Origin of the sequence: Affinundibacterium flavidum, assembly GCF_014284175.1 — a bacterium.
Lineage (GTDB): Bacteria > Pseudomonadota > Gammaproteobacteria > Burkholderiales > Burkholderiaceae_D > Undibacterium > Undibacterium flavidum.
In genome coordinates this window covers 1-57,671 of record NZ_JACOGA010000012.1, presented here as the reverse complement: position 1 = coordinate 57,671, position 57,671 = coordinate 1, and the positions used below count along the sequence as shown (strand labels likewise).

The window sequence follows — 57,671 nt, the reverse complement described above, 5'->3', positions numbered from 1 at the left end:
GAAATAAGTCGCCTTGCTTACCTGGATTTAATTGGTCAAGTTGCCCGCGTAATTCCTGTATCGCCGTAAATGCCGCACTTCCCTCCATACCGACAAAATTGGATTGCAATAAGCGCCCCTGCATCAGATTTGAAGCGATAGAAATTTCTTCGCGACCTAAGGCAAATGCACTGTCCAAACGCGTTTTGAAAGCTTCGCTTTGTACATCTTCGGTCAACAAGCCTTGCATAAATCGTTCAACTTGCTGCTCTACCGCAGCCTTTAATTCTGGTCTTAATTCAGGTGCGAGCTTAGTTGGTGAATTAATTTCTGAATTAATTGTTGAATTAATTGGTGAACTGATCGCTGAACTCGCTATCTGTTCATCAATGACCGTCACTGATTCGGGTGCCTGCAGCACGAATTGTTCTGGCAACTGAGTAGAAACGCTTGATGCAGAATTTGTCAAATCTGTCTCTAAAGTTTGGTTCATTTTCATCCTTTCTGATATCGAACAAACTGAGCGCAGCATGCCAAAACAAGGCTCAATAAACTACTTATTTGAAAATAGTTGATTAAATTCGAAGCAAAAGTATTCCATATTGATACCCATCAGTATAAAAATGAAGAATACAAAGACCTGAAAGGCAAATTAGCTCTTTAGAAATCGACGGCACGCATTGTAAAATGGGCAAGCGCGGTTCCATACCGATAAGAACTCAGAAAAAACCCCACAAACACCATGCACCATGCACCATGACTCCAACGAATAAACTCAAACTCAATCTGTCTATTTTTTGCGTGCTGGGTGTGTTTTGGTATCTAGACCGGCCGTTTCCGAATACGTCTGCAATCTATAGTAGTGTTGCGCTACCATCATCGACTTCAGCAGATGCGAACAAAGCACCGCAGTTTGCGTTGAAGCAGAACGATGCTGAAGCCAAAGTATCTTGGTCGCTTCCGAATTACATTCAATCTATCACCGCCGCACATCCACAACAAACGGGTGCCTATATCTTAGAAAATGGATTCGAGGCTTTGCTAGCACGCGCTTGGCTGGCAGACCATGCGACCACTAGCATAGAAGTGCAGTACTTCATTTGGAGCAATGACAACATCGGTACGCTCGCCTCCGAAGCCTTGATTCGTGCCGCGGATCGTGGCGTTAAAGTGCGCGTGATCGTCGATGATTTGTTAATTGAAGCAGAAGATGTGACCCTACTCGCTCTCGCCAAGCATCCGAATGTCGAAATCCGCATCTACAATCCCAAGCACAGAGTCGGTACCAATGTGGGCAAACGCTTGTGGAATATCGTCGCTGATTTCAAGTCCGCTAATCAACGCATGCATGACAAAACTTTCGTGGTCGATGGTGTGGTGGCGATTACTGGTGGCAGAAATATGGCGAGCGAATATTTCAACTTTCATCACGAAGCGAATTTCCGTGATCGCGATGCACTGATACTCGGCAAAGCTGTCAATGAAGTTCGAAGCAATTTCGACAATTTCTGGCAACATCCTTTAAGCGTGCCAGTCGAAAAAATCTTTGCCGAACATCGCTTCATGCAAGCCGACGTGAATGTGACTGATCAAGAAGTTCAAGCGATTTATGACGGTTTGCATCGGTATGCGAATCAAGATAATAATTTTGACCCGCTACTCAAACAAGCGATACGTGGCATCCCAGATTCATTTGAACGCTTGGGTAAAGAAATGGTATGGACGGATGTCGACTTCATTCACGACATCCCTGGGAAGAATCGTCAAGACGGTTTACAAGGCAGTGGCGATAGTTCGCGCGCCTTGGCAGCGCTAGTCAAGTCGGCGCAACACGAAATTGTGATTCAATCACCATATCTGGTCTTATCCGACAAAGCAAAAGCCTTAATCAAAACGACTTTGCAACGCGGTGTCAAAATCATCGTCAATACCAATTCGCTGGCGTCCACCGACAATCTGCAGGCTTTCAGCGGTTATCGTAATCAACGCGAAGAATTACTAAACATGGGTGTGGAGATTTTTGAATTTCGGCCAGATGCTAAGAGTCGCGGCAAATTACTCAATTCGCCCGTCATTGACAAGTATCAGCCTGCGGTATTTGGCTTGCATGCGAAGTCGATGGTGGTGGATGGAAAAATCGCTTATATCGGCACTTTCAATTTTGATCCGCGCTCAGAAAATCTGAATACAGAGGTCGGCGTCATCATTCACAATCCTCAATTGGCGACACAATTAGCGAATTCCATCCGCCAAGATATGCAAGCGGGAAATAGCTGGAACGCGAAAAGCGACGACCCAGATCAACATGTTAGTCGCACCAAACGTTTCCAGGTTTGGCTCCTGCAATTACTACCACTACGGCCCATACTCTGATTGGCTTGATCGCTTGAATTGCATCAAGTCAAGCAAACGAAAGATCAGATTCAAGCATTTCATCCTGCGCCACCGCTGTGGGCCGGTAATACTAGATTCAAATACTGTTCTCACACAGGCATCATGCACGGGCATAAAACACTACCGTCAACTACACACCACACACGTAAAATTTACACGTAATATTTTTTATTTCCATGTGAATTTTTGATGACCTATTGCCGACTTATTGGTGACTTCTTGGACAATTATTAGTGCCTTGTCATCTTAGATAAAACTCCGTCAATAAATTTGTCATGGATTTGTAACCGAGCTCCGAAAAAACTTGCCCTAAGGATATATAAGGCATACTTTGTGCTAGCATAAGATGCAAACCCTTACCAAGGTGCTGGCATGTCAGACATGAAATTGCATAGTTGGGAACTGAATGACACAAACGATAGTCGTTTTCGGCTGCTGGTTGACAGCATTGAAGACTATGCCATCATCATGCTCGACGTGGATGGCAAAATACGCAGCTGGAATGCAGGTGCGACTAAGATCAAAGGCTATCAAAAAGAAGAAGTGCTGGGTCAGCATTTTTCTATGTTCTATAGCGAAGAAGCCAAGCGCGTACAATTTCCCGACAATCAGTTGGCACGTGCAGCACTGCATGGACATCTTGAAGATGAAGGATGGCGACGACGTAAAGATGGCTCCGAATTTTGGGCTAATATTTTAATCACGGCTCTCTACAATCACAGCGGCGAGCTTGAAGGCTACAGCAAAGTCGTCAAAGACATGAGCGAGCGAAAGCGCATAGAAGAGCGTTTTCGTCGCGTAGTCGAATCCGCACCAAATGCGATGGTAATGATCAATCCGCAAGGTCAAATCGAGATGGTCAACACCCAGGCGGAACGATTGTTCAATTATCCCCGGGAAGAAATGCTCGGACAAAAAGTCGAAATTTTAGTACCAGATCGTTTTCGCCATGGGCACCCCGAAAAGCGCGGCATGTTTTTACATGCACCACAATCGCGTCCTATGGGTGCTGGCCGCGATCTGTATGGGAGACGTAAGGACGGTAGTGAATTCCCCGTAGAAATCGGTTTAAATCCGATAGAAACCGATGAAGGCATGATGGTGCTTTCGTCGATTGTCGATATCTCCGAACGCAAACGACTAGAAGAGCGTTTTCGCCGCGTCGTCGAATCTGCACCAAATGCGATGGTGATGGTGAATTCGCAAGGTCGGATAGAAATGGTCAACACGCAAGCTGAAATGCTATTTGATTATTCTCGTGCCGAAATGCTAGGGCAATTGATCGAGATCTTGGTTCCCGAAAGATTTCGCCATGACCATCCCAACAAACGCCAGATTTTTTTTGGTGATCTGAAATCACGCCCCATGGGGGCAGGCCGCGACTTGTTTGGCCGGCGCAAAGATGGCAGTGAATTCCCTATCGAAATTGGCCTTAATCCTATTGAGACAGAAGATGGCATGATGGTTTTATCATCTATCGTTGATATCTCGGATCGCAAACAAAAGGAACAACGTATACAAGAAGCCTTGCAAGAGAAAGATTTGTTGTTGGGTGAAATTCACCATCGCGTCAAAAATAATTTACAAGTCGTCCATAGCCTACTCAGTTTGCAATCATCTTTGATCGAAGACGAAGCGGTCAAAAATATGTTGATGGATAGTCAAAATCGCATACAGTCGATGGCACTGATACATCAAACCTTGTATCAATCGAATAATTTTGCCCGAGTTGATTTTGGTGATTTTCTGGAGGCATTGATCCCCAGCCTGATGAATTCCTATGCAGTAAGCGGTAAGCAAATCGATTTGACCATTGATGCTAGCGATGTGTATTTGCCCATCAACTCCGCCATTCCTTGTGGCTTACTGATCAATGAACTCATCACCAATTCGCTCAAACACGCTTTTCTTGAGCGAAATGACGGAGAAATACGCGTCATCATCAGCGAAGTCGATGACAACACGGTGCAATTAATTGTGAATGACAATGGTAGTGGTATCAGCGCCGCCTTAGATTTAGAAGCGATCGACACTTTAGGCTTGCGATTAGTCAACTTGCTGTCGCAGCAATTAAATGGCGACTTACAAATACAACGCAGCAATCCCACGCAATTTTCACTGAGATTTCCGCTCGGTGAAAATTAAATTATCAGTAACTAGCGCTACACCGCAGAGCGAGGACACTAGCATGCTATCGAGAGTTTTAATCGTCGAAGATGAAAGCATCGTCGCACTCGACCTGCAACGGCGCTTGATTCGCCTTGGCTACGACGTTCCACGCGTGGCAGCTTCCTGTGAACAAACGATTAAAGCGATTCAGGAAACGCTGCCCAATATTGTGCTGATGGACATCAATATTTCTGGCGACATCGACGGTATCGATACCGCCGCCAAGATCGATGTGCCTGTGATTTTTTTAACCGCTTATTCGGAAGAAAGTACCTTACAAAGAGCCAAAGAAAGCAAACCCTACGGCTATCTGGTCAAACCTTTTTCCGAACGTGAATTGCATGCCACGATACAAATGGCCTTAGAGCGCTATCAGGTAGAAACTCGTTTGAAAAAGAGTGAAAATCTACTCGCCGTGGCGTATGCAAAAATGGAAAGCTCAAAGCGCGAGTTGGAATTTCATGCAGCTGAATTATTTGAAGAAAAGCAACGTCTGGAAGTAACACTGAATTCCATCGGTGATGGCGTGATTACCACCGACAAATTAGGCAATGTCACCTACATCAACCCAGTCGCGGAGAAAAAAACCGGTTGGAGCTGCGCCGAGGCACAAGGTATGCCGATCGCCAAGATTTTAGTTTTGGTCGACGAAGAGACAGAACAAGCTACGCCCTCACCTATCGAGATTACGCTACGCACAGGTCAAGTCTCAGGACTCGCCCATCAAAGCGCGCTCGTTCATCGCAACGGCAGTAAGTTTTCGATAGAAGATTCGACCGCGCCTATGTACGACCGCAACAATCAAATCATTGGAGCCGTATTGGTCTTTCACGATGTCAGTGAAACCAAGCGCTTGGCAGATGAAATGACCTATCAAGCCACGCACGATGCGCTAACCGATTTAGTGAATCGCCGCGAATTTGAAAAGCGTTTGGAGAAAGCCGTTCAGAGTACGTTACTCCACGAACAACAGCATGCATTAGCCTATCTGGATCTCGATCAATTCAAGATTGTGAATGACACCTGCGGTCATAATGCGGGCGATGAATTACTGCGACAAATCACTAGCTTGCTGCGACTAGCACTGCGGGCAAATGACACGCTGGCACGTCTTGGCGGTGATGAATTTGGTGTGCTGCTAGAATCATGTCCGCCTTATATTGCATTACAGATCGCGGAGAAATTGCGCAATATCATTAGTGATTTTCACTTCGTTTGGGATAACAAAACCTTCCCTATCAGCGTCAGTATAGGCTTAGTCAATTTCGGCGGCATCGAAGCAGAACGACAAGGCATACATGAGATTTTACGTTTCGCCGACAGCGCTTGTTATACCGCCAAGGATTTAGGTAGAAATCGAATTCACGTCTATCGCAGCGAAGACAATGCGATGACTAAACGTCACGGTGAGCTCGACTGGTACACGAAGATTTGCAGTGCACTGACGGACAATCGTCTGGAACTGTATATGCAAACGATCAGGCCGTTAAAGAAAACTCTGCCAAATCATACCCACGTTGAAATTCTACTCAGATTGACTAATCAGGAAGGGAAAATTATTCCTCCCATGGCGTTTATACCCGCAGCTGAACGCTATGGTTTAATGCCAGAAATTGATCGTTGGGTTATCCGCAATGCTTTTGCGCATATTGCCGCTTTACGTGCGCCGGAGCGGGCTTTGTTCTCGATCAATTTATCCGGTGGCAGCCTCAACGATGAAAAAACCTTGGCGTATATTTGCGAGCAATTAAGCAGCTCAGGAGCCCGTGCAGAAAGCATTTGCTTTGAAATCACCGAAACCGCCGCGATTGCGAATTTGATGAATGCGCGCGCCTTTATTTTGAGCCTCAAAGAAAAAGGTTGTCAATTTGCGCTAGATGATTTCGGCAGCGGTATGTCGTCGTTTGCCTATCTCAAGCATCTGCCTGTTGATTTTCTGAAAATCGATGGCTGCTTTGTGAAAGATATTATCGGTGACTCAGTGGATGCCGCCATGGTCGATGCGATCAACCACATCGGTCATGTGATGGGATTAAGAACCATCGCCGAATTTGCCGAGAATCAGTTGATCGTCGATTTGTTGAGCGCGATGGGTGTTGATTATGCGCAAGGATATGGCGTTGGCTACCCGACGCCGCTGTTGCCGGGTTATCCCGATCAAGTCTGACTCTGGCGCACTGAAGCAAATTGAACTGAACTGAAACTACGAAGCCCAGGCAAACAAAGCACATCAAGCTAAGCCATTAGCGCCGCCATCTTTTGCGGATTACCGAATAAGTCCGTATCGTCTATCGTATAGACGGGTGCAAAGCCTCCGCCAGGCGTGCGGAAATTCGTTGTTTGTCCTTGATACATACGTGCCGCAGTCCATTGCACCGCGCCTTGATAGGTGTACTGTCGAATGTCGAATTTCATCTGTGCAGGCATCTCAGGCGATCCACTCACACGTTCACCTGGGCTGATGATTTCTTGGGCTATATAATCCCCCGCCAAAATCTCTTCCCATACGCGCTTAGTCAATTTATCACCACGATATGCGGCGCGCCCACCGTAACCAGCATTCGGCTTGAAAAATAACTGACGACGTTGCGCCCATAGACGCTCGGCATGTTGCAGTTGTACCGTTTCAGTCCGTGGAATATTCGCCAGCAAACACGCCTGGGTTTCTGTATCGACGCCAAGTTGTTGCAATTGCTGAGGATCAGACCAGATCACCAAATTGCGCTTATCTGCATACAAGGCATGTAAGAATGGATTCGGCGTCAAGACTACAGCCTGTGCCAAATAGGCTTGGCGCAATGCTTCAGCATTTGCGTCTTCCAGATAGAAATCCGTCAAGCGGTTATAGACCAAATCAATACGCTGATCCGCACACCACAATCCTTCATCGCGCCAACTTAGCTGCTCAGGTGCAGCGATAATGGCATTGATACCGTGACGTTGAAATAATTGTTGGAACAAGAGGAATTCAGGGTACAAATATTGCGCTTCTGGATGTTCGTCAACAATCGCTATAGTACGCAAGGTTCCTGACGCGCTATGGTTGGGATCTGTTGGCTCTATGGATTTGCTCTTTGCCATCTGCGCCAGCGTCCATTCATGCTGAAACATAATCACTATTGCTTGCTCAAATTCCTGTACTTTGGCTTGCGTATGGACGATGTCATCCATCACCGCACAACAGGCATGCTGTGCGCGTGCCAGCAACGCGTTGAGCAAAGCACCTCCCGCATTAGTATTGACTTCGATCAGACCAATTTTCTCTTCGTGCAAATGGAAGTCATAGCCAAAGAACACGCCATTGACGGCAACTGCGGCAACGGGATTTTGCGCCATAGCCTGCCTGACGATTTCCGGAGCACCTTGCAAAATCTGTGCGCGAAACGTAGGCAATGCCACTACGCGCTCGATGGCCTGTATCACCGCTGCCATACGCATTTGCTGGCTATGCGAGACGAATACTGGCTGTGCAGAAAATAAATGCGGGCAACGTTGCTCTATCAAATCAAATACTTCAGGTGCAGCCAATTCCAATTTAAGCGCCCGCTTCAAAGCCCCATCAGGCAAGCTGATACAAAAACACGCACTATTGAGTTTTTGTATATGTTCTGCAGCGCCTTTTGCAGTGAGGTTGACATCTTCATTGTCACTACATCCAGCATTACCTTCCTTTGCTACTGACTCGCAAACCCGGCAAGCCGCCTCAGTCGCAACATCAGAATCGCTACCTGAACAATTGTTAGAGTTAGACGTGATGGATTGGTGCATAGTATTCATTTCTTTATTACCGAGTTTGCTTCCATAGCTTTCTAAATGACCGCTAAATAAATTCTAAGTGGCTTCCAATTGACGACTGCCAGACCATAAGCAAAACCCATTTCTAGGATCTCGATTCTGGGTTCAGGTCTCGGTATAAAAAGTCAATCTATTTCCAAATGGATCATTGATTGTCATTTCGGTCGTACCCCATTCCATCGCTTGATACCCTGGACGTGCGTGGCGATATTTTTTGGCATTTAAGGCCGCACAGAAGCTAATCACGTCTTCGACTCTAATCCGTAAGTGCGCACCTGGCGCAGCATCACCGAAATGTTCGGACAAATGCAAAACACATGCAGCCTGCGACAATTGCATATACAAGGGCGTATCAGGTTCAAAACGATGTTCCCAATCAAGATGAAAACCTAAAAAGTCGATATAAAATGATTTTGCAGAAGCCTCATCGAAGCTACGAAAGATTGGAATTGGTGCTTGCATTTTTTCTCCGACGGATTACAAAAGTGACGACGATTTCTTAAACTATTTGTCGATTCGAATGCATTTGATAAGCGAGTTTCACATAATGTAAGAGATGTTTGTTCTGAATATCATCCATTTGTAGGCATTTGATATGGCGCCTGAATTTCCCCTTACCTTCCAAAACAGAATACTGATCTTTCAGCTTAGCACCTTCACCAAATTCTATGGAAATATGCGTCGCATAGGCAAACACACCACAAAAATGCGTACCAACGGAAAAGAGTATTCCGCCATATTTTACTTCCTCACTGACGTCGGTTCCCAAACCAAGCACCATTTGTCTGACAGCTTGAACCATCTCGTAATTGCTTGGATTGAGTAAGCACAAATCTTGTAATAAATTTTCGACTCTGGATTGACTCATTTTAATTGACTCCACACTTGTGCTAGGGTCTGTTAACATTCAAATTGGGAGATGCGTTCAAGCCAAAAGGTGGGATGGCAAGGCGTAGTTCGCCGCCGAGGCTAGTGCCTCGGCAAGAGCTACAACGCTGTCCATCGCGCGTTTTGGCTTGAACCCTTCGGGAATGGGTAAAACGGGCACATGGCGTTGTTGCAAGCCGCTTACAGTGCTCGCACTGTGGCGCGCCTTGACGCCTAGCCCTGTGCCCGTTTTTCCGCATTCGCATTCCCAATTTGAATGTTAACAGACCCTTGACCAATCGCAATTAGCGATGCAAAGACAAAACACAATCCAGAACTAATCCACCAAAACAGATCACTATTCCCTACAAACAGCGGCTTTAGAAAAGGAAAGGCTAAGGCACGTGCAAACAGTACTGCTGTCACGCCGATCAAGATCAAACGCTGCCACGGCAAGCTGATAATCAAGCCCGCGGCAGAACTTGCGTAGGCAGCAGATATCAGCAAGGCAGTACCGACCAATACCGCGATCACCTTGGGCTGAGAATGCCCACGTTCCAGCATCTTCACCACGACCTCGCCTGCGCCTAATAAACGAAACAGCGGCGCACCAAATACCAGGCAGGCAAAATGTAAGAGTGCGCCAAGCACGGACAATGCCGCGGCAAAGAGCAAATAAATATTCAAGGTGGGCGACATCAAAACCTCATGGCTAGTAATTATTTTATTTTGGGGAAGTACAAGCACGGCTGAATCAATAACCACGGGAAGGAAAAGATGCTTGTGCCATGCTAGCACGAAGATACTTGCGCGCAATCTATCCCAACTGTCGCTGAAACTCAGCGAGCCGTCCGCTGATACGCATTCTTCTTAAACTTGCATCAAATTCCAGCATCAGCTCAGCGTGTTTCTTGTGCATTATATGATAAGAATAACTATGTACCAGCACGCCGCCTACACGTTCTGCCAGTGCATTGATCTGAGGAGATTGGGCAGATAATTGTGTGCTTGAAATCAAAGCAACGTCGAAGCGCTTTGCCTGTAACATCTTATAAAATGATTCGGCAGAATTGGCAGAAATATAGCGTAATTGATGCTGTTCAATAAAGTCCTCCGCCAATTTTGAGCCACGCACCACGCCTACTGTCCACTGTTTCAGTTGATTCACGTCAGAAAAATACACCGCAGACCGCTGCCTGACATAAGCATAAAGTTCCAATTGCTTTAAGGGCTCACGACTTATCAGGAGATTGGGATAATGCTTGAGTACGCTGTCGGCGCGCCCGATATCGGCATCGTAGTGGGCGCTATTGGTCAAGGCGATGGCGCGCTCTGAGGGCACCAATTCAAACGTCGGCTGCATACCCATTTCTCCATACACCGCCTGCACCAGAGGAATGAGTGCTCCAGTCACTTCGTTATAGGCAATACTAAATGGAGAACGCGCAGAAATACCGGGCATCCAGCTTGTCGCTAAGGCTGTCATAAAAAAACGTCTGCGCATCAATCTGACCTCGTCAGAAAAAGATTTTTTTCAGCAATCCTGAATAAATACGATGCAAATTCCATACCACCACGCCTATTGGCATGGATAATTGACAAGCTCGAAATAGAAAAAAAGACGCATTAGATTCACGCAAAATGAGTGCCAACTATCGCAGGATTTACTTTATGAAAGGGCGACGCACAAAACATGATGAAAAATCGTCTAATGCTGCGTTCTCATCGATATGGATAGATTCTGCAAATATAGCCGCAGGAACCCAATCAGGAAACGCGATTTCATGTGTCACATGCCGACCGCTGGGCGTATGTTGCTCTCGAACTTGCGCTAACTGTTCTGGAGCCAAGTGCCCTGCAATGCGCACTAGCGAAGGCCACAAGCGGCGATGTACCAAAGTCAATTTAGCATTCATCAGACGACACACCAGAATTTGATCCGAAGCACTCACGGCTTCCAGTATCTTAAATAAGTGGTGACTTTGCGGATGCGCCCACCAACTACCTTTGATAGGCTCACCAACAATCTCCTCGGTCAATCGTGGCACGGGGCCTTTAGCAGATACAAGCACAATTCCCTGCTGCTGCACGAAGAGAAGTGCTTTCTCAGGGCTATCGCATTTTTGCTTCAACTTATACTCAGTATTCAACTTGGCGTTGTTGGTAGCATTATTGGTAGCGATGTTAGTATTTTTCTCAAGCGTCATCTTCACAGTCTCCATCAGGCGAGCTCATGCAGCGCAAACAGTATGCGGCCAATTCACAAATACTGTGAGGGAATAAACGGGTGATGGCAGAAATGATCCAAGGAGGAACAATTATTAACTCAAGCGTACTAGATACTCGCCTGATTCACAGTCTCACCAGCCAGCAACACTGGTTGCCACAAGACTTGTAGTTCTGACGGCGGCGTACCGTTTTGCAAGGCCAACAGCATCTCCACCATTTTCTTGCCAGCGAGATCGGGGTTGGGTTGCTCTATCGTAGTGACTTTATAGCCAGCCAAAGAATCTTCCATCTTACCCCAGACGATAATCGACATTTGCTGACCAATCGCGATTCCGGCGTCCAATAAGGCACGCATCGCACCGACGCCTGCCATGTGATTGTCGACGATAACTGCGCTTGGTGGATGTGCGCTGTTAATTAACTGTTGCATGGCAGCATAGCCACCGCGTCGGTCATTTGAATTATCTTTGAGGTAATCGGGATTTGGCTGCAGTCCAGCATCGCGCATAACGCTTTGAAAACTATCATAACGTTGTCGCGCAAAGTTCATGTCGATAGGTGCGCTCATCAAGGCGATACGTTGATGTCCATGCGCCAGCAGATGTTCTACCGCGATTCGCATGCCGCTCTCGTTATCATAATCAAACCAGGCATGTGGCTCATTGACACGCGTACGTCCATGCGCCACAAACGGCAAGCCCTGCTTGGCCAGGTATGCAACACGTTCATCATAAAGTTTGGTACGACCAACGATTAAGCCATCGACCCGACGTTCTTTGACCATGTGCTCGTAAGAACGTAATTCATTCTCTGGTGACACCGGTGCCATGATCAAATCCATCTGGCGGTCTTCCAAAGCTTCAACCATGCCGCCGATGATTTGCATGAACATCGGGTCCGCTAAATCGTTGGCAACCAATGCATGAATGATCCCAATCACGTTAGTGCGACCCGATGCCAAACTGCGCGCCATAGGATTCGGGCGATAGCCATATTGTTCCGCCGCCTCCAGCACTCGTTGTCGGGTACGCGCACTGACCTCAGGATAGCCGTTCAATGCACGACTCACCGTGGTTTCAGATATACCGAGACTTTGTGCCAGACTTTTGAGGTTCATAGGGGCGATTGCGCTTTTTAGTGACGTGATGACTTAGTAACCGAATGACTTTAATTGAATGACCGAGTAATTGATCTTAATAATTGATCTTAATAATTAATCTTAATTCCAAAAGAAACGAAGTGTAATCGCATGCACTTAGCAGGACAAGTGATTTTGCCCTGTTGTTGCCTTACTTTGAATCAGCTCTGTGGCACACCAAATTTGGAGCACAAGATCACCAATTCACACGAATTAAATTCGATGATTTTGTATTTCCACGAATCTGCACTTTGACTAGCTTAACCGTCGCGTCCCAAGTAAATTGCATAGGTTTTCCATCGTGCGTAACTTGCTGCGGCGCATGCAATACGTTATGCAAGTAAAAAGTGAATTGCTTATTTTGAGCAGGCATATGCTTGCCATGCTGCTGTTTCAATTGGATTCGCAAACTTGTTTTACCCGATGCGGAAATTTCATAGACACTGCTAAATTGATGCAAGCGATAAATTCCTTTTGCATAGGCTTGCGGTGTGCGTCCATCATCTTCATACATTTTTCCGCTGCTACGCTGAACACTCTCGTCGTGGTAATAATGCAGATCGAGTAATTGCTCTTGATAGAACTGCGTGCTTTGCATAGGCGCTGCCATCGGTATGAATGCACCTGCGCGAACGAATACCGGTATGTGTTGCTCAGTCACTGCGACAGTGTGCGTAGCACCGCCTTGATAAACTTGTCCGGTGTAGAAATCTATCCATCGTCCCTGTGGAAACACAACCTCAACTTGCTGCGCCTTTGCTTCCATAATTGGCTGCACTAGAAAATCATTGCCCCACAAATACGAAGCGGAGTGCGTCAACAATTGCTGATTCTCAGGCTCCGCAAAAAATAGAGGCCGCATCAGAGGCAAGCCCTGCTCTTGATTTTCAAATCCTAAAGTATAGTTATACGGTAGTAAGCGATAACGTAATTCAATCGCGGCCTTGGCTAATTGCTTGGTCTTATCTGCGCGAAATATCGCTTCAGCTGGCACTTCTTCTTGCGCATGCGGTCGGAAAATCGGCTGGAATACACCATATTGCAACCAACGTGTATACAATTCATCATCCAAATTTGCACTCGCAAAACCACCTAAATCTGAATGCATATAAGCCAGACCTTGCATTCCCATTTGCAAGGCGATCTCGGGTTGCGAACGTAATCCACCCCAAGTCCGGTTAACGTCGCCTGACCACGGAATTAATCCAAATCTCTGTGAACCCGAATAGCCTGCACGCATCAAAATAAACGGACGCTGATCAGGAAAATCTTTTTGATAACCCTGCGCTACTAACTTAGCCCACTCATGTCCATAAATATTATGAACTTGATCCGCACCCAGCTTGCCGTCCGCATGGAATAACTCACTAGGGTGAACTTCTGGCTCCCCCAGATCGCCCCACACACCTGCGACGCCCTGCTTTGCCAGATCTTTATAAATATTCCAAAACCAAGTACGCGCCTTGGGCTGAAATAAATCGATCAGGCCAGTATTCCCAAAATAGAATTCATAGGTGTACGGTTTTCCCGCACGATCTTTTGCCAAAATATTTTCACGCACCGCTTCTTGCCAACGATTCGAAGTCGTCAGTATGAAGGGCTCAGTGATCAACACCGTCTTCACACCTTGTTGATGAAAATCGGCGATCATACTTTGCGGATTTTTAAAATTATCGGCATCAAATGCCAGATTTCCCATCGTGCCTTTAATGTCTTTGCCAAACCAGTACAAATCAAAAATAATGGCATCAACCGGAATTTTCTCCGCGCGAAATTGCGCGATGACATTGCGCGCTTCGGCCTCAGAATGATAGCCAAAACGGCTGGCAAAATTTCCGAATGCCCAACGCGGCGGCAAAGGCTGACGTCCTGTTAATGCGGTGTAATTGCCGACTATTTTTGTCCAATCCTGGCCTGCGATTACTTGATAGGTTTTACGTCCGCCGATTGTTTCATAACTGAGCGTGTTGGCATGCTGACTATCGAGATCTAGTGTACCAATGGCGGCATTATCAAAATGTATGCCGTACATTTTTGAAGAGTAGATAAGCGGAATGCCAAAATTCATTTGACTAGATCGCTCTTCGTAACCGTAATGCGCCTTGTTATATAGAGCTAAGCGATTGCCGCGTCGATTCATGCCGAGTGCACGTGCACCTGCACCATATAAGGCTTCACTTGAATCAAGACTAAAACTGATGCGCGCTTGATTTTTTTCAGGCGTAGAAATTTTTTCATAGCCAGTCTTTTCAGAAGTCAGTAATTTTCCGTGGTACCAATAAGAAATCTGAAACGGCGATTTTTGAATCTGGACTGCCAAGCCTGCACTGGCATAGTTGATTTGATCTTTCGTTTCTGCAAAATGCACTTTCAGCTTTTCTGGCTGTGCGATCAATGCATGCGATTGCTGATCAAAAGTACTGAGGTTCTCGCCTTGCGGATAGAAACTGGTTTCGAACACGTCAGCAGAATAAGGCGTGATACGATAACGACCATCATTCGTGACGATATCAAGGTAAGCAGATGTATGTTTCAAAGCCAGAATCTGACGCTGCGCATTTTGCGCAGACGCTTGATTATTCGCTAGCAGAACTATCGTCGCAATTAGACCCAATCCCACACCGCGCGTATGACAAACTGAATAAATACGGCTCAAACTTTTCATGGCTTACCTAATAAAATAATGGAATACTGACCGGGTAACTCAAGCTTTCCAGCTTTGACGATACTAGTCTTTCCTGAATAATAATCACGGATTTTTTCACCGTCGGAAAACACGCCACTCACATCAAGTTGATGGACCTTAGCCACTGGCAAATCCAAGGCAACGATGACAACATCACTCACACCGTCATGTTGATAACTACGCTTAAACACATAAGGTGCGGCGGACAATTGTTGATGCACACCGGCGCCAACTGCCACATGCGCACGCCGGAATTGTCCTAATTTTTGCCAATGTAAAAGCAGCTCACGAGTGCTTGGCTTGACTTGTCCGGGCGCGATGTTTTGCATAGATGCAATCGGCAGATTATTTTGCAACGCGCCCCAATTCATCATGGAACGTAACTTAGCATCACCTTGCGCCTCACTCACATTCAACAGACGGGCTGTTTCGTCCCCATAGTAAATCTGCGCCGAACCTGGACTGAGCATCAACTTGGTCGCCGCGACAAAGGGCTGCAAACGTGCAGGATCAAACGGCGAGCCATCATCATGCGAGCTGATGTAATTCAACACAGAATAGTTTTTTAATTCGCCAGACAAATAGCCAGAATATTGACTGAACAAAGTTTCGTAAGGCTGATGAGCGTCGGACTTGAAGCCAAAATTAATCATGCTATCGAAACCATGAGCGTAATAATTAATTCGGCTACCGCCATCCATACGGAATAACAAACCATCGCGAATCGGATAGTTATACGCTTCGGCCGTCATGAAGAAGGCATCATCACTGAGCTTCAATTTGGGATGGGCCAGCTTCCACTCTTCATACGCAAGGCTGGCTTCGTGTTTTAATTCTTTCCAAACTGTTGCTTCGACGTGCTTAACCGTATCGACACGGAAGCCATCCACGCCATATTTACGAATCCAATCAGTGTGCCACTTCATTAAATAGTAACGTGGTGCGCGAGGATATCCGGTGCGCCCAAAATACGTTTCCAATTCTTTGGTTTCCTGCTCGTAACGCCCTTCTTGCTTCCACTTTTGCACTAAAAATGGTGGCAGTTCGACCGCCTTATCGCTTTCAGTAAAGAAGTCTGGCAAATTTTTCACCAGCGTACATTTGATCGCGCCGTCCGCCGTATGGTAATCGCAAGCAGGTTCTGTCCGTACCCAATCGGCAGGCCAAACAGCATCGCCGTCCGTGACTGGTCCTGTGTGATTCATCACGACATCGAGTAAAACGCGGATGCCATGTTGATGTGCAATTTCGACTAAATTCTTAAAGTCTTTATCCGTGCCAACGTTGGCATCGACTTTGGTAAAGTCTTTTGCCCAATAACCATGAAAGCCATAAGATTTTCCTGTGCCTTCGTCCGTGCCTTCATGAATTTGTTCCACTGGTGGCGTCATCCATATAGCGTTCACGCCAAGGCGATCAAAATAGCCATCCTTGATTTTAGCGATGATACCTTTCAAATCGCCGCCCATAAATCCACGCAAAGGAGCAGCGTCCGCTTTTCGCCCATAAGCGAGGTCATTTGCTTTGTCCGCATTATTAAATCGGTCAGTAAGCAAGAAATAAACTGTCGCGTTATTCCACAAGAAGGTTTGCGGTTTGGCTTTTTTTTGTTCGGGCTTAGCACTAGGCGCGCTCGCCGCATTCAAGCTAATACTCAAACCAACACCCAACAAGGACAGAGCAATCAGAGACTTACGTATCATGGGTATTCCCTTACATCGACGTGAACAGGCTCTCGTACACCGCGCGCGAAAACGGATGGCGTACGAAGGCCGGGTTTGAGCTTGCTGAAACTTACTTAATTCAAGCAAATTGAGCTCGCTCAAGCTCAACTACTTCGCAAATTAAGCTTCTTTAGCAATCGTTTTCTCAGCATCATCTTGCACGATCAGAGTCAAGAAGCCAGCCAACACCATACAAGCGCCGCCCAGCATCAAAATTTTGACGGATTGATTTGCAAAGAAATTTTTCAAAATCGCCCCCAAGACAACGCCAGCGACGATTTGCGGGATCACGACGAAAAAGTTAAACAAGCCCATGTAGTAGCCCATTTTATTGGCAGGCAAAGCGCCCGCCAAAATTGCGTACGGCATGGTGAGTACGCTGGCCCAGGCAATGCCGACACCGACCATAGGCACTAGCAACATTTCTTTGCTAGTGATCGCAAAAATACTGATCAGGCTCACACCGCCAATTGCTAAGCACAGTAAATGTACGAACTTACGGCTAGTCAATTTTGCCAACATAGGCAATAGGAAAGCAGCGATTGCCGACACGCCACCATACATCGCAAACATGATACCGACCCAGTTGCCCGCTTCTTGATAACCCGCAGATTGCGCATCGCTGGAGTGGAATACGCCAGCGGCAATCGACGGCGTGGTATAGACCCACATCGAGAACAAAGCAACCCAGGTAAAAAACTGCACAATCGCGAGCTGCACCATGGTTTTTGGCATTTTCAAAAAGCCGCCCAAAATTTCTTTGACGGCGTTCCCCAAACCTTTGCTTGCCGCACGTTCAGCCAAAAATGCATCCATATCCGCAGGTGCATCTTCTTTGCTGAACAAGACTGTCCACAACACAGCGAGGAAATACACGCTACCACCGACATAAAAGGAATAGCGTACGGTATCTGGAATCGCGCCGTTCACAGGCACATTACTGACGCCTAAATAATCAGTGAAAATAGTCGGCAACAAAGAAGCAATCACACCACCACAACCGATGAAAAATGTTTGCATCGCAAAGCCGCCCGTTTGCTGACTGGCATCGAGTTTATCGCCAACAAACGCACGGAACGGTTCCATGGAAATATTAATAGAAGCATCCATCAACCACAGTACAAACACAGCCATCCACAACTTACTGGAATTGGGCATCAAGAACATCGCCATCGACGCTAACACTGAGCCAACAAAGAAAAATGGGCGTCGACGTCCCCACACCGGATGCCAGGTGTTATCGCTGAGATAGCCAATCACAGGTTGCACCAATAATCCAGTGATCGGTGCAGCCAGCCACAGAATGGACAGATTGTCGATATCCGCACCTAGGGTGGCGAAGATGCGGCTGGTATTGGTATTTTGCAGAGCAAAGCCAAATTGAATACCGAAGAAGCCGAAGCTCATGTTCCAGATCTGCCAGAATGACAGCTTAGGTTTTGCTAGTTGTTGCATAGTGTCCCCTCAAAATTTCTTAGTGATGCTTAGTGAAGCCTCGTGATACCGGGTGATGCCTCGTGATAAGTTATGCGATCGTCTGAAGCTATCATCGGATTTCGCGCTTTTTCTTTTACTCGCATTGTGCTTAGTTTGCGCTTAGTTTGTACTCTGTTTGCACACATTTATCGCACAGAAAAAACCAGACTACATCTTCGCTGCCGCACAGTGTTGGGCGATATAAGCGGCATGGTCTGGCATGACCTTAACGCACTTGGCAATCACTTCACGCACGCTTTCCAAGTATTCCAGCGTATCGGCTTCTGTCTGCAAATCGACCAAGGAGTGGTAACTCTGCACCGGCATATTCTGTCCCTCTAAGACTTGCAACCACGCCACTTCAGCAAACAATTCATCATCGACGCGCAACAAACGTCCACTAGCGTGATAGATCTCCATCTTATGCTTGAGCGTTTCGGGTATCGCCATTTCAGCGCAATTTTTCCAAAAGGCGGAATCTTCACGTTGATTTAGTTTGTAATGCAAAATCACAAAATCGCGGATGCGCTCATATTCAAATTTCGCCTGGCGATTGTATTCATTGATATCGACTTGATTAAAAGCTTTGGTCGGAAAGAAATTAATCAGACGCGCAATTGCGGTTTGAATTAAATGGATGCTGGTCGATTCTAAAGGCTCTAGGAAACCACTCGCCAAGCCTATCGCCACCACGTTCTTGTTCCAGCATTGCTTACGCATGCCGGTCGTAAATTTAAGTAAGCGTGGGTCCGCTAAAGGCTCGCCATCGAGATTCGCCATCAGCGTTGCGGCAGCTTCATCTTCGCTGGTAAATTGACTGCAGAAGACGTGACCATTACCAATTCGATGTTGTAGTGGGATTCGCCATTGCCAACCAGCTTTATGCGCTGTAGAACGGGTGTATGGCGTCAACACAGATGCGGATTCACATGGCACGGCTAAAGCGCGATCGCAAGGTAAGAAGTGCGTCCAATCTTCGTAGCCAGTTTTCAATGTCTGTTCTATCAACAAGCCACGAAAACCTGAACAATCGATAAATAAATCGCCGTTGATTACTTCGCCATTTTCCAGTACCACGGATTCAATGAAGCCATCGCGTTCACCTTGTCCGTCACATTGTTTGACTTGCGTGATTTTGCCTTCGGTACGAATCACGCCGAGTTTTTCCGCATATTTACGCAAAAATTTGGCATACAAACTAGCGTCGAAATGATAAGCATGAGCGATTTGATTCAAAGGTGAATTTTCAACTTCGCGATTCGCCGGCATGAACTTATTCGCCTTCGACGCCATCCGTGTGATCGAATATTCTTCGAGCGGCGCAACCTTGCCTTGTGCGTGATATTTTTGCCAGTACTGATCAAAACGCACGGTGTAAGTATCTTGGCCTATGATGCCAAAACCATGCATGTAGCGATCACCAAGCTTGCCCCAGTTGACGAACTCAATGCCCAATTTAAAAGTTCCTTGGGTCTCGCGCAAGAACTCATTCTCATCGATACCTAGAACATGATTGAAGCGCTGTATCATAGGAATAGTCGCTTCGCCGACGCCGACAATACCAATTTCATCGGATTCAATCACTCGGATTTTGTACTTGCCTTGCAGCGTTCTGGCGAGTGCGGAAGCCGTCATCCATCCCGAAGTACCACCGCCAACAATCACCACGTCTTTGATTAATGCATTATTCATCTTGAGTTCTCACGCTGAAAAGAATGGATGGAAAATAACACTTTACTTTGTAGACTCTGAGCGAGTCTTTGCAGTGTAGCCGACACTGAAAACGAAAGATTTATTTTCCACAAATTCTAAGGTCTGTCTCACTTTTTTGTATCCTGACAAACCACAACAGATAAAAAAAAGACCCCTGCCATGCTGCGCAGGGGCCCTTTGTCAGTTCAGATTAAAACTTGTAGTTTGCGCCGAACAAATAAGTTCTACCGTAAGTCACTTTATTTGTGATCACGTTAGGATCTGTGTTGTATTCCTGGAATGGTGTGTTATTCCAGTTATTCGCTTGCACCAACAAGGACAAACCTTTCAACCAGCCAGTTTGGAACTCGTAAGAAGCCTGCAAATCTATCAGCGTTTCACCCTTCACCATGGTCAACTGCATGTTGTCTTGGTAATCGCTGACTTGGCCCAAGAAATCTGAACGTTTACGAGCAGCCCAAGCCACTTGGAAGCCGTTTTTCTCGTAGTACAGACGCAAGTTGCTGACTTTTTTCGACAAACCTGGCAATGGAATATTCACAGAGCTGATCGCAACGTTAGCAAAACCGAAGCCTGGCAAAGTGATTTGGCTAGATGTATCAGAGTGATTCACCATCACACCGAAACCATCGAGGTAAGAACTAAACATATTGAACGGTACGTTCAATGCTAATTCGAAACCAGAGATGCTACCGCCTTCCCCATTACGTGGAGAGGTCAACAAACCAACGGTAGAACCCTTGTAAGCGCCAGTTAAAGGCAATGGTGTTTTCGCGCTAACAAACGGTTTGAAATCAAATGTCGTTGGTGAACGGAAGATGTAAGTATCTAAAGATTTGTAGAAACCAGCGACACTGAAATAGCCTTTGTTACCGAAATATTTTTCATACGACAGATCCAAAGATTTCGCCAAGAATGGCTTCAAGTTGGGATTACCGCCGCTACCCGTCAAGATAGGATTATTACCTTGTGTCGTCACGCCGAATGCCTGACTTGCACGCATATCATCCATGTTGGCACGGGACATAATCTTCGCCGCAGCTACGCGGAAGAATTGTTCATGACCGAGATCATAAGACACATTCAAGCTCGGCAAGATGTTGGAATACTTAGTACCGCCACCAACTACGCTAGATGGGCAAGTCGCTGCTGTGATACCTGTGCAGTTTGCCAAATCAACTTGGTTACCTGTTGAGGATTGATCTGTGTGTACGAGTTGTACACCGACATTCCCGCGGTAGTTCAAGCCAAACATTTGGCCATCTAAGTCACCCATCGCATAGGCTGTCGTGACTTTTTCATGCACTGACCAGTCTTTAGCCAATACCGAAGCATCAACCCAACGCGCCAATTCATAGATAGAACCTAAAGAACCTTCAGGATCGAAAGAAACGATAGGCAATCCTGTAGTACCAGCGATGCCGACAGCAGAACCTGGAACAGTTGCCGTTGCGTAGCCGTTCGTGCCCTTCACTACCAAACGACCTTCTTGACCAGAACGCACTTTTTCACGATCCGTACCTTGAACACCGAAGCGCGCAGAAACGATAGGGCCAAATTCGACATCACGGCTTGCCGTCAAACGGAAGCTCGTTACTTTATCATCGACTGTAGGCAAGGCTACATAACCTGCTTGTGGAGAATTAACACCACCACCCCAACCATCGACGTCCGTCAATTTAGCGACACTACGGTCACCGAAATTCAAACTAGTCGTGTACTTCACATCATTGAAGTTACCACCATTAAAACCGGTGTAGCTGATGGACGCCAAATTTTTTGCATCACCAGGCTGACCAGCAGTTGTTTCATAGCGAGACGCATCTTTTTTCGCTTTGGAGTAAGACAAATCTGCGTTTAATGTCCAGACGTCTGCTTTCAAATCACTATTCCAACCGATGGAAGTAAATTTATCTTTGGCAGATTCTTTATGGTTACGCACGACGCCTTTGTAGTTACTGAAAGTACCTGCGGTTACCACGCCGTTCACGATGGTTGCATTACTCAATACACCATCAGGATCATAACCACCAGCTGAACCAGCGACCGCACCTTCCAAGCCCGTTTTCTTTAGACTAGAACTACCTGCAGAGTAGAACACATCTACCGTGGACTTAAAGTTTTTGTTAGGCTTAAATTGCAAAGTCATGGATGCGCCATCACGGTCGCTCATGCTCGTTTCAGTATCCGCACCGAAACCACCGATGGTCTTCACTTTAGCACCGTTGTAATCGACTTCTGGCGACCAACCACCCCACGTGTTGAAACGCTGCTGTGCGCCGCCGTCTTCTTTAAACTTAGTGAAGCCTAAAGACAAACCAATCGTACGGTCAGCAAATTGATCAACATAAGAAAAAGAGATACGATCGCCGCTACCTTCAGATGCCGTCTGCACGCCAGTACGTTGTTTACGATACGCAGCGGAAATCACTTGTTTACCGAAGTCGAGTGGCTTCAAGGTATTCAAATCGATAGTTGCCGCTAAACCTTGCCCGATCAAAGACGCATCTGGTGTTTTGTAGATCAATACTGAACCCATCAATTCCGCTGGGAACAAATCGAATTCCGGTGCACGCGCATTACCAGTCGATGCTTGCTCACGACCATTCAACAAAGAACCGTTGAAGGATGGCGCTAAACCGCGGATGCTGATGTCTGATGCTTTACCAGATGAACGACTACGTTGTGCGGTGACACCAGGCAAACGGGCGATAGATTCGGCCACGCTAGAGTCCGGCAATTTACCAATATCTTCAGCTGAGATCGCTTCGACGATGGACGTGGAATTTTTCTTCAAAGAGATCGCCGCTTCAATACCGCGACGGATACCCGTCACAACGACTGTTTCAGTAGTAGCTTGACCTTCGGCTTTGGCGGCTTCTTTAGCTGGCTCTGCCTGCTGAGCATAAGCGGAACCTGCGCTCAAAGCCAACATCACTGCACATCCAGCAGCAATTGGGGTTAATTTGACCACGGCACGGTTCAGATTCGAACTCTGCTGGCGCTTAGTGAAATTCAATTCCATTTAAATCTCCAAATTTTTTTGTGACTGCAATCTAGGGGGGGAGGAAAACGCACTACTTTTAAATCTTATTTTCTGCATCGAATTCGAATCAGCAAACTTTTGGTCTAAATTCAAATCTTGAGTCAAGTTTGTACCAAAACTAAATTTTGTGTCAATCAGAAAAAGCGAAGAATTTTGTAAGTTTTTAGGCTTCCCTATGAGGATTTTCACTACTACGTGGCACGAAAACCACAATCACAACAAAACAATTGATGTAGTCAAACTACATTTTATCGTTTTCATTATCAACATTTCACCAAAAAATTCAAAGCGCTTTGTATTTTTATAGGTTTTTTTCTCAAAGCGCTTTAATTTTGGTTCGAGATTAACAACAGTAAGCGTGAAAAACCTAGTTCAATTGATTTTTTAAATATCTTCTCAATAACAAATGCATGAAAGTCATACAAACCAAGTTCAAGTGCTGCACTGAAAGTGTAGCCAGGTCAATGTCATGATAACAACCGATATCGGAAAACTGCACCCCACTTCACAGCATAAATGTCGACTCAAGTCCAATTAATAGCAAAAAACAGCAAAATTGATTACCGTCACTCTTGCGTAGGAGGAGTCCAATGACATTTGTTAATCAACGAACGCCACTAGATTCCTGCCTACGCAGGAATGACACTCTGTGCTGTCATTTCGCCTTTTTCCTACTTTTCAGTCAAAAGACTTGCGTAGCTACCTGTAAACTCAGATGTGAGGCTCAGGTGCGCAACTTAGATTTACTTCACTATAGGAGCCAGTTAAAGAATTGCCATAAAAAAACCCAAAAAGTTACATTGAACTTTTTGGGTTTCATTTACTGCCTTGACCTATCCTTGGACTCACATCCACCATCTACTTACAAAACTATGGACGCGCCTAGTGGAACGGGTATCAATTCATACGCATCCATTTGCAAAGATCAACTCTCGCAGATCAATTCAAGAAAATTAATTCAATTTAGGACGTCCCGCCTTCAAGGGCTGCAATCCTGCGATCATCGTTTTTAAGTTACTAACCGGCGTTTTTTTCAATAGCTGCAAACCGACTCGCAATAATTGGCTTTTCTTCACCTCGATACCTGCTGCGATGCACGCTTTCTTCACTTCACCCAGCACTGCATATTCCGCCTCTGGCATCGTGAAACTATCACGCACCAGTTTCGGTTTTTTGTGTTTCTCTTTGGCGACCGCTTCGCCATTAACAGGTTTAGCTGGCACAGCAATTTTCTTTGCTGCCTCGGCTTTTTTGGCTGCCGCGGGCTTAGATGGTGTTGCTACTTTTGCTTTGACAGCTACTGGTGTTTTAGTCGCCACCTTTGCTGCAGTTGGAACAACTGCCTTATTGACTGTTGCAAGGCTAGCAGCGCTTGGGGCAGCGACAGGCTTGGCTTGTGCTTTAACAGCTTTGGCCTTTGCGATAATTGATTTAGCGGGCACGACAGCCGCTTTTGTGGTGGACGTAGCTTTCTTTTTCGCTGCAGTTGCCATGAATTACTCCTTAGTTATTGCGCACCTTAGTTATTGCACACCTTAGTTATTGCACACCTTAGTTACGCACCATTATTACTCTCTATAAATAGCCTCAAGACTGTATTTTCTTGAGAGACTTTCAAAACCAATTTAGAAAAATTTTTAAATTAATTTAAATAGTATAAACAATTTACATCATTAATCTTGGTTACGCAATTACAGTGCGACTTCAAACCAAAAACTAACAGGAAAAAATCGAAATTGTGCCAACTTAAGTACCCGCACGCACCACAAAATCAACCCCAATCTCGCGCCAGCATTCGATTTCTTTGCGCAACCAAATTGCCACCGTTGGATGTAAACTAACCCAATCGGCTTTTAGTTCTAACTCAATCTTGCTCTTCATCTTCAGGCTAAAATCTTTATAGTCCAACTCGACTCGCGCGTGCATAAAACTGACCGCCAAGCGCATAGCCAAAACAGCCTTAGCAAAATCAAGATCGACAAAGCCCTCACCTACTTTGCGCAAATTACCTTTTTGACTTAACACTAAACGACTCATCAATTTTTGTTCGCGCGTGGTAAAGCCTGGAATATCAGCGTTCTCCACCAAATAGCTGCCATGTTTGTGATAACTAGTGTGCGAGATCACCATTCCCACTTCATGCAACAAAGAACTCCAATGCACGTAGTGATTTAACTTATCATTTGCGGGTTTTAATTGCTGATATAGCGATCCCGCCATATCAGCAACTAATTTAGCGCGCCCGACATCGGCACGAAACAAATCCAGGAAATCATGTACCGCAAGCTCACGCCGGTCACGCTTGGTCGAGCGCAGGTAGAGATCCCACATCACGCCTGTACGCAAACCCGCTTCTATAGGGTGCAAGATGCGGATATTCAACTCTTGAAATAATCCAATCAAAATTGCCAGGCCGCCAATGACCATCGCCACTCGCTCGGTCTTAATTCCGGATAGATTCAGGTCATCAATCTGACCTCTTTGTATGCAGTAGTCACGCAAAGCAAGCAACTTTTCTAAGGTCACTTCTGCATCGCCGAAACCGTTTTTATACAAGGCATCGGAAATCGCCCGCACCGTACCAGACGAGCCATAGGCGTTGCGCCAAAATTCTGGTTGATAGGCAGGCGTAGCATCTTCCAGTAAGGAGCGCACTGTCAAAATTGCTGCTTCAAATCCTTCTACCGTGATCCTGCCGTCGGGGAAAAAATTGGCGCTATGCTTAACGGTACCGATAGGAAAAGATTCGACTTTCACGATTTCATGACCGCGCCCCAAAATAATTTCAGTTGAGCCGCCGCCAATATCAATCACCAGGCGTCGCTCAGCGGGAATAGCTAAAGCATTCGATACACCCATGTAGATCAATCGTCCCTCTTCTTCGCCGGAAATTACTTCAATCGGCAATCCAATGGCTGCCTCCGCTGCAGGCAAAAAGTCAGCAGCGTTTTTGGCAATACGTACCGTATTAGTCGCTACGACACGTACGGCATCAATTGGATATTCTGCCAAAATTTCTTTAAAGCGTGCGAGACATGCGCAAGCGCGCTGCATCGCTTCGTCGGTCAAATTACCATGCTGATCCAAACCTGCCGCAAGACGAATAGGATCACGCGCACTCTTGAGCACGCGAATCGAACTGCCTTCATAACTACCGATGTGCATACGAAAACTATTCGAACCCAGATCGACTGCTGCAAACATATGTAATTTCCTTAAGAAGTGATGGCGCACGAATTCAACTATCTCTCTTCGTGCACTGTGCTGCAGAGAATAATTATCATCATATCTCAGGCTAGCTGGATTTCATGCATCTGACACAAAACTGTCGCACCCTATCTAGGCCATCTAGGTTAAATTATATTAATCATTCTTTATGACGCAGCTATGACAGTTTTGAACAATCGACAGAGGGAGGATAATCAGAAGAATCGAACAAAAGAATAGAACACTAGAACTCAATCACTTGGATGTGCGGAAGTATGGAAGAGCAGTACAAATGCTATGCCAACCACGCGCATGCTTGGCATAACTAGATAGATCAATCAGGCTAGGCTGGACGGAACTGGAACGCGCTAACTGTGCTCAGCCCAGCTGGGTTCACTTCAGTTCGGGCAAGAAAAAACGCGGCTGCAAATTTGTCAGCCCGGTGGAATTCAGAATTTCCGTCAAGCGTTGCGCTGACTTATTGTTTCGCCCACCTTTATACTCGGCCACGATCAATTCATTCTTCATCGAATGCTCCCAGCCCACCAGTTCGGTGACTCGTACCTGATATCCATGCGACTCTAATTGCAAGCAACGCAAGACATTCGTGATTTGACTACCAAACTCCCGCGTGTGTATAGGATGACGCCACATTTCTGACAATGGATTATTTTTTACCGCTTCACCTTTAGACTTACGCAATTCCGCTGCGACTTCTGCCTGGCAACACGGTACTAATACCATAAATTTCGCTTTCTTTTTCAAAGCAAAATCAATCGCGTCATCGGTCGCCGTATTGCATGCGTGCAGAGCAGTCACAATGTCGATTTGTTCTGGCAGAGCAGTGGAATGACTCGATTCAGCGACCGACAAATTCAAGAACTGCATACCGCCAAAGTCTAAGCGTTCTGCTAGCTCACGTGACTTCGCCACCAACTCATCGCGCGTTTCTATACCGTAAATACACGAAGTATTGTCCTTACCTAAATCTTTAAAAAACAGATCATACAAAATAAAGCCTAAGTAGGACTTACCCGCACCATGATCCACCAAGCTGACCGCGCCTTTTTGTTCTAGCACCTGTTTGAGCAATGGCTCAATGAATTGATACAAGTGATAAACCTGTTTGAGCTTGCGGCGGCTATCTTGGTTGAGTTTGCCATCGCGCGTCAAAATGTGTAATTCTTTCAGCAACTCTATAGATTGCCCCGGACGGATCTCGTGCTTTTCTTGTTTTTCTGATTTGGATTGCTGTGTTTGCACGGCGGTGGATTTCATGGTGTAACCTTTGCGGACTGAAGCTTGCTATTTTACTTGATGCTCATGCACAAAATAGAAAACAAAAGGAAAATGGACTCAAGCGCAGCTATCTCTGGCAAATGTCGCCTCAAACGCATTGAGCCAATCCGAATAAAAACTAAGCGAATCAGCGACTGCGCCGCGCACTCCACAAATGGCGGTCGCAAAACGATGTGCCGCGCTCAAAGTTTTTTCTATCGGCCAATTCGATTGCCAACCATAGATGAACACCGCAGCAAAGGCATCCCCAGCCCCAACCGTATCGACGACTTCGACTGCAGCCGAAGGCTGATCGAGACTATGCAAACACACGTCATTCGCATCTAGATAAAAATAACCTCTTGCTCCTAAAGTGACGATGATCGCTTGCATGTAATACTCAGCCATCACCGCCTCACAGGCGAGGCGCAAACCCGCCTCGTCATGATCTACGGTCATAGCTGCAGCAGCAGGGCAAGCGTGCTGAATCACGTATTGCAATTCATCCTCATTTAATTTGACCATGTCGCAGTAATTCAGCGAGCTGATCACTGTCTCCAAACTCGCCTGCTCATCACGCAAATTCAAATCCAAAAACTTACTCGCACCTTCGGTTATCTCTGCTTCCAGCAACGAAATTAAGCTGGATTGAGACACTTCATTGCGTTGAATTAAGGAACCGAAATAAATCAAATCTGGTGGTGCTTCGTGAAAATACTTTTCTAATAAATCGTCGATAATCTCAGCGTCGATATAGTCATACGCCTGATCATTCAAAATCTCGAAGCGGTGCGCAGCGACATCGAGACCATCAGCGGCTTGCATCAATTCAACTAACACGCGCCCACTAGGATGCTGGTCATCGATTTGTATACCGTCTGCACTGAGCCCAGTACGAGCACATTCAGCCAAAATCGCCTCTCCGTTCTGATCGCGACCAACACGACTTAGCATCAAAGGCCGGGCGCCAAACAAAGACAGACTACGCGCCACATTAAAAGGTGCACCGCCTATGATTTTTTGCTGCGGAAACTCATCGATTAAGGTTTCGCCGTAAATCAATAGGTTAGGGGTTTTTAATTGCTGATTGGTTTTCATATGAGTTCAATTAAATGAGATCGAAATTGCGTTAAGACAGAGATGTGGCATACATGGTGCCGACTCCGCCATGAGTGCACTAGTTTGCGATTATCCACTAAGAAACCATAGCAAGTATTGAGAATTCACGAACCACTGGTTTAGACATGGTGACATAGCACTTCACACGCTAAAGCCCTGAAGAAATATTCCCTGACCGGGCAATCTATGCGACACGTGCAATGTATGCGTTATAAACGCAAAAAAGGGTTAGTAAGCCTAAGCTAACTAACCCTTTTTCTGACTACTTAAGTTCTTGGTAGGCCGTGCGGGATTCGAACCTGCGACCAACGGATTAAAAGAACGTGAAGCGTCAGGTATCGGTAGGCATCGGGCTTGGATCATTTTACCATGCCAACGGGCGCCCCTCCCGATGTTTCCTTTGTGCACGAATTTCCTTGTTTTTTCTGCATTCCGGCACTCGTTTACGTCCGACTTGCCCTGAGATGGATCGGACCTGATTTCATTGCATCCTGATCCGACCAGAGGGCGACCAGTAGCCATCATTGGCGATGTGTCTGCCCTTTATGCCTCCGGTGTTCCGCATAGCGTTTTCGTCACGCCGCCGAGTTGTTGTGAGTCCCACTTGGCCGCAATGCCTGGACGTGATGGCTGTGACACGCCCGTTGGATATGCTGCACGTTGACCGGAGCCAGACCGGAACGGGGGGCATATGAGTTAGCGGTTGCAACGAGGCTGCGCCGTTTTTGCAGCCCATCTTTGCACACTCTGCACAAACCTAGAACAGCCGCTAAGACGAATGATAGAGTTCGATTTATAGCAACTACCGCTTTGATGTGACGGGGAAATGGCAGTATCTCTTTTCTTAGTTTGACAGTGTGAGTTACTCAGCGTCAGTAGCGGCTTCGCCATTCACCTCAGATTCCTCGACGGCACGTTGTTCCTGTAAGACATACTGATGTACGGTCATAAACTGATGCGCAACACGGCGGGATTGTGCCATTGTCTCGGGAGGATAGTTTTGAGGTGTATCAAGTTCCTCCCCGTACCGTAACCGTAAATTTTCGGCTATGTAATTTGCGGGAAGGAGACGGGATACCGAGTTGTACTGCTCTCTTTCAAAGTCGGCTGGTCTCGGCAGGCCATTCTCCATTCCCCAGGCTTCTCCTACGTAACAACTCAAAAAGGTGTCTAACTGCTTCGGAACCGCATCAAATAGCGCCTCAAGTCTCTGGCGAACGCGACCAGCTGGCGCTCTGTCGGCCCAAGACCAGTACAGCGATGGGGCATCTTTCGGATGCGCAATAAATAAGGGCGATATAGCGTCTGCCTCTTCAATGCGGGTGGTCAGAATTTCTCGCAATGGCTCTTCGCCCTCATCAGCCAGAACTCTCTTTTCCGGTGGTTTATCTTCGTAGTGTCGAATCCATCTAATGCATTCCATTGCAAAGCCGACTGGCGCTGCGATTGCAATAGCGCGCTCGGCTTCAGCCTGTCGTTCCATCGCTGTAGGTATTTGTCGTAAAAGCCCGGCAATAAGCATTCCTGCCTTAGCTCGGGTATCAGCCATAACCATCATGCCTCGCTCGCGAGGAAGTAAGTCTCCGTTTAGTCCAAACGCGGTGATTAGAGCTGAAGCTTGAACCTGAGTTAGAGATCCCTCTCGCTGACGAAGCCTCGAGATCACTCGGGGCAAACCCTGCCGTTCGGCAAAGCCTAGAATCAAAGCTCGTTTCTCTTCATTAGAGGCGACCGGAACTACGTCGCACAGTTCAGCCACACTTGCATCTGAAACGTCCCCGACCGGCACGCTATAAGTGAAATAGCGCTTGAAATATTGGCTGGAACAGACCTTTTGCTCCGATCCCCAAATCTCGTCCCATTCGTTGCCGTAACCCGTACTGCCTATGCGCGGGAATAGCGGAACCAGAAGGCGTGACTTCACGCCTTCTTGCTCCTCAATAGTTAGTTCCGGCGTCAGGCGTTCTATAAGGCTGTCGATGCGGCTAGCCGTACCTTGAAGAGCATTCTGACGAACATTTCGCTCGCCACGGAGGAAAAGCTGCGAATTTTCCCTAATTCCGGTGTAGAGAAGTGGATACAGAACCCGTATTCCCTCAATAAGCATAAGATCAACTGGATTGACCTCGCCTTTAAGGATAGGTAGCGCGAACATTAGTGCATTTGAGAACAACTTTGCGCGACGTGGCGTTTCCAATCGAGGGAGGAGCGCGTCGTCAAAATGTCTTATAAAAGCGTCTATCTGGGCTTGAGTTAGTTCGATGCCAGCTTGATTTAGAGCGTTCTGAACCCCTTCTAAGGCAAGCTGCCTCAGGCTATTCTCGTCTGCTGGGGGCAGGTGCAGCGGTACTTGGATGATTTTCTCTAGGAAGGCACGACCAGCGGGCGAGCCACCTGCGCCATACCGTTCACCGAGCGCAGCTGAAACAACTGCATCATCAAATGCGAGTACGTACGAGGTATGTCTGAAGCTGGCAGATAATTTGACCAATTTAAAAATGGCGTGAGTTTCTTCGCGGTCTAGACGATCGATATCGTCTATCAAAATGACTAGGCGTTTGTTGGCGTCATCAAGCATCCGCTCAATTCGTTTACGAAGCTCATCTAGTCCAACATTCGACATCGCTTCGCCGACACCCTTGACGGCGTCGCCAGGTCTCAGTTGGACAACACCTCCAACTGTTAGGGACGCAAGGGAAAGCACGTTACCGTATTTTTTTAGTAAATCACCAGCTTTCTCTTTCACGTTGGGAAGAGACTGCCCCATCGCATCCGCGAGGGTCGCAAAGAATCCTCTCAGCAGTAGATCCTCACTTTGGAAATGCCAAGGATTGAACCGAACGACGATAGCATTTGGGTACGAGCCGAGTGCTTCTTGCATCATTTCCAGTACAGATGTCTTGCCGTCTCCCCAAGGACCGAAGAGGCCAAGAACGATACTAGACGGATCAATTCTGGTTGCTATGGTCTCGGCTATTCGCGTGGCAAAAAATGATCGATTGAAGCGGTCTTCAGCCTTTCCCGAAATGGGTTGATCCGCAATGTACTGGTCAGGGACTGCATGCTCCTGCGGAGCATCTGAGTCATTCGTATTCTGACTATCTCCATCTGGTTCAGTCGCTGCTCTCGCGGCCTTTTTTCTGAAAAACCCGAACATGACTTTCCCTTTATTTATTAATGTTGCAAAAAGTAATTTTTCATTCGATGGCTGTTATAGCATTAAGCTATGTTCATGAATCTTAGGTAGCAAGTCGAAGCTTCCCCAGCCTATTTTCTCAATACTTAAACCCATTCCGCTAATTTGTACTTTTCCAAAGACGAGTACAATTCTATCCTTCGAATCGTTGTCTATGCCTTTTTCTCTTGCAAGTCCTACCGTCGTTTTTAATGTAAAATCTTGTATGGTCTCGTTACAATAAAGTCGCGTCATTCTAATATTGTGATCAAGTCCTGAGCCTGCCGCAAAAGACCCTTTGATACGTCCATAATATAGCTTAGGGGAATCGTCCGGTTCGGTGACATCTCGTATATCGTGTAAGAGATCAATCAAGCGCGCAGCAAATGTCTTTTCTGGAAAGACATAGTACTTTGAAAGATTCTGATCGAAGTTCCTGCATATTCCCCTCGCAGTTCTCACCCTGCTAGGTAATAGGAACGATTCACCATTGTGTCGCGATATAGGCGTTTCGGAAAGCAAACCTTCTTCGTTCTCTACAGGCGTTGCATTGTATTCGTCATCGGTTTCGGTAGGAAGATCTGGACGGGTGGGAAGGAATTCGCTAACGACGACAAGGTTCCCGGCATCTACCGCTTTTCTGGCTTCTTCGTAGGTATCAAAGCGTTTTCCCTCAGGCTTTTTTGACCTTAGAGAGCACGGCACGTGATCGTATCGTTTAGGTATGTGCCCGAAGTACGCCAAGCGACCATTCGAGAAATGTTCTTTTTTATGCGGAACGCGCTGGAGGTTTGTGCAGCAAACCGCGCAGAAAATTGCACCTTTCATGGCGGCATCATAGTCTGCCGGAATAATCCTCTTACCCTTTGCACGAAGGGCTTCTTTATCCCCATGGTCGAAGTCCCAGTTACTTAAATGCAGAGCGTACTTAATCTTTTGAGAAGTGGTTCCGTCCGCCATGTGTTTCTCCAAGGTTACGTCGGTGACTCGAAGTTTAAAGTTTCTGAGTCAAATTGTCATTAGGTTAATTGCTCGGAGAGGGGGCGACGCGGCGTGACCAGGGAGTTTGTAGCTGGCGAAAGACCAGGGCAAGCTAGGTCGGATCACCGGGGACCCTCCATGTTTGTCCCTGCTCTCGGCAATACCACCCTTTTTTGGGGTGGCAAGCCCGATTTTCACCTGCCTTTTTGGCGATTTTTTTGATCTTCGATGCTTGATAACGGCGCGAGGATATCCGTGTCATTACGCAATTCCTAGAGTCCTCAAAGGCTGAAATCCGGCACGCAGCATTGGGTGTGCTAGCCACGCCGTACTTACGGCCGGATGAAATCAGGCATTGGTGCGAAAAGCTAGTAACCGATCCTTACCAGCAGATTCGAGACAAGGCACATGAACTCCTGTCCACTTTTTCGAAATAGACAATGGAGGGACTGAGGACCACGGATGTCCCTTCAAGCCGAAACATGGAACCAGAAATGGACCAGAAACAAAAAAGCCCACGAATCGAAATTCGTGGGCTTCCTTGATAATTCTTGGTAGGCCGTGCGGGATTCGAACCTGCGACCAACGGATTAAAAGTCCGCTGCTCTACCAGCTGAGCTAACGACCCAAAACTTGTTGCAATTTACCGAGAATTTTCGAAACTACGACACGAAATATCCGGTAAATGAAAAGGACTTAGATTTACACCTAAGTCCTTCACTGTATTCGTGGTAGGCCGTGCGGGATTCGAACCTGCGACCAACGGATTAAAAGTCCGCTGCTCTACCAGCTGAGCTAACGACCCGAAAGAACGAGATTATAGGGTGATTCGCTTAAGCTGTCAATTACGCAGTCCGATTATTTTGTTGAAGGCAAGCGGTTCTTGGCTGCTTGTGCCGCTTCACTCGTAGGAAACTTAGCAATCACGGCCATTAAAGTCTTGCGACTTTCCTTTTTGTCTTTCAACTCTAACTGGCAGGCTGCGATGTTTAACATTGCATCTGGCTCTTTAGGGTTGTCGGGATAATTCTTTAAAAGTTTTTCCAAAGCCACGATGGTATTTTTACAATCGCGCTGAGCATAATAAGAATTGCCCATCCAATACTGTGCCTGACTGGCAAAAATGGACTCAGGATAATTAATCGTAAAACCTGTGAAGGCGGAAGCTGCATTGGCATATTGGCCTGCTTTATACAAGCTCATGGCTGCATCAAAGCTACGCTGTTCGCTTTGCTCTATCGTGACTTCACGTCCTTCGACCGTGAGCTTCTTTGGCTCCAAAGCACGTATGCGCTTATCCAGATCGACATAGAAATCTTGTTGACGTTTTTGCAGATTCGCCAGATCATTTAATAAAACTTCAATCTGCCCGCGCAAGGCAGAAATTTCTGCCTTTAATTGCTCGTTTTGATTATTCAGTTCCAGAACCGACGTTTTATCTGCTTTGTCGTCGAGTCTGGCTTCCATTTTGGCCGTCAGCGCGGTGATTTTGGCGCGCAAATCGAGAATAGCTTTACGCGCCTCTTCGTCATCAAATAAACCTGCAGATGCAATTGCAGGCATCAACATCAACGCAAATGCCAAGCCTTTAAGCTGTTTGTTCAAACCGGATACGTTCATCATGCCACCTCAATCGAAATTCTAAAAAGCTTTCATCAATAAAAAAACGGACTTTGCAGTATGACACCGCAAAGTCCGTTTTTACTGATCGCTAGGTAAAAATAACTTCAAAAATAATTTTTTAAATAATTACAAAATTATTTGTATCGATTATTGATAAACGATGTCAGAACGGCGATTCTCTGCCCAAGATGCTTCATCGCTACCAGTTGCTTTTGGTTTTTCTTCGCCCAAAGATACAGCTTCAACTTGTGCTTCAGATACACCTAATAATGCCAATGCTTTACGCACTGCTTCTGCACGTTTTTGACCCAAAGCGATATTGTATTCACGGCCACCGCGTTCATCTGTATTACCTTGAACCAAAATCTTACGGCCTTTGTTTGCTACCAAGTACTTAGCATGTGCTTCAACGATGCCTTTAAATTCTTCTTTAACAACATAGCTATCATAATCAAAATAGATACTACGTTTTGCCAATGCGCCTTGTGTCAAAGGGTCAACTTCTGCGGCAACAACAGGCTTCACTTCACGTGTATCTGCTGGCTTTACTGGCTCTGGAGATTTTTCAACGATTTTCGCTGGTTCTTCCAATTTTACTGGTGTGCTGCAAGCACTGATTAAAGCGATACTTGCCAATAAGACCGCAACGGTCTTGGATGCTGATGTCAAACGCATGAAACTCTCCTGTTAGAAATTAAAACTCAAAACCAAACTTAACGCTAAATTGTACTCTAAAAATCGAGGATTTCCACTACTTCATGAAGGGACCCCAAGTCGGCTCGCGGATTTCGCCTGCCTGTATCGTCAATTTTTGCTTCACTTTCGCGTCTGTTGATGCAATTCCTAAGGTGCCACGACGACCAGTTTGGGTCGCATACAAAACATAACGACCATTTGGTGCGAAGCTCGGCGACTCATCGCGATTGGTATCCGAAAGTCGTAATTCTTGACCATTATTAAGTAAATCCATCGCATATACTTGATCACCGCCATCACGACGAGAAATATAAACCATGGTATTTCCATCCGGCGAGATCCGTGGCGAGATGTTATAGCTGCCTTTGAAAGTAATGCGCTTAACATCGCTGCCATCAGCATTCATACGATAAATCTGTGCGCCACCACTACGATCACTGACGAAATAAATATAACGACCATCCGGAGAATAACGTCCTTCAGTATCGATACCGCCGGAATTGCTCAAACGCTGGGCATCTGAACCATCCGCATTAATCGAATACACCTGAGCAATCGCCCCTTTAGATAAAGTCACTAACAACTTACTACCATCTGGCGACCAGGACGGTGAAGAATTATTCCCCTTAAAATTTGCTACCGTCGTCCGTTGCCCCGTCATCAAATTTTGTATGTAGACGATAGGCTTTTTGAGTTCCATCGATACATAGGCGACTTTCATTCCATCAGGCGACCAGATCGGTGAAATAATCGGTTCTTTCGAAGTAAGCGCCACTTGTACGCCTTCGCCATCAGCATCTGAAATTTCTAAACGATATTCGCTGCCAGCTTTAGTCACATAGGCGATCCGGGTTGAAAATACGCCAGGAATGCCCGTCAATTTTTCATAAATATCGTCGGCAATTTTATGAGCAGTCAAGCGAATTTTTGGGCTTGGCGTATCCATGGCAAAGCCGGATAACATATCGCCTTTCAGGACATCAAAGAGTTTATAACGCACATCAAAACGTCCTTCTCCACGCTTTTGTACGCTGCCGACGACTAAAGCAGTGGCGCCCTTTCCTTTCCAGTTTTCGAAGTCCACAGTCGCGGTTTCAGAAATCGCGCTACCGACATCGATTAAGCGAAAATAACCACTGCGATTGAGATCATCCCGAATAATGCTGGAGACTAACTGCGGTGAAATTTCTTCATTCGCGAACGCGGCTACGGCAATCGGAATCTGATTCGAGCCTACGCCTGAAATTTCAACACGCATTTGCGCTTGTGCCGATATGCTCGCGGTCAGCGCCATCAACGCAAACCAGCCCGTAAACAATGCTTTACTGATAGAAGACTTTTTCATGAAGCTTTAATCTTTCATTCTATGAACTAAATTGAGACTGCCCGGTACTTCACCCGATTTATCACGTGGGAACGGCTGTGATTTTTCAATCGCTTTTTCGACTGCTTCATCAAAGGCCGGCACACCTGAGGACTTGGTTTTCTTGATGGGTCCTTTTAAAGATCCATCAGGAAATAGTTGAATCACAAATTCTACGGTAGGATTATTCGAGGACGTATCGTTCACCACATAAATGGTGTTTGCTTTAATCTTAGCCGCCACCTTCGCATTGTAACTAGGGTCACCACGATTATTTCCAGTAGACTTCAATGCATCTCCCAAGCCACCCGAACCGGACTTCACAACTTGCCCATTCAAGCGACGCATATTCTCTTCGAAAATCTTATCTTGTGCGGCTTTTTCCTTAGCCACCCGTTTTTTCTCTTCCAACTCTTTTTTCTTGGCGAGCTCTAACTCAGCTTTCTTGAGTTCCGCTTTTTTCAATTCTTCTTGCTTATCTTTTTCTATTTGCTTACGCTTTTTTTCTTGCGCAATCGCGATCTCAGGGTCTTCTTCTATCGGTTTTTCAATCTCTCTGGGTTTCTCCACTATTGGCTCAATAACTGGTTTGACCTCTTCTGGCACTGGCTCAGGCAATGGCGCTGCTTCACGCGTAGTCATGTCCCACACTTCCGCTTCGACTGCGGTTGTCTCACTACTTTGCCACTGTACACCGATCACCAAAAACGCCAGCAATAGCAAATGCACGAGGGCGGCCAAGGCGATAGATTGCCACTGCAGTCCATGATCTTGCATTTTCATCGAAGCGCTATACGTAAATTCGTTCATTATTTTTCAAAAATTTTTCTGCAGTGTATTCGAAAGAAAATTCACGCTCACTACCAGCGTGTAGATTATAAACCGTTCAGCCTTAGCTGATTTCACCTTCGCCAAATCTAAGTGAATGTTACCCTCAATTAAAGGAAAAACTATATTTCACATCCATAGAATTATCCGTTCCTGAACGTCCGATGAAGCGTAAGCGACGACTGAGTTGCCAACTCAATTTTAAGGCACCACTCGCATCCGACATTCCGCGCTCGACCGACAAGACTAAACCCGGTCTTAAGCGCTTGCCTATATTCACTACTTTATCGTTTGATGATGCACCTACTGCGGTCGCGCCGGCAACAGTCTGGCTCGGTAATTTTGACGATCCACCGCTTTCTGCCGGTCCGATAGAAAACTCATCAAAGCCCAAGCCTTGCACTAATTCACGTGGAATATTCCGACTACCGTCACCACCAAAAATTGCACCTGCCGCCGACAACAGCAGAGTTGCATCGGCACTCCCAACCTGATCTGATTCTCGTCCCAATACTAACCAAGAAATCTTTTCGCTATCAGGCACATTCGGTTCTGATACCAGTCTTACCTGAGGATTCGCCACCGTCCCAGTAACATCCACGCCGGCCTCAATCGGCAAACCTTTGCGCAGGGCACGGATGTTAAGAGAAGGATTACTTGGTGCGCCTTGGAAATTCAAAATACCGCGCTCAATTTCCAACTGCTGCCCATAGCCTTCATACTGCCCGCCGTTAGTGGCTATCGAACCGCTAGCATGGACAGGAGAGCCGTCATTGCTGCGCAAACGCAAAGTGCCAGTCAGTGCGGTATTCAAACCGCGACCAACAAACACAAACTTAGGCCCCATATCGATTTGCAGATCCAATTTAGTTTTTAAGCCTTTCTTCCCGCTATCTAAGTCGACATCTTCATCGACTAATTTGATTCCTTTCGAGACTAATACGTCGCTCGACAAACTTGGCGGCGGCAATTTCGGCAATTTAAAATAGGCCGCATCAGCCCGCAACTTACCGATTAAAGCCCAGGTACGTTCAACTTGCGTAATATTGGCCTGGCCACTGACAACTAACCAACGATCTTTTCTTTGCAGTAAAGGGAAATCTTTCCAATTCGCCTGAATCGCACCTGACTGATTACGCCAATTGACCTCCCCTGCAGCACTAAATTCGCCTTCTCGTCCGCTCCAGTTCAAGTCCTGAAACTGCTCTAATTTAGGAACGAATGTCACCTTATTCGCAAAACGCAGGCGCTCTAATTTCAGAATGTCTTGATTCAAGCTTGCGCGTAATTCGCCGTTCGGGAATAACAAACCTTCCGCAGCAAATGCCAACTCCAAGCCCGTTCCCGCTAAATTTGCTTGATAAGTTGGTTTCGAAAACTGTCCACCAAATTCCGCATCTAATTTAAGCGCACCCTTGACCGCAATATCGGCACTGAACTGACCAGCGAGCCACTGCAATTCTGGCATATTCGCGTGTAACTCGCCTTTTAGGGGAGCTTCTGAACTGAAAGTCCATTTATCATTGACGCGTTTAATTTGCGTATTCAAATTTGCACGCCATTCGCCCATCCTACTACCCAACCCTAACATCTGTATTTTGATTTGCTCGGCATCGCTACCTGCGATCAAACCGCCAGCTTGCAATTGCAATGTCGCTTCACTCAAACCTAATGCCATAGGATGCCCGGTACCATCCGCATCGAGCACTGTTAGGTCTCCGCTTTGACGTGCGATATTCACGGCACCACGCACATTGTCTTTCAGCTGCAAATCCCATTGCATACCTATCCGCAAATCACCTTGCATACTTTCTTGTGGCTTGACTAGCTTCAACACCTCCATCACAGGAAACTCATCGAGTTTCCCTTTGGTGACTAAGGACTGCGGCGTCCAGTCAAGTTGTTCCAAGGCCAGCTTACCGAATCCACCGACGAATCGTGCTGCGCCTACGCTGATTTTTTGACTGTTAAGATTGATCTGCATAGGTGCTTGCAATATCAAATCATCCTGCGGCATATGCGATGCGACTCTAGCGCCGATACCACGCAATTTCAATTGTTCTATGTGTCCACTCCAGCCATTTGCTTCAAGTGGTGTGACCATTTTTTTCGATCCGGCTGGCGCAGCCTTAGCCAGTATCCATCCGCCCTGTGCCAGCAAAGATAATTGCTGGGTCTTATCCATTTGCAGAGCTAAATCGATCTTATGATCACAGCGGGTTCCCTGCACTGATAACTGCAAACGCTCAAGTAATGTTTTACGTTTTTCTATCGGCAATTGCTGCCCTGGCCGTGAATCTGCTACCGAATTCAACGCGATGCTAGTCGATTTAAATTGACTGGCATTGACTTGCAGAACAATTGGATCGAGCGGATTCATTCCCATCTGAAGATCGGCATCTAATTGTCCAATCGCCAAACCACGTGAAGAACGTAAATCGTCAGCGTGGAGTATCAACTTAGTGGAAGGAGCATCAAGTTTTCCACTGAGTGTGGCTTTGACATTCGCTTTACCTGCGAGAGGGAATCCAGTCAAAGAATCAAATAAAGTCAGGTCATCTGCTTGCAGATTCAAGTTCAACTGATTTGGTGCAACACCCAAGGCACCATTCGCTTGCAACTTGTTTGCCCCCCACTGCAATTCAAATTGATCAAGCTTCAACAGTGATGCTTGCTGCCAGTCTGCAGTACCACTGGCCGAAATTTTCTGGCCAGCTAATTCACCGGATAAGCTTGGCAATTGCAATTTAATACTGAGCTGTGGCGCTAAATTACCGCTGACCTGCATTTCACCATCAAGCTTACCGGCAGGCGCTTTCCACCAATACGCAGGATTAAATTGAACTAACTTGGCTTGAAATTTAAAGAGCTTGTCACCTTCAAAATTTATTTCGCCGATGCCGTTCAGGCGCGCTTGATCAGCCTGTAGTTCCAAACGCTTAAACTGCAACAAGCCGCTATCGCCATGTGCATTCAGCAAAAAACTGGCGTCCGCATTTAAACTCGCGCGCGGTTCACGCAGTTCATTCAATTGCGCTTGAAAATCTATTCGTCGCGCATCCTTAGACTGCAATTGCAGCATGCCCTCTATCCTACTCTGGCGCAAACGACTATCAAGTTGCGCCAAATCGAGGTCTTTCAACACTAATTTCGAATCGATCAAAGGCAACATCGCAGGACGAAATTGGACCTTGGCATCGGCGAGAATACTTCCGGCAGATAGTTCAATTTTGATTTTACTGAGATCTAAATGTTGTCCCTGCCAGTGAATTTTTGACTCAAATGATTTCACCGGCAAGCCATGTTGATCGACAGTTTGGGTCATCGAATTTCGTAGCGAGATCTGTCCGATCAAACTCCAAGGATCGCTTGGGTCGGCAGTACCGCTGGCCTTAGTTTTAATCTTAGTGTCGGCCTTAGTGTCAGCCTTGCTGGCAACTTCAGCGTCGACTTTGTTGTCAGGCTTTGCGGATTTTTTTTTGTTCTCAGACTTGATCTGTACCGAGCTACTTGACTGGCTGCTTGGCAGATTCGGTTGTAGGTCGAGTGCCATATCAAGCATCGCATTTGGTGCATTCGGGTTAATCCATTGTGGATTTAATTTCTGCACACTGAGTTTTGCGGACTGCAATGGATGTGGTGCAAATGGTGACAATTTCAGCTGTAAATCAGCATTCACTTGTTGCTGTGGATCAGCCACTAAGCCGTCATTGGATTTCTGCACTGATTTAGCCTGCAATAGGAGTTCTTGCAAACTCCCGCTTAATCCCCCTTGCAACAAAACTTGAGGAAGATTTTGAGTGGGGTGGCCGAAATACACAAAATCGCCATTGAGTGCAAAAGGACGACTGGTTTGCATTTTGCCTTGCAAATGCATGCCGCCCCAATCCGAATTGAGCTGCAAGGAAATCTGATGCGCATCAGAATTTGCCTTTGCTGTCACAACGATACCGGTCAAAGTCATTGGCGCCGGCTCTTGATCATTCTTAGCCAACTGACTCACAATCAATCGTCCGAGCGCCAGATTCTGTACGTGAACCTCCAGCGGCAGACGCAAACTCGCAGGCAAAACGGGAGCTGTATCAGTAGGAATACTAGCGATGCGCACGGTACTTGCCGACAGACTGATGACCTCCAGTCTACCGTTCCACAAAGCCCACGGCTGCCAGTGCAACTGCAAACCACTGATCACCAACTTGTGTTGAGCGTCGCGATAAGTCACTTCATCAATACTCAGTTGATCCGCTAATCGACCTTCCACCTGATGAAACTGCAATCGGCCACTACTCAAACTTTGTACTACTTGAAATAGAAAGCGGCTTCCTGAATTGCTTTGAAATATCCATGTCAAGCTCAACAAAATCACCAACACAAATCCCAGCACACCCCACAATAATTTCTTACCGAAGTGCGCTGAAGGCTTGGAAGCCAACAACTTCGGATCAGTGTATTGAGATGATGGCTCTTGGTCGTGCATACTTGGCATCGGTGATAAATTAAGTGTCGAACAAAGTGTCGAACAAAGTCAAATTAAAAGGCAATAGCAATTGAAAAGTCTAAACGAAACTTTTTAACTTGCTTACCGTAAGCTAAATCTAAGGCAATCGGGCCGGCCGGGGTCTTAATCCGTGCACCGATTCCCAAGCCTTGCTTCGTTTTAAATTCACTCCAATTTTTTGCTGCGTCACCGGCATCTACAAACGCTGCAACACCCAAGGTATCGGTACGCCAATGCACATATTCAAGGCTGGAAGCTGCCATGATGCGCCCACCTGTGGTCGCTTGTCCCTTGATCACACCTAAACTTTGATAAGCATAACCCCGCACGGTGGTACTACCGCCTGTACGAAATAAATAATCTTCAGGAATGCCGTCAACACTACTACTAAAAACTTTACCGAATTCAGTACGAAACAGAAGACCATCGCGTGCCGCGATCGGTAACCAATACTGATACTTACCCACCATACGCACAAAACGTTGGTCAGAAATCAGCGCCTTATCTGACACCGCAAAATCCAATTGCGCACGCTGTCCCCGACGTGGCGCAAACACATCATCAACGTCGCGCCAAGTCCATCCCACGCTAGCGACTAAAGCACGGCTGCGGCGTTCTGTCTCGATAGAGGTGTTTTCGACTTTTTCTTGCAGATAGTTGAGCCCCAGGCGCTGCTCAACCATGCCATTGGTGATACTACGTTTTACACCCAAAGCCGAGCGCGTTTGCAGCAAACCGGCAAGTTTAGAACGATCGAATAAAACACCAAAGGAATCTAGTCGGTTATTGTCATTCGGCGGCAAATACACATCCGCGTACGAGAGTTGACGCTTTTGTTCCAGACGAACGGCAGAACGTAAATCCCAGACTCTATCCAGAAAATTTCTATCGCGATAGCTGACTTCTGTACGAAAACCGGTACTGGAACTGACACCTGTACCGAAACCTAAATCGCGCGTTTGTCGCTCGGCCAACGAAACTTCTATCGGCAATGCTTCTGCTTTCGTACTATCGGTATCGATGTTGAAAGCGACCGTAGAAAAGTACGCTGAATTTTGCAATGCGCGTTGAAATTCTAATAGACGTGTACTGGAATATGGCTCGCCTTTTTTGGGAGGATTAAAGCGATCAATCAACCACAGCGGATAACGCTCTAAACCTGTGACCAACAAATCGCCAATCACAAAAGCGGCGCCGCTATCGACATCGATTTCCAAAGTCGCTAAGTGACTATCGGCATCAATATTCGCACGACTATCGACTAAGGTCGCACCAGCATAACGATAAGAACGGAGTTTTTCCATCAACATGGTTTTAGCATGGCTCCAGTCATCTTGACGAAATGCCTGAGCTTGCTCCAAACTCCATTCCTTCGTCAAACTATCACGCCGCTTAATCGCCTCCGCATCGCCGCTGTCAGCTGCCGCTTGCAGCTCACCGGTGAAATTAATACTGACCGATTTAATCGTCGTACGCACGCCGGGATCAACCTGTATATCAATGCGGGTACCGTCAGTATTTTTATTAAATTCAACTTGCGCAGAAAAGTAGCCTTCGGTCGCTAAAATTTCGGTAATGTCGCGTTGAAGTTTGCGGAGCAAGCTCGGTGTAGGAATTTGCGCTTCAGCACTGGAGGATAAAACTGGCACGTGTTCATTGAGCAAATTAGCGAGAGGCTTACTCAATTCGCTCAAGTAAAATCTGGCGAAAATACCTTCTGCTTGCTGCGTTAACAATGCGACTTGAGGTACTGGGGTCACTGATTCCGCAGCGGTAATCTGCTGTGCCTGCGCCTCTCGCATTCCATAAGCAGCTAACAGTAGTGACGCTACGCTCAGTCCTAAAGATGTAGCTGCTCGCGATAAATGTTGACCCATGCTATACACTACTTAGTAGCGAGCCCCACACGTTGGATGCCCAGTTTTTTAGCCTCAGAAATCACCTGTATGACTTCATCATATTTGATGTCTTTATCACCGGACACTAGTACCGATAACTCTGGTTTGGCCTCATGGTACTCTTTCAATTTGCGCAGCAATTGCTTACGATCAAGCGCGCTTTCTTTGCCTTCTTGCTTACTATTACCATTGGTGCTGCCACGCGTCGTGATACTAATCGTCGCCGACGCATCCGGGCTTAAAGTGATCTCAATAAAGTCAGATGGCGGTTTTGTCGATTGTCCTGCCGTTGGTAAATTGATGACATTAGGATTAGTCATCGGTGCGACCACCATAAAAATCACCAACAATACCAACATCACGTCGATATACGGGACGACATTAATTTCAGCCTTAAATTTGCGTTTACGTTCGCCACGAAGAGAACTCATGTTTGCGCTATCAGCTTATTCTTATCGTTCAACGTGACTGTCTTTGCAGAATATTCGAAAATTCTTCGATAAAAGTTTCGAAGCGAATTGCCAATCTATCGATGTCGTGAGAATAGCGATTGTAGGCTAACACTGCTGGAATCGCGGCAAACAAACCTATCGCGGTCGCAATCAAGGCTTCGGCGATCCCCGGTGCCACCGCACTCAAGGTCGCTTGCTGCACATTCGCCAGACCACGGAAGGAATTCATAATCCCCCATACAGTTCCTAGCAAACCGATGTAGGGAGATACCGAACCAACCGATGCTAAAAAGGACAAATGCGATTCAAGGTGATCCATTTCCCGTTGGTAGGAGGCGCGCATTGCACGACGTGCGCCATCGAGCATCGCTGAGGCATCGAGACTCGCTTTGTTCGCCGCTTTCACTTTGTGATACTCATTCATACCTGCTTCAAAGATGCGCTCTAAAGCACCGGTCTTATCACGACTACCACGGTGATTTGCTGTCGCTTGTTGATAAAGTTCAACCAAGTTACCACCACCCCAGAATTGCCTTTCAAATTGCTCGGTCTGCGTCCGTGCTTTTTTAATCGCAAACATTTTACTAAAAATGTAGTTCCAGCTCGTCAGTGAAACCAGCAACAAAATCACCATCACAATTTGTACTAGTGGTGATGCGTTCAAAATCAGTGCGGAGAAGGAAAGATCGTGAGTAACTGTCATGATTATCTAGGTAAAAAACTAAAACGCTGAAAATGCAGGAAATGATATACACGCCGTAAGGCGTTTAATCTTTTTTTGCTATTGCTGATACTTATTTCGATTGCTTATTTTTTCTTGTCCTTATGTTGCACGAACATTTTATGCACCGGTGCGTCAATCCGTTGAGGCTGCAAATAGCGCTGGATTAATCAATCTCAACACGGGCGCCGGAATCGGCATCGAACGCCACTCAGTGCGCTCGACAGTACAAATTGTCACCTTGGCGCTCGTCAATAAACGCTCCGCGCAGCGTACCTCTTGTGAGAAAGCAATCGATGCGCGACCTGTCTTTTCGACCAGCACTGTCACGATAAGTTCATCATCAAGTCTTGCTGACGCATGATACTCGACCGCCGTCGATTTGACGACAAACACAGAATTAAATTCTTGCGCCATCTGATTTTGATTGACACCAATCGCGCGTAACCATTCAGTGCGGGCGCGCTCAAAGAACTTCAGGTAATTCGCGTAAAACACAATACCACCTGCGTCGGTATCTTCGTAATATACCCGTACTGGCCAACTAAAAGTCTGCATCATTGCCTGTCTCTATCTCTTTTATTTATGTTCGGTGTGATCAAGCATCGATTTGCTTAGGGCGAAGAACTCAATTACGCTGTATCGCCAAAGGCCCAAAACCCTGGCACATAGGCATCATCTCGATATAGTTGATATTCACATGGGCGGGTAAAGTAGCGATCCAATACGCTGTTTCTGCAATATCCTCCGCAGTCAAGGGCTGCGTTCCCTGATAAACCTTGGCGGCTGCGGCATCATCCCCCTTCAGCCGGACATTCGAAAATTCAGTGCCTCCACACAAGCCAGGTGCAATATTTGTCGCACGCACGCCAGTACCTATCAAATCTGCGCGTAAGTTCAAGGTAAATTGGTCGACAAAAGCTTTAGTGGCACCATAGACATTGCCACCGGGATAAGCGGTTGAACCGGCTATCGAACCAATATTTAAGATCACACCATTTTTCCGCGCAATAAAATGCGGCAATAGCGCATGCGTCATACGCACCAAGCCTTTGTTATTGGTGTCGATCATGGTTTCCCAATCCTCCAGATTCGCACTTTGCGCAGGAGCGACACCTAAGGCTAAACCAGCATTGTTGACCAATACGTCAATATCACGCCATTCAGATGGCAAGCTTTCCAGCATCGTGGCAATTGATAACTTGTCTGTGACGTCCAATGCGACAGCATGTAAAGCGTTCCCCAACTCAGACTGCAATTCTTGCAAACGATCGATACGACGAGCCGCTGCAATCACACGATGCCCGGTCTGCACAAATTTACGCGCCATTGCCTCGCCAAAACCTGAACTCGCTCCTGTGATAAGTACCAGCATTTTCTCCAGCTTTCATTAGTCATTGGTAAAGGCGACATTTTAAAGGTTTTTACTAGGTGAGGCGTTATGAACCACGCCTGAAAAAATAGATCTGACTCTCAAATTCAGCTAAATTAAGCTAATTTCGGATCCAACAACTGATTGACATAGCTTTTTTATCACTTTTAATGTCACTTCAGTTTTAACCTGTTTCAAAATTTCAAGCATATTAGGAAACATTTTGCCGCCATCCGAGTACGCAAAATAGTGGTTCCAAGTGAAAAATAGCTCTTGGAGACCGCTTTTGCCTACAAAAAATCGAAAACAGTTCAGTCAAGAAAGCCCGACACTTTCACTCGATTCAAAAGCTGTGTTTACCTTTACGTAACTTGCCGAAATACCCCTCTTCACGTAAAATTCGTGCACCATTTTGTCTCACGCAACTGGCGAAAATGCAGCCTTTTTTTATCCAAAGATAGCTTGCAGAAGATGGAGTTCCATCATGAAGCGTGAGATTTGCAGAGTCAAAGATGTCGATTCTGGCCGTACGCCTGGGTATCCCGATGGTAAAAGTGATTGAGACTTGTATCCACAAGTTGGCGCATTTTTACAGATCAGTCCCAATCTAATTTTTCGTTTTTTACGCTTTTTTTCTACAGGAAACCCATGTTCTCCAAGAATCATACTCTCGCTAATATCGATCCAGAATTGCTCGCCGCGATTCAAGCTGAAAATGTCCGTCAACAAGAACATATCGAGTTGATCGCCTCTGAAAACTATACTTCGCCAGCCGTCATGGAAGCGCAAGGTTCTCAACTGACTAACAAGTATGCTGAAGGTTATCCAGGCAAACGTTACTACGGCGGCTGTGAACACGTAGACGTAGTGGAGCAATTAGCGATCGATCGCTTGAAACAAATTTTCGGCGCAGAAGCAGCTAACGTGCAGCCAAATTCTGGTTCACAAGCCAATCAAGGCGTGTTCTTTGCTGTCTTAAAACCAGGCGACACGATCATGGGTATGTCTCTGGCAGAGGGTGGTCACTTGACACATGGTATGCCATTGAATATGTCTGGTAAATGGTTCAACGTGGTGTCTTACGGTTTGAACGACAAAGAAGAAATCGACTACGAAGCCATGGAACGTCTGGCGCGTGAAACCAAGCCAAAATTGATCATCGCTGGTGCGTCTGCTTATTCTCTGCGTATTGATTTCGAACGTTTCTCTAAAATCGCTAAAGAAGTCGGCGCGTATTTCATGGTCGATATGGCGCACTATGCGGGCTTAATCGCTGCTGGTGTTTATCCGAATCCAGTACCGTTTGCTGACTTCGTGACGTCAACCACACATAAGTCATTGCGTGGCCCACGTGGCGGCATCATTTTGATGAAAGCAGAATACGAAAAAATCATCAATTCTGCGATCTTCCCAGGTTTGCAAGGCGGCCCTTTAATGCACGTCATCGCTGGTAAAGCAGTCGCATTCAAAGAAGCATTGAATCCAGAATTCAAGTCCTACCAAGAACAAGTGGTAAAAAATGCTGATGCATTGGCAAAGACTTTGATTGAACGCGGTTTGCGCATCATCTCTGGCCGTACAGAATCTCACGTAATGCTGGTCGATTTACGCTCTAAGAACATTACAGGTAAAGCAGCTGAAGCAGTTCTCGGCTCTGCCCATATCACATGTAACAAGAACTCTATCCCTAACGATCCAGAAAAACCATTCGTCACTTCCGGCATTCGTTTAGGTAGCCCAGCTTTGACAACTCGCGGTTTCAAAGAAGCCGAAGCAATCAAGATTGGTCATTTGGTTGCCGATGTTTTGGATAATCCAAATGATGCTGCGACGATAGAACGCGTGAAAACAGAAGTGAAGAAATTAACTGACGCTTTCCCTGTCTACGGTAACTAAAAACAAAAAAGCCACTCCCTCGAGTGGCTTTTTTATGGCACATTTTTATTAAAAAATTTGTTCAAAAAACTGTTCAAAAAAATCTTTTATCAACGATACTCTATCTTCGTTGAGATCAATAAAAAAATCTCAAAAATCAATATCATAAGAACCCATTGAACCCATTGATATATATTAAAAATAATCAGGTATTGGCAGGAGAACTTTCATGAAATGTCCATACTGTCACCACGGCGATACGCAAGTTATCGATACCAGAATATCAGAGGAAGGCGATACGATACGTCGCCGTCGCCGCTGTGCAAGCTGTGATAAACGGTTTACTACCTACGAGCGCATAGAATTAGCGATGCCCGTGATCGTCAAGAAGAATGGTAGTCGCTCTGAATATGAATCATCTAAATTACGTGCAAGCCTGATGCTGGCACTACGCAAAAGACCAGTCTCAGCTGAAGCAGTTGATACCGCGATTCAACGCATAGAAGAAAAATTATTAGCAAGTGGTGAGCGTGAAATAGTCTCTGGCCATCTCGGTGAGCTCGTCATGCGCGAACTTAAACGTCTGGACAAGATCGCCTATATTCGTTTTGCGTCGGTCTACAAAAGCTTTGAAGATGTGTCAGAGTTTGTGGAAGCGATTCAGGAAGTTAAAAAGAAATAGCGAGCAAATTAGTACTTTGCTCGCTATGAAAAATGATCAATTTCAAATATTTCGTTTTTACACATTCAAGTAAGCAACATTTCAATACAGACTCCAACCTTGCCTAAACTAAGACACATACTATTTATTTAGACCAGCAAGAATCAGTTGTCATGCCAGCACCCAAGGTGCCGGAAGTTCCTTTTTGGCCTAAATGATTATAGGTATAAGTAGCACATGCATCTGATGCCATATAATTCGTGGGAACTGCATCGATCGAAAAAGTGGTCGCCGATCTGGCAGGTAATGCACTAAACGCAAGAGTGTAATTCACTTTAGCCCCCGTAGCACCTCGTGGTGAAACTAGATTCGGCAAAACTGGTGCGGTTGGAGCTGCTCCTGAAGTTTGCAGATAAGAATTATTTTCTGTAAAAAATCGTTCCATATATTGGGCATTTTCCAATATCAATGCGCGTACTTCTGCACGATTACTTCTACGTACATTTTCACGATAGCTAGGATAAGCAATTGCGCTAATAATAGAAATAATCGCTACAGTAACCATTAACTCAATTAACGTAAACCCGCGAACGGCAATTTTTCTATGCATCATCATATACGACCTGTTCCATAAATTTATCAATAATTAAAATCACTGCCGACCAATCAATTGCCGCCATAAACGCACTGTCGGGATACCTTCAGATAGATTTAAATTTTCACCAGTCGGCGGCACTGTTCCTGTTCTGGCATCAGCCTGATACACTTTTATTTTTCGATTACCAAGACGAATAATAGTGGTACCAAAGGTTGCAGCTGATTGACGACCACTTGCCATAGTATCCGAACTATCAATAACTCCATCGCGATTAGTATCAATCGTCCTATAACCTAGTGCGCCACCGTTGAAAGGACTAATTTGCAATGTCGTAGACAAAGCATCAATCACGCATAAATCTGCACTATTTCCCGGCACAAGCGTTGTAAAAATCACTTGATCTTCAAAAATAATAGGATCATTCACAATACGCTCACCACTCCTTATATTCATGGTAATGTACCAGCCTCGTTTAGTGGCCCAATCTACCACATTCTTAGATACAGAATAAAAGTTGCCACTTGCAGTTAAAGTTTGTTGCGTCAACTGTGACTGCGTTACCTGAGTGGGAACGATTTTATCCCAGATACCATATAAAGATTCCCTATCAACAGTCGCAGAATCCGAATCTTCATAAATTTTCCCGGTTCCAAACACCACCATATATCCACCATCAGGATGTGGAACCAACTGGGGTTGCGTAGTAATAGGCTGTCTTCTACTACTTTCTATTGCCGTGAAGAGCGGCAGTCCACTCAATGCCACTGAAGGCGTCGTAACCAATGATGGTATTGTTCCTGTTGTAATAAAATCGAATTTCCACATATTACCCTGGCGATCTCCTGCGTAAACCGCCTTGATAGTAGAGTCCGCATTTAATAACAACTTTGGTGTTGCCAGTCCATTTGGAGTAGAGACGCCACCTGCGCCAGTATCGATTTTTCTAATAATATTGCCAGACGCTAAATCGACAACATATAAAACTGCCCTCTGATTTACGCTTTCAAACCCATTACCGAATATCGCGACCCAACGACCATCCCGCATCACACCAATTTGTGCAACTCCAATTGTATATCCGAGATCATTATCAGTACCACGCGTAGCTGCGCTATATTCCCACATCACTTTATTTCTATCAAAGTTCGTTGGGTCAGTGACATCCATCGCGAATACCGATCTGCCACCTGCTCCTGTTGTACCTACCAGAATACTGCGCCATGGCGTTGGATCAGCACCGATTGCGGCATCTGCTATGGTAGGCGTACCATCAACATAGAACCGATGAACATAATTCGGTTTCGGTAACTCTGGTAAGCCGGGAATAATCGCATTAGGTACAAATGCAAATCGTTCATTGCCACCAGTAACCGTGTCAGTCGCATCAAAGGCATGCAACATACCATCATTACTACCGACGTAGACTGTCGCTGCACGAGTGCTTTTTGTGGTCAGAAATGCGCTATAAGTACTCTTACCACGGATGTCACTTGGCAAGAAAATATAACCACCATCCTTGCCTTCTTTTACGTATTGAGGATCAGAATTAACCAAATCTCCCAATAACACTCTTCTTGCACGAAACGGCCTAGATTCAAGGGATCTATCCCCCCTTAAATAATCTAAAATATTATTGCCTGTGACTGTATATGCTGGAGCATATGCCGCGGCCGCAGTATTAAAAAGTGTCTGGTCAGAAGTTCTCAAATTTGAAAAACTAAAATCAATTCCTCCACTACCAGCCAAATTTGACGTCACAATTCTACGTGAGGCGAGCGCTGGAATTTTTGTATCGGTATCCCAATCGTTAGGTGTCCTAATGTTTCCTGTCACTGAATCCACGGATTTCTGCTCCAACCTCCCAGACCAATCTGCTGTTTGATAGGTGGAAGTATACAGTTTCAAACCTATATCTAAGGTATTTTTGGATGTTGCAACCGCCGCCGCATCACCAGCACGCGCTGCAATTTCATTCAATGCACTATTTAACGCATCAGAAAATGCCTGGGGATTACCAGCATTAAAATATTTTCCACGTGAATTCAATGCAGCATGCCACAAATCATCAACTTGATAATCGGTATCTGATGCCGCGGGCCAATTTCTCGTGCCGGCTGTCAGTGCAGGTAAATCAACCGCAGGATCTAGGGTGCCCGTCACACCAAGTCCCACCGTATATTGAACCAAATGCTGCCAAAATGCCGGATCATTTCCATCTCTAGATGGCGGCACATTTTTCTTAGACTGCCCCCAATCTGGACGCAAATCATTGACCCAGTAATACATAGCAATATCAGCCAATGTATCCGTTGTAGCATCTCGGTATGGAGGTGCAGCAATATATTGGTATGTAACCCCCTCTGAACTGGTTTTCGAGGTACCATTTTTAGCATCCCAGTCCCCAGTCCTTCCGCTGCCAGCACCACTTCCATTCCAATAACCGTCGGTCATCAGGATATTATAATTCTGCCGACAACTTAATTGATCGGTGACGTTTCCAACATTATATCTTGTCTGCCACGGCCCGGTGATGGAGGTATCTTTAAAATACTGTCCAATTTCATCGACGGCTTTTCGTAAGGGTGTACCTGCCGCTGGGATTCTTCGCTGGTAAAGTGTATTGAGAAAATTTTGTTTATTTGCCACATCAAAATCATCGGAAACATTCAATACTTTTGTTCCAGAAGTATTAATCGTTCCAAAGCCAACCCTCAATGTAGGAGCCTGATTGGAAAATGCACGTCCACTACCCGCTCGAGCACTCAAGATCCGTGAGCGATAATATTGAAACCAATTCGCAAAATTGACAATTTCCTCTGCATAAGTACATGTACTCAAAGCGCAATCAGAGCGAGTCGATGCTTTCGCTGGGAATGTAGTGCCCAACTTAATTTCTACCCGAGTAAAACAACTCAATTGACTAGTTGTACAAGTCGGCAAATTAGATGGGTTATACTGAAAATAAGTGGCAGGGTAAAATGTCGTCTTCGATACGCTATTGACAGTCCAAGTCGGCGTTGTCGACACATTATTTGCTGCATCATTTAACCATGTATTTGAATGCAATGTAGACGCTTGCTCAATTGTCAGATTTAATGTGGCAGTACTCATACCAGAAACGGCAACTGGATTATATTTCGCGGCCAACGGATCTGCATTGGCCATCTTACTACCATAGGGATTAGCCGTCGTAATAGACGCAGGATCTATCCAAGGATCGTATCTGACGTTTGGATCATAATAGACTTTGTTGACAGCTGGCGAACGCCAACGAGCAACAGTAATGTTATCTGAAAATCCAACAACTGCTTGACGATTGGTTATGTAGTTACCAGCACCGCTCACATTATAAACATCCGCTGGCGCCGGAAAAACTCTCGTTATCCAACAACTACTTCCACAATACGTAAACTGATCGATACGGGAACCATCTAAACTTGAATTCCCAGTTGGCGTAAGCTCCTCTGGCATTGCCTCAAACATCATCGAACCTGAATCATCTAAGGTATAAAACACATTCGGTGGCACATTAGCTTTCACCAATGGTGGTAAATTTGAGATAGCAGCAATTGAAGTCAAGGGTAATAAGACCTGCGCGCAAATCAGCATGCGAACTACCAATCTGGACATACAAGATTTTCTATTAAACATAATGAACCTCAATTAATTGTTGCCGCAACGAATAATTTCTTGCAGCCAAACCACCGCTGTACTTGAGCTACCAACCCCACGTGCTGTGATTACATAAGGGTAAAAATCCTTACCACGCTCATTTGGTATTTCCCAGCGCTCTATCATGCATCGAGGTTGTTCAACGACATTAGGAAGCTGGCTTGCTCCTATTAATCTGGTTGCTGGATAAGCTCCACCACTATCTTGCCAATTAGACGCGACACTCCATTGATTGGGAAAATTACTATTTACATTCGTAACATCTGAAGGCCTTGTTGAAGGAATCACCGGTATGGTAGAGCCTATCCGCGATTTACAAATATTTGTATCGCCAATTTCCAATATCAAACTACTTTCACAAAGTCGTAATGCTTTTTCTGCAGCCTGGAATGCCATGTCTTGAGCACGTAAATTACTAGTAACCTTTTCATCCATAGTAGCTTTCTTAATCGCGGTGACCGCCAACATTGTCATAATAATCAAGAAAATCATACTAACAACAAGCACGAACCCCTGTTGTCGGTGTATAAAATTAAATCTCATGTTGCCCCCACTGAGCGATTGCGAATTGCCACGGTTGTAGAAAAGACTCCGCGCAATCGTCTATCTGTTGCGACGACTTGATTATCATTACAGTCACGATATGACTGATTTGTCGTTGAAATATTATCGTTCGCTGAACGAACAACTATGCAAATCCGTACTGAAATCACACGACTCCACATATCAGAAGTCGTTATTAAATCGGCAGTCAATAACTGATTCACACTTTGCCCGGTGACAGTTCTATTATTTGCATTGATCGCATTTTTAACTGTTATTGCATCAGGAGCTAATCCATAAATGATCTTCAAGCTCTCCACATTTTCAGCTATTGGTTGCCCCGGGTTTACAAGATTTGCACCTGGAACTGTTGCACCATTACCTCGACAATATAATTCGGGATTTCCTGTAGCTGCATTGTTTTGCACGTAAAAACGATTTTCAATCAAATAGTAAGCCGCTGCGCCTGGGCGCCCCTTTTCCTCCGGTATAGCGGGGGATAAAGACACAGTTGAACCCAAACAATCCGTAGGTACTGCCCCCCCAGAGGCAATAATATCTTGATCTACAACATATCGAACCAAGAATGCATCAGAAGATGTCCCTGCGGCACATCCCACAGTTGCAACATTTGCAGCGGTATCAGCAAATCCCCCTGCACACCCTCTAATCGCATCAACAGATTGCCCAGTTCGGCGATCTGTATACGTAGTATAAGTCGCGGGATAAACCTTATTCATTAAGGTCGAATCAGGATTTCTTTCATCAGTATATTTTTCAATGGGCGTAAGCATCGTTCCATAACCAGACATACGCACATGAAATGCCATCAAATTCAGCGCTAAACGCCCCTCTTCGTCTAACCGTGCTTTATCATCACTAGACCGAAATGACTGACGATTACCAATGAAGAGAGTCGATATCGCAATCAGAATCACCATTCCTATGGTCAATGCGATCATAATTTCAATCAAAGAACGCCCTTGGGTTCTTAATAGGGATCGCGATAATTTTATGTTCTGCTTCATATTGAGAATCTCAAGTTAAAACAACGCACACCAGCAGGCGCATTTGCTACAGCTGGACAATTGGCATCAACATCAGAAAAACTGGGTTCTTTCCACATAACAGTCACGTCAAATGTTGCTTCCGCTCCGCCTGCAACTGGCACAATAATGCCAGTTCCCCCTATCAAACGACGCTGTAGTGATCGTAACCATTCCTGCAAGTCATTTGCCGCTATCTGGTTGGTATCACAGGTTAATGTTCTGCAATTGTTCGGTGGCGTATGTGTCGCAGCCGAACTTACTGTATATTCTTCCCTATAAGTATATTTGGTTGCATTTGCAATTTTATCTGCAGCCAAATTGGCAGGCGGTACACTACTGATCACCCAATTGCTACGCATGCGCTCACCTAAATCATAAGCAGCTTGTGTCGCTTCCGAGCGTTGACTTGCCGTTTTTTGAAATTTCATAGCATTAATTTGCAGGCTTGCCAAACCAAGCAAACCAATTGCCATCACCAATATTGACACCATAATTTCGATTAAAGTTGCACCCTGTTGGTGTTTAAAATACCGCATATTATTCTCCTGGCTAACCACAAATTGGTGCGCTACCAACACGAATACGCCCACCGATTGCAACACAAACGGCACGATTTAAAGTGGAAAATCCAGTGGGTGCACTAATTTGATAATTCACTGGCGTAAAAGTTTGGCCAGTTATACCGAAACTAATGAACTCAATACCGTTATTAGGGACAATGGAACCTTCTTGTGCATTGGCCAGAGCACGACCTTGTACACGAATTAAAGTATCGGTTGAATCAAAATTGCCATTTGAATTTATATCGACAAACAGCAGCCATCCACTTCCCCACCCAACATTAGTCCCGGCAGTACTAGGCGAAAGGTCACATACCGGAGTTACGGTGTCGGCATTGGCGCTTTTGCAAATTGTTACAGTAGTCCCTCGCTTTAATGCTTCAGTCCGCGCCAGCATCAAATTTCCATGCAAATCGGAAGATATACTTGAAATCCGATTTGAAATTACAAGGTTTTTATATGAGGGTATCGCAATACCAGCCAATACACCGGTAATCGCAATAACTACCAAGAGCTCTATCAAGGTAACTCCGCGTTGAGAACCAACTTGTTCATTTGAACTAAACATTTTTCACTCCTATCTGTCCCAAGAGTATATTCTCGAGATGCCGTTGTGCAACTCATTTCTGATAAGCGGCAAAGAAGTGTGGATATGAGGTTTGGTATATTGCGTGGCGCCATCATTAGGCAATGGCCATAGCCTAGATAGAAAAGAATTATCTGCCACTACAAGTTACTTTATCAATACGAGCGCGGCCGCCGGATGCTATACAAATATAGCGCTCCAAATTTGCCTCCCGCTCCTGATGAGACTGGACTATAGCAAACTGCATGTAGACCCCATATACTTGTCCAAAACTATTAAATTTAATTTGCTTTCGATTGGGTGTAGGAATGATAGAGCCATCCCTATTCGATAAAAATAGCCGTCCCTGAACTCTGATAATATCTTCTGAGTCAGACAATCGTCCATCACCATTACTGTCATGAAAGATAATCCAGCCATCTCCCCACCCCGAATTACTATCCGAATCACTGTGATCCGCATTACAAACTGGATACGGTGCGTTTGCAGAAGTACTGCGACATATGATTACATTTCCACCACGCTTAAGAGCTTCAGACCGAGCAAAAAGTAAAGCTGCATGCAATTCACTTGCCGCAACAATAATTTGTGTTTGGGAAAACAGACGAGAGTACGACGCTACTGCCAACTTAATCAAAATAGAAATAATTGCCAATGCAATAAGCGCCTCCAGCAAAGTAGCGCCTGCTGACTTACATTTTATCTTTCGCAGCATTTTATGACTCCAAATTCGCAAACCGAACAAAATATCAAAAACAAAAGATAATATTAACATTTAATATGTTAATTTCATTTAATCTTCACAAATAAATAAGCAATTACAACAACCAATATGATGGATTGCGACAAAACATTATCAATCTAATGTAAGTTTATAAAAAATCATGATTAATATAATTAGAGCACTTAGCCCCCCCCCTCCTTCTTTACAGTTGGAGATACTGATCTCTTACTTAGACATGCGAATGACGAGAATGGGCTTAGAGTTAGGAATAAGCTGTGCTGTAATATCAGTCAGCTATGAATAGTACTATTGTGATAATGCTATGCATTCATTTCAGCCATTCCCAAAAGGTTTATAGCAAAAAAAGCTTTTAGTAGATGGATATGGTTCACTACTCTGAGGTACGAGCACCAGTTTGAGCGATAAATATCGTGCCCGCAAGCCAATAAAGTCAGGTGGGAGATTATGCTATTTTTAACCGAGTACGCAATTTGTGTGGATAAAAATCGAACTCCCAAAAGCAGAAGAACAAAAGCAAAAGCCCCTGATTCGATGGAATCAGGGGCTTTGCGGAATAAGAGCCTGACGATGACCTACTTTCACACTGGTTGCAGCACTATCATCGGCGCAAAGTCGTTTCACGGTCCTGTTCGGGATGGGAAGGTGTGGTACCAACTTGCTATAGTCATCAGGCATAACTTGTTGATTCGCTGTTTTCACGCTCGTTTGTGAAGAACAACAAATCCAATTAAGAAGAAGCTCGTAGGGTGGGCTAAGCCCACGCGTTACCGTCGATCAAGACGGTCGCAAATAATCGGGTTGTGATGTGTCAAACTGTCGTTTTCACAAACACTATTGTAATACTTGTCGTAGTTACCTAATAACTGACCAAAGTTATAGGGACAAGCCTTACGGGCAATTAGTACTGGTTAGCTTAATGCATTACTGCACTTCCACACCCAGCCTATCAACGTCC

At 45.7% G+C, this 57,671-nt stretch carries 41 protein-coding genes, 2 tRNA genes, 2 rRNA genes and 1 riboswitch (1 of these 46 running past the window's edge); of the genes, 5 read left to right on the top strand and 40 right to left on the bottom strand.

The window, feature by feature from the left end; translation table 11 throughout:
• Positions 1-472: the start of a toxic anion resistance protein gene (locus H8K55_RS13760; protein ID WP_186942637.1), read on the bottom strand. Its footprint begins 824 nt before the window's first position; only the first 472 of its 1,296 coding nucleotides appear in the window; it begins with the start codon at positions 470-472; its stop codon lies beyond the left edge, outside the window.
• A 263-nt stretch (positions 473-735) separates the two neighbouring features.
• Between H8K55_RS13760 and H8K55_RS13755 the strand changes: the two genes are divergently transcribed.
• From H8K55_RS13755 to H8K55_RS13745, 3 genes are all read left to right on the top strand, one after another.
• Positions 736-2,352: a phospholipase D-like domain-containing protein gene (locus tag H8K55_RS13755; protein WP_186942636.1), complete on the top strand. Its 1,617-nt coding sequence runs from the start codon at positions 736-738 to the stop codon at positions 2,350-2,352.
• A gap of 393 nt (positions 2,353-2,745) precedes the next feature.
• Complete coding sequence (locus H8K55_RS13750; RefSeq protein ID WP_186942635.1) at positions 2,746-4,518, top strand: PAS domain S-box protein; 1,773 nt, start codon at positions 2,746-2,748, stop codon at positions 4,516-4,518.
• A 43-nt stretch (positions 4,519-4,561) separates the two neighbouring features.
• Positions 4,562-6,709: an EAL domain-containing protein gene (locus H8K55_RS13745; protein ID WP_186942634.1), complete on the top strand. Its 2,148-nt coding sequence runs from the start codon at positions 4,562-4,564 to the stop codon at positions 6,707-6,709.
• A 68-nt stretch (positions 6,710-6,777) separates the two neighbouring features.
• Here the strand turns inward: H8K55_RS13745 and H8K55_RS13740 are convergent, their stop codons facing one another.
• The 30 genes from H8K55_RS13740 to H8K55_RS13595 all read right to left on the bottom strand — a co-directional run bounded on the left by H8K55_RS13740 (position 6,778) and on the right by H8K55_RS13595 (position 46,430).
• Positions 6,778-8,310 (bottom strand): hypothetical protein, encoded by a 1,533-nt coding sequence (locus H8K55_RS13740; RefSeq protein WP_230408619.1) that lies wholly within the window; start codon positions 8,308-8,310, stop codon positions 6,778-6,780.
• Positions 8,311-8,442: 132 nt separating this feature from the next.
• Complete coding sequence (locus H8K55_RS13735) at positions 8,443-8,799, bottom strand: glyoxalase superfamily protein (protein ID WP_186942633.1); 357 nt, start codon at positions 8,797-8,799, stop codon at positions 8,443-8,445.
• 37 nt (positions 8,800-8,836) lie between these two features.
• Positions 8,837-9,205: a DUF1801 domain-containing protein gene (locus H8K55_RS13730; RefSeq protein WP_186942632.1), complete on the bottom strand. Its 369-nt coding sequence runs from the start codon at positions 9,203-9,205 to the stop codon at positions 8,837-8,839.
• Positions 9,206-9,438: 233 nt separating this feature from the next.
• The gene (locus H8K55_RS13725; protein WP_186942631.1) at positions 9,439-9,903 is read right to left on the bottom strand and encodes a hypothetical protein; all 465 of its coding nucleotides are present in this window, start codon (positions 9,901-9,903) and stop codon (positions 9,439-9,441) included.
• 118 nt (positions 9,904-10,021) lie between these two features.
• Complete coding sequence (locus tag H8K55_RS13720; protein ID WP_186942630.1) at positions 10,022-10,708, bottom strand: substrate-binding periplasmic protein; 687 nt, start codon at positions 10,706-10,708, stop codon at positions 10,022-10,024.
• Between the two features lie 160 nt (positions 10,709-10,868).
• Entirely contained in the window at positions 10,869-11,411 is a 543-nt protein-coding gene (locus H8K55_RS13715; RefSeq protein ID WP_186942629.1) for a hypothetical protein, read from the bottom strand.
• A gap of 128 nt (positions 11,412-11,539) precedes the next feature.
• Positions 11,540-12,550: a substrate-binding domain-containing protein gene (locus tag H8K55_RS13710; protein WP_186942628.1), complete on the bottom strand. Its 1,011-nt coding sequence runs from the start codon at positions 12,548-12,550 to the stop codon at positions 11,540-11,542.
• Between the two features lie 217 nt (positions 12,551-12,767).
• Positions 12,768-15,236 carry a glycoside hydrolase family 31 protein gene (locus tag H8K55_RS13705; RefSeq protein WP_186942627.1) on the bottom strand — a complete coding sequence of 823 codons (2,469 nt, stop codon included), beginning with the start codon at positions 15,234-15,236 and terminating at the stop codon, positions 12,768-12,770.
• Positions 15,233-16,960, bottom strand: a complete 1,728-nt coding sequence (locus tag H8K55_RS13700; RefSeq protein ID WP_186942626.1) for an alpha-amylase family glycosyl hydrolase — start codon at positions 16,958-16,960, stop codon at positions 15,233-15,235. Before H8K55_RS13700 ends, H8K55_RS13705 begins: the two co-directional genes overlap by 4 nt.
• 141 nt (positions 16,961-17,101) lie before the next feature.
• A complete protein-coding gene (locus tag H8K55_RS13695; protein ID WP_222612474.1) occupies positions 17,102-18,436 on the bottom strand; it encodes an MFS transporter in 1,335 nt (444 codons plus the stop codon).
• A 189-nt stretch (positions 18,437-18,625) separates the two neighbouring features.
• Positions 18,626-20,149 (bottom strand): tryptophan halogenase family protein, encoded by a 1,524-nt coding sequence (locus tag H8K55_RS13690; protein ID WP_186942625.1) that lies wholly within the window; start codon positions 20,147-20,149, stop codon positions 18,626-18,628.
• A 211-nt stretch (positions 20,150-20,360) separates the two neighbouring features.
• On the bottom strand, positions 20,361-23,195 hold the full coding sequence (locus H8K55_RS13685; protein ID WP_230408618.1) for a TonB-dependent receptor: 2,835 nt from the start codon (positions 23,193-23,195) through the stop codon (positions 20,361-20,363).
• A 974-nt stretch (positions 23,196-24,169) separates the two neighbouring features.
• Positions 24,170-24,709, bottom strand: a complete 540-nt coding sequence (locus tag H8K55_RS13680) for a hypothetical protein (RefSeq protein ID WP_186942624.1) — start codon at positions 24,707-24,709, stop codon at positions 24,170-24,172.
• A gap of 253 nt (positions 24,710-24,962) precedes the next feature.
• Positions 24,963-26,420 (bottom strand): Ppx/GppA phosphatase family protein, encoded by a 1,458-nt coding sequence (locus tag H8K55_RS13675; protein ID WP_186942623.1) that lies wholly within the window; start codon positions 26,418-26,420, stop codon positions 24,963-24,965.
• A gap of 396 nt (positions 26,421-26,816) precedes the next feature.
• Positions 26,817-27,701 carry a class I SAM-dependent methyltransferase gene (locus tag H8K55_RS13670; RefSeq protein WP_186942622.1) on the bottom strand — a complete coding sequence of 295 codons (885 nt, stop codon included), beginning with the start codon at positions 27,699-27,701 and terminating at the stop codon, positions 26,817-26,819.
• Positions 27,702-27,779: 78 nt separating this feature from the next.
• On the bottom strand, positions 27,780-28,799 hold the full coding sequence (locus H8K55_RS13665) for a PfkB family carbohydrate kinase (RefSeq protein ID WP_186942621.1): 1,020 nt from the start codon (positions 28,797-28,799) through the stop codon (positions 27,780-27,782).
• An 883-nt stretch (positions 28,800-29,682) separates the two neighbouring features.
• A complete protein-coding gene (locus tag H8K55_RS13660; RefSeq protein ID WP_186942620.1) occupies positions 29,683-31,977 on the bottom strand; it encodes a KAP family P-loop NTPase fold protein in 2,295 nt (764 codons plus the stop codon).
• 54 nt (positions 31,978-32,031) lie between these two features.
• Positions 32,032-32,955 (bottom strand): hypothetical protein, encoded by a 924-nt coding sequence (locus H8K55_RS13655; protein ID WP_186942619.1) that lies wholly within the window; start codon positions 32,953-32,955, stop codon positions 32,032-32,034.
• 573 nt (positions 32,956-33,528) lie between these two features.
• Positions 33,529-33,604: transfer RNA gene (locus H8K55_RS13650), tRNA-Lys, on the bottom strand.
• A gap of 101 nt (positions 33,605-33,705) precedes the next feature.
• Positions 33,706-33,781, bottom strand: a tRNA-Lys gene (locus H8K55_RS13645).
• 53 nt (positions 33,782-33,834) lie between these two features.
• Positions 33,835-34,599 carry a tol-pal system protein YbgF gene (gene ybgF / locus H8K55_RS13640; RefSeq protein WP_186942618.1) on the bottom strand — a complete coding sequence of 255 codons (765 nt, stop codon included), beginning with the start codon at positions 34,597-34,599 and terminating at the stop codon, positions 33,835-33,837.
• A gap of 147 nt (positions 34,600-34,746) precedes the next feature.
• Positions 34,747-35,274, bottom strand: a complete 528-nt coding sequence (gene pal / locus H8K55_RS13635; RefSeq protein ID WP_186942617.1) for a peptidoglycan-associated lipoprotein Pal — start codon at positions 35,272-35,274, stop codon at positions 34,747-34,749.
• A 76-nt stretch (positions 35,275-35,350) separates the two neighbouring features.
• On the bottom strand, positions 35,351-36,640 hold the full coding sequence (tolB, locus tag H8K55_RS13630) for a Tol-Pal system beta propeller repeat protein TolB (protein WP_186942616.1): 1,290 nt from the start codon (positions 36,638-36,640) through the stop codon (positions 35,351-35,353).
• 6 nt (positions 36,641-36,646) lie between these two features.
• A complete protein-coding gene (gene tolA, locus H8K55_RS13625; protein ID WP_230408617.1) occupies positions 36,647-37,468 on the bottom strand; it encodes a cell envelope integrity protein TolA in 822 nt (273 codons plus the stop codon).
• A 124-nt stretch (positions 37,469-37,592) separates the two neighbouring features.
• The gene (locus H8K55_RS13620) at positions 37,593-41,972 is read right to left on the bottom strand and encodes a translocation/assembly module TamB domain-containing protein (protein WP_222612473.1); all 4,380 of its coding nucleotides are present in this window, start codon (positions 41,970-41,972) and stop codon (positions 37,593-37,595) included.
• A 44-nt stretch (positions 41,973-42,016) separates the two neighbouring features.
• A complete protein-coding gene (locus H8K55_RS13615) occupies positions 42,017-43,861 on the bottom strand; it encodes an autotransporter assembly complex protein TamA (protein ID WP_186942614.1) in 1,845 nt (614 codons plus the stop codon).
• An 8-nt stretch (positions 43,862-43,869) separates the two neighbouring features.
• Positions 43,870-44,313 (bottom strand): ExbD/TolR family protein, encoded by a 444-nt coding sequence (locus H8K55_RS13610; protein WP_186942613.1) that lies wholly within the window; start codon positions 44,311-44,313, stop codon positions 43,870-43,872.
• Positions 44,314-44,341: 28 nt separating this feature from the next.
• Positions 44,342-45,037, bottom strand: a complete 696-nt coding sequence (gene tolQ / locus H8K55_RS13605) for a protein TolQ (protein WP_186942612.1) — start codon at positions 45,035-45,037, stop codon at positions 44,342-44,344.
• A gap of 153 nt (positions 45,038-45,190) precedes the next feature.
• Positions 45,191-45,613: a tol-pal system-associated acyl-CoA thioesterase gene (gene ybgC / locus H8K55_RS13600; RefSeq protein WP_186942715.1), complete on the bottom strand. Its 423-nt coding sequence runs from the start codon at positions 45,611-45,613 to the stop codon at positions 45,191-45,193.
• A gap of 70 nt (positions 45,614-45,683) precedes the next feature.
• Entirely contained in the window at positions 45,684-46,430 is a 747-nt protein-coding gene (locus H8K55_RS13595; protein WP_186942611.1) for an SDR family oxidoreductase, read from the bottom strand.
• 408 nt (positions 46,431-46,838) lie between these two features.
• A riboswitch (ZMP/ZTP riboswitch) is annotated at positions 46,839-46,973 on the top strand.
• Between the two features lie 102 nt (positions 46,974-47,075).
• Here H8K55_RS13595 and glyA point away from each other — a divergent pair.
• Both glyA and nrdR read left to right on the top strand, forming a co-directional pair.
• The gene (glyA, locus tag H8K55_RS13590) at positions 47,076-48,323 is read left to right on the top strand and encodes a serine hydroxymethyltransferase (RefSeq protein WP_186942610.1); all 1,248 of its coding nucleotides are present in this window, start codon (positions 47,076-47,078) and stop codon (positions 48,321-48,323) included.
• A gap of 208 nt (positions 48,324-48,531) precedes the next feature.
• Positions 48,532-48,984: a transcriptional regulator NrdR gene (gene nrdR / locus H8K55_RS13585; RefSeq protein ID WP_186942609.1), complete on the top strand. Its 453-nt coding sequence runs from the start codon at positions 48,532-48,534 to the stop codon at positions 48,982-48,984.
• 124 nt (positions 48,985-49,108) lie between these two features.
• Here the strand turns inward: nrdR and H8K55_RS13580 are convergent, their stop codons facing one another.
• The 9 genes from H8K55_RS13580 to H8K55_RS13540 all read right to left on the bottom strand — a co-directional run.
• Positions 49,109-49,579: a type IV pilin protein gene (locus H8K55_RS13580; protein WP_329605044.1), complete on the bottom strand. Its 471-nt coding sequence runs from the start codon at positions 49,577-49,579 to the stop codon at positions 49,109-49,111.
• A 36-nt stretch (positions 49,580-49,615) separates the two neighbouring features.
• The gene (locus tag H8K55_RS13575) at positions 49,616-53,212 is read right to left on the bottom strand and encodes a pilus assembly protein (RefSeq protein ID WP_186942608.1); all 3,597 of its coding nucleotides are present in this window, start codon (positions 53,210-53,212) and stop codon (positions 49,616-49,618) included.
• Positions 53,213-53,224: 12 nt separating this feature from the next.
• On the bottom strand, positions 53,225-53,776 hold the full coding sequence (locus tag H8K55_RS13570; protein ID WP_186942607.1) for a pilus assembly PilX family protein: 552 nt from the start codon (positions 53,774-53,776) through the stop codon (positions 53,225-53,227).
• Positions 53,773-54,804: a PilW family protein gene (locus H8K55_RS13565; protein ID WP_186942606.1), complete on the bottom strand. Its 1,032-nt coding sequence runs from the start codon at positions 54,802-54,804 to the stop codon at positions 53,773-53,775. The genes H8K55_RS13570 and H8K55_RS13565 overlap by 4 nt, the downstream gene beginning before the upstream one ends.
• Positions 54,801-55,361 carry a type IV pilus modification protein PilV gene (pilV, locus tag H8K55_RS13560; RefSeq protein ID WP_186942605.1) on the bottom strand — a complete coding sequence of 187 codons (561 nt, stop codon included), beginning with the start codon at positions 55,359-55,361 and terminating at the stop codon, positions 54,801-54,803. Before pilV ends, H8K55_RS13565 begins: the two co-directional genes overlap by 4 nt.
• A gap of 13 nt (positions 55,362-55,374) precedes the next feature.
• Entirely contained in the window at positions 55,375-55,953 is a 579-nt protein-coding gene (locus H8K55_RS13555; protein ID WP_186942604.1) for a GspH/FimT family pseudopilin, read from the bottom strand.
• 148 nt (positions 55,954-56,101) lie between these two features.
• Positions 56,102-56,746: a GspH/FimT family pseudopilin gene (locus H8K55_RS13550; protein ID WP_186942603.1), complete on the bottom strand. Its 645-nt coding sequence runs from the start codon at positions 56,744-56,746 to the stop codon at positions 56,102-56,104.
• A gap of 529 nt (positions 56,747-57,275) precedes the next feature.
• A 5S ribosomal RNA gene (rrf, locus tag H8K55_RS13545) occupies positions 57,276-57,388 on the bottom strand.
• A gap of 205 nt (positions 57,389-57,593) precedes the next feature.
• A 23S ribosomal RNA gene (locus H8K55_RS13540) occupies positions 57,594-57,671 on the bottom strand; the annotation flags it as partial.

Coding starts and splice junctions, on each gene's coding strand:
- H8K55_RS13755 (WP_186942636.1), top strand. CDS start 736: ATGACTCCAACGAATAAACTCAAACTCAATCTGTCTATTTTTTGCGTG.
- H8K55_RS13750 (WP_186942635.1), top strand. CDS start 2,746: ATGTCAGACATGAAATTGCATAGTTGGGAACTGAATGACACAAACGAT.
- H8K55_RS13745 (WP_186942634.1), top strand. CDS start 4,562: ATGCTATCGAGAGTTTTAATCGTCGAAGATGAAAGCATCGTCGCACTC.
- H8K55_RS13740 (WP_230408619.1), bottom strand. CDS start 8,310: ATGCACCAATCCATCACGTCTAACTCTAACAATTGTTCAGGTAGCGAT.
- H8K55_RS13735 (WP_186942633.1), bottom strand. CDS start 8,799: ATGCAAGCACCAATTCCAATCTTTCGTAGCTTCGATGAGGCTTCTGCA.
- H8K55_RS13730 (WP_186942632.1), bottom strand. CDS start 9,205: ATGAGTCAATCCAGAGTCGAAAATTTATTACAAGATTTGTGCTTACTC.
- H8K55_RS13725 (WP_186942631.1), bottom strand. CDS start 9,903: ATGTCGCCCACCTTGAATATTTATTTGCTCTTTGCCGCGGCATTGTCC.
- H8K55_RS13720 (WP_186942630.1), bottom strand. CDS start 10,708: ATGCGCAGACGTTTTTTTATGACAGCCTTAGCGACAAGCTGGATGCCC.
- H8K55_RS13715 (WP_186942629.1), bottom strand. CDS start 11,411: ATGACGCTTGAGAAAAATACTAACATCGCTACCAATAATGCTACCAAC.
- H8K55_RS13710 (WP_186942628.1), bottom strand. CDS start 12,550: ATGAACCTCAAAAGTCTGGCACAAAGTCTCGGTATATCTGAAACCACG.
- H8K55_RS13705 (WP_186942627.1), bottom strand. CDS start 15,236: ATGAAAAGTTTGAGCCGTATTTATTCAGTTTGTCATACGCGCGGTGTG.
- H8K55_RS13700 (WP_186942626.1), bottom strand. CDS start 16,960: ATGATACGTAAGTCTCTGATTGCTCTGTCCTTGTTGGGTGTTGGTTTG.
- H8K55_RS13695 (WP_222612474.1), bottom strand. CDS start 18,436: ATGCAACAACTAGCAAAACCTAAGCTGTCATTCTGGCAGATCTGGAAC.
- H8K55_RS13690 (WP_186942625.1), bottom strand. CDS start 20,149: ATGAATAATGCATTAATCAAAGACGTGGTGATTGTTGGCGGTGGTACT.
- H8K55_RS13685 (WP_230408618.1), bottom strand. CDS start 23,195: ATGGAATTGAATTTCACTAAGCGCCAGCAGAGTTCGAATCTGAACCGT.
- H8K55_RS13680 (WP_186942624.1), bottom strand. CDS start 24,709: ATGGCAACTGCAGCGAAAAAGAAAGCTACGTCCACCACAAAAGCGGCT.
- H8K55_RS13675 (WP_186942623.1), bottom strand. CDS start 26,420: ATGTTTGCAGCAGTCGATCTGGGTTCGAATAGTTTTCGTATGCACATC.
- H8K55_RS13670 (WP_186942622.1), bottom strand. CDS start 27,701: ATGAAATCCACCGCCGTGCAAACACAGCAATCCAAATCAGAAAAACAA.
- H8K55_RS13665 (WP_186942621.1), bottom strand. CDS start 28,799: ATGAAAACCAATCAGCAATTAAAAACCCCTAACCTATTGATTTACGGC.
- H8K55_RS13660 (WP_186942620.1), bottom strand. CDS start 31,977: ATGTTCGGGTTTTTCAGAAAAAAGGCCGCGAGAGCAGCGACTGAACCA.
- H8K55_RS13655 (WP_186942619.1), bottom strand. CDS start 32,955: ATGGCGGACGGAACCACTTCTCAAAAGATTAAGTACGCTCTGCATTTA.
- ybgF (WP_186942618.1), bottom strand. CDS start 34,599: ATGATGAACGTATCCGGTTTGAACAAACAGCTTAAAGGCTTGGCATTT.
- pal (WP_186942617.1), bottom strand. CDS start 35,274: ATGCGTTTGACATCAGCATCCAAGACCGTTGCGGTCTTATTGGCAAGT.
- tolB (WP_186942616.1), bottom strand. CDS start 36,640: ATGAAAAAGTCTTCTATCAGTAAAGCATTGTTTACGGGCTGGTTTGCG.
- tolA (WP_230408617.1), bottom strand. CDS start 37,468: ATGAACGAATTTACGTATAGCGCTTCGATGAAAATGCAAGATCATGGA.
- H8K55_RS13620 (WP_222612473.1), bottom strand. CDS start 41,972: ATGCCAAGTATGCACGACCAAGAGCCATCATCTCAATACACTGATCCG.
- H8K55_RS13615 (WP_186942614.1), bottom strand. CDS start 43,861: ATGGGTCAACATTTATCGCGAGCAGCTACATCTTTAGGACTGAGCGTA.
- H8K55_RS13610 (WP_186942613.1), bottom strand. CDS start 44,313: ATGAGTTCTCTTCGTGGCGAACGTAAACGCAAATTTAAGGCTGAAATT.
- tolQ (WP_186942612.1), bottom strand. CDS start 45,037: ATGACAGTTACTCACGATCTTTCCTTCTCCGCACTGATTTTGAACGCA.
- ybgC (WP_186942715.1), bottom strand. CDS start 45,613: ATGCAGACTTTTAGTTGGCCAGTACGGGTATATTACGAAGATACCGAC.
- H8K55_RS13595 (WP_186942611.1), bottom strand. CDS start 46,430: ATGCTGGTACTTATCACAGGAGCGAGTTCAGGTTTTGGCGAGGCAATG.
- glyA (WP_186942610.1), top strand. CDS start 47,076: ATGTTCTCCAAGAATCATACTCTCGCTAATATCGATCCAGAATTGCTC.
- nrdR (WP_186942609.1), top strand. CDS start 48,532: ATGAAATGTCCATACTGTCACCACGGCGATACGCAAGTTATCGATACC.
- H8K55_RS13580 (WP_329605044.1), bottom strand. CDS start 49,579: ATGATGATGCATAGAAAAATTGCCGTTCGCGGGTTTACGTTAATTGAG.
- H8K55_RS13575 (WP_186942608.1), bottom strand. CDS start 53,212: ATGTTTAATAGAAAATCTTGTATGTCCAGATTGGTAGTTCGCATGCTG.
- H8K55_RS13570 (WP_186942607.1), bottom strand. CDS start 53,776: ATGAGATTTAATTTTATACACCGACAACAGGGGTTCGTGCTTGTTGTT.
- H8K55_RS13565 (WP_186942606.1), bottom strand. CDS start 54,804: ATGAAGCAGAACATAAAATTATCGCGATCCCTATTAAGAACCCAAGGG.
- pilV (WP_186942605.1), bottom strand. CDS start 55,361: ATGCGGTATTTTAAACACCAACAGGGTGCAACTTTAATCGAAATTATG.
- H8K55_RS13555 (WP_186942604.1), bottom strand. CDS start 55,953: ATGTTTAGTTCAAATGAACAAGTTGGTTCTCAACGCGGAGTTACCTTG.
- H8K55_RS13550 (WP_186942603.1), bottom strand. CDS start 56,746: ATGTTAATATTATCTTTTGTTTTTGATATTTTGTTCGGTTTGCGAATT.